A 57,671-nucleotide genomic window follows, 5' to 3' on the forward strand; every position below is an offset into this window, starting at 1 on the left:
TGATTTTGTAATGCTAGCATGCGACCAAGCTGCCAGGCTGCTGCAAATGAAATATCAAAAAAACCTGTTTCTTTATCATATCTTAATGCTGTATCTGAGGAAATAAAAGTGTTGTTTTCTGAAGTGTAAGGAAAGAATTTTGGAAGAAAAGGCCCATGATACCAGGATATGATCGTTGCTCCAGAACGAGTTAAATGTTCTAAAGGCATATATCCGTCTTCAAAGAAATCCTTTACCTTATCTGTACTCTCATCCTTTTCGATTTTCATGCTTTTTACACCTAAATTCTCTACTAATTGAGAAAAAGTAGTTTCTCCAGAGTTTGTAAAATTCCAATGAGCCAATACGACAAGCCTTACTTTTTTTTCCTTTATATTATCTTTTTCTAAAAGCTCTTGATGACCTTCTAAGGAAATAAGTATAGCTGTATGAGATTTACTAGGAGTAGGTAACCTATTACCAACTACTACAGCAAAAACACCTTCTCCATCTTCATTTAAATCTGTAATTCCTTCTTGATCTTTATGAAGGATTTCTACTTCTTTGGCATGTGCTGTATAAGGAAGGCTCTTCTTAGAAGGAGCATATTTTTTAAATTGCTCCCAAGTAATATCAATAGTAAGACACGTATCGTCTTCATTTTCCCAATCCTGTAATTTTAAAACTTTTTTGGTAGGGGAGGAGTCATAGGCTTTTGGATAGATTTTTGGTTGAATTATAAGATCCTCTTTTTTTGGTTGAATAACGTCAGATAAGATATTGTTACTAATCGTGATATCCTTCATTTCATCCTCATCAAAAAGGAGTAATGCCATCCAGGGAACTGGTGGGTTTTTTTGTGCACTTGTTTTTTCTTTCTTTAGATATTCGGGTATTTTTCCATCTATGGTTCTTTCCCAGGGTAATGTTCTTCGGGTAAATACTACATGCGGTAATAACTCTGTATAATTTCCATATTGGTTTGCAGGAGGGTGTACAGAATAGATATCAGTAGGATTGAGAGAAAATCTAGCTGCATCAACAGCAAAATTAAAGGTTTTATTAATGGTCTCCTTGTTAGAACCATTTTTTATAGACACCTTTTGTTTTACATCAACACTATAATTACCAGATACTAGAGGAGGTACACAACATTGAATAATTTTGGTTTTTTCTATTTTTAGATTATTATCCATTTTTTACATTTAGAGTGTATTTAGGTATTTGACCAATACCGCATATGATAGGGGTTCCTTTAAAGTAAGTTTTACCGTTTAACATGATGTTTTCTATCATTTTCTCTTCCTTTTCTGGTATGCTAATACCAAAATCATCTAATTCTTCAAGTATCTTTTTGCGCTTTTCTGTAACTGATGAATTGTTATATGTTTCGGTTAGGATTCCTTTTTTATGTTCTCGAGTTCCATCTTCATTTAAGTGATAATATTCAAAAACCTTATTGGCATCATAAGCATTAGCACCTTTGGCTAGCTTAAATTTCCAACACAATGATTTTGATTTCTCATCAAATAGTCTAGAAAAATCGTATGGTTTTTGCTCGGCTACCTTTGGTAAAGGAGGTGGTTGCATCAATAATCCGGTAAGTACATCCGAGATCATTTTTGGAGCACCAGGATTTGCATTATTTAAATTTGATTTTCCATCTCCCCAAAGTGCTTCAGGAAGCTGTTTTGCTATGCAGGTTATAGACATGTTATGTACGTGTTCCCCCATCTTCTTTACAGACACCTCCATAATAAAATCTACCGCACCTATTTTGTAATCACAAGGCCTAATACCTATTCCTTTATTTCTATTCTCATAAAAACTCTTTTGGTTTCCTGTTATTAAACTGGTCTTACTGTCAATTTCATAATCATTATTATCATCATCTTTATTAAATATTAATCTAGTAACAGGAATAAAAGAATCAATAGTTATTGATAATTGAAGTGGATTAATAATAGGAGTTTTATCGTTTCCTTTTGTGGCGATCAGGCCATTATTGATTGAGATATTAATAGGGTCGAGTTCGCCACCAGTATTTTTTTGAGGAATAAAACTTTTGGCAAACTCTTTCCATTCTAACTTTTTGGGAGTAGGTTTTTGGATTGCTCCAAAACGTATGGTGAATGAAAATATAGACCAATCTATATATGCCTTTCCAGAAAAATCGGGACCCCAAATGTTTAATCGTGCTCCCATCTCAAAATTGAAATAAATAGGTATTCCCAAAATTTTGATACGTGCTTCTATTCTTAGTGTAATACCAATGCTTATTTCATAATAGAAAGGAGCCCAGTTAATTAGCATATCTGCCCAAATTGTAATGGTGACCTTAACGATAGAGGTTTTGTATAATATTTCCCATCTACCTCCTGCCATAACCGAAGAAGAGGTAAGGGCGTAGTACATCTGTCCTTTAATTTGTAACTCACTATTAATACGCCAACTTAATGCTAGTCGGGGTACAGTAGGGTAGTGGTCTGGTTTTCTAAATCTGGGATGATATCCTCCTAATGTAATTACAAAATCTCCTTCATTTTTACCTTTGATCCATGTGTAAAAAGCGAAGCCTCCTGATAATGTACAGTCTTTTGAAAGTATATATGAGTTTGGAGTTATAACCGACTCTACGGCAATAACATCACTGTCAGGTCCAAATTGTGCACGAATTTGAAGCTCTACATAGGCAATAGGCTTTCCTTTTGATGCATCTGGCCAGCGGAGTTTAGAAAGTCCAATCAAGGCAAACTCCATTTTGGTTCCAAAATTAACCGTAAGTAATACAAAGGATTCTATGATTTTAAAGGAGGTAAATTTGATTCCTACTGCCATCCAATAATCACCTGCAGATATTTCTACGGGTTTTTTCCCGTTTTTCATTGGAGTATCAAGCGAATTTAGAATTTTTGGTAATCCCTTATCGTTTTTGGGATTCATCGCCAAAGCTACTAAAGGATAATTATGAATTTCATCTAAAGAAGGAATATTAACTTTGCGGTTGTATCCAAACCCCGCGGCAACTCCAGTAACAAAAAAGAACGCAGGACCACCAATGGGACCGCTATGTACACCATAGATAAATAGAGACGTTTGATCACCCGCTTTTGCATAGGACCCTATTGCAGAAATTGTAAATCGTTTTAGTTTAATAACTGCGCCTCCATTAAATATGTCAGTTCCATTTTCTGTAGAGTGTAAAAACATCCCAGAGATATCAATGGGAGGAGCTTGATATGAAAGACCAATGCCTCTGAGGTGAAATTGAACATTAGAAGGTGGCCATTTTAACTGAAAACTTAAGCCAAAACCTAAAAGTTGTATACCCATCCCTGCCATTTCTAACCCGGCATCTAGTAACATTATTACTCTGCCGTTATGGAATACAAAACCTAGTTGCTGAATACTTACAGGTCCTATTTTTTTGTTTATTTTTTTCCACTTTGCATTAGAAAGAGCAGCTGTATCAAGGGGTTTAAGAATTGATTGTTTTGTGATTTCGCCCAACTGCTGTTGAACTGTATCTTCTTCAGAGTTTTTTTGAGAAATATTAGTATTAAGTGTTTGATATATAACAGTATCATTAACACGTAACTTCATAGAAATCTGTGCGCCTATAGTAATTTCTATTTTAGAAAGTAGTTCAGATAGTTTTGAGTTTTTTAATCTTTTTAATACATCATCGTTAAAATCTTTTTGTACAAACCCTTTATTATATATAGCTAGTGCTTCTTCAAAAGCAAAAGCTTTACTCTCAGACAAGATGGGGCCAGCCATTGGAAGATTAGTAAGATCCATATCCAGACCAGCACCCATACCAAAAAGAAGTTTTGGATTATCATGAGATTTTTCATAAAATATAAAAGCTGTACATTCATCAAGTTCTAAGGAAAGTTCCGGTATTTTTTTAATTGCTTCATCTCCTAAAAATTTCGAAATTATGTTTTTATAATCAATCTTAGTTTTGCCATCGTTAAGGTAATTTGCAAACATGTACCATGATTTTTTACCTTTTTTAATGAAGTTAAGACTAAATTGAAGCTTATCTATTGTAAGAATACCACTAAATGAAAATAAAACTCCACCCTCAGCTTTTTCATTATAATTAATAGTAATGGAAGCGGGGAAAATTTTATCATTTATTTTAATATTGCAATCAAACTTGATGACTAGTCCATCTGCGTCATTTATACTACCCGAAGTGTAATTAATAGAAAATTTTTTGAAAGAAACATCTTGTAATACTTTAGGTATATAATCAATGTTTTTTCTTGTAAATACCAATATTAGATCGCCTATTTTGATTCCCTCATCTTCAGGAAAGATGAAGGAGGAAAATAAGCAATTTTTACCATCGAATTTTCTATATCCAATAGTAATTCTAGAGTTTATGGACCTTCCTGAACCTAATTTCAACTCCGTGTTTCCGGTAACTTCTACTAATAATGGTTTTGTTTCTGTCATTGTTAATATGTCCTTTGGATGATCGATAGTTGTTTAGATTATTACATTCCTTAAAATACTGTGGTGCCTCCGTATTTTGTAGTATTTGGCTATATGGTGATTTTGAAAACCAGTTTTTTAGCTTTTGATTGATGGAGTTTTTGGTTCTGGTAGTACCGGTACATTTGTAACACGAAAACCAACTTTTTTGATTGTAAAATCGCCTATTGTAATTTCTTTTCCTTCTTTTGATTGTATATTGAAATCAAAAGTTTTTTGAGTCATATTAAAATAAAACTTTTTAAATTCGATAATAAAGTCTTTAGGCTCTTTATCACCTGGTATACTAGGAAGCTCAACCGATTGGTCTCCTGTTTTTCCTTTAATCCACTCTAATAATACTTTTAAGTTTATTTCACTTCCTTCAGTTCCACCCGTGGTATCACTAAAGTTTATGATAGAATCACCTTTAGGGTTTTCTTCTGTGACAAAGTCATCGATTCTTACACTTAATAAAGCAGCATCAGCATCACCACCTTCGGGGCCTATTGCTATCTTTCCATTAAAACCAATCGAGAATTTAGAAACATCTTTTAATCCACTGATTTCTATTTTATTACCTTTTTTGTTGATAGTTCCTCCAACTGCTCTGTACTTAGTTTTTTTATTTTCTCCTTCACCTTCTGACCAAGTCACTTGAATGTTGTCTTTTTCTTCGAAATTTTTCCATAAAGCTTCAGCTGCATTGTCAATTTCAATAGTATTATGAAATTTCCCCTCATATTTATTGAATTTCTCAAGTTCATCTTTGTATTCTTTGATAGTAATTGCTTTATTTTTATTACTAAGACTTTTAATCTCTGTGATTTTTATTTCTTTACTAGATTTTAGAATTGCTTCGTTTTTTTTTGCCATGATTTTAGTTTTTAGATTATTTGTGAAATTATTTTTGGTTGTTTATAATTTTTTAAGATCTTATTATAGAAATTGTTATACGTGTACTGATCTCTTTCAGTAATAATGACATCAAGAATATTTATTTTCAGAGGTACTGATAGGGGTAATATGTAATTATAAAAAACCTGTTTTTCGTTTGACAGGATTATTACATCTGATTAATAAATACAGTACTAGATTTGAATGTTCTTATGAACTGATGGCGGATTGTTGAAATATGGTTTTAGGGGTTTTTTTCATTGTTTTGTGCTTAAGTTGGTTTTGTAAATGAAGAATATTTTTAGGTTTAAGATTAAAAATACTTTTAAAAAGTTGTTTGTTTCAATTCATATATCAAAATTGTCAAATTTTGATTAGAAATAATAACGTAAAAACACGGTAAATCAAAATGAGGAAACTACGTGTCTTGTAATACTACTAAAATATTTGATCATAATGGTGCGATAATAAGGAATTGTCAAAATAGTAGTTTTCATAATTAATGAAATTAAAATATACTTGATTGAATTGTCTGTCTAAAATAAACAACAAAGATGTTAAAGTATAAAAATAAGGGTGGACAAAATACCGGACAATATCAGAGGCTTTGTAAATAAAGGTGTTTCGAGAGTTTTTTTAATTCATGGCTAAACACTTGATTACTTAACTCTATAATTTTTTTAACCGTATCATTATAATTGACACAGTGTTTCTACTTCATCTAAAACATGCTGAATCTTGACTTTCGATAGCCCAATGTTCTTCATCATAGTATAGGCACTCTTCAGTTCTTTAATTAAAATTACATCTTGTTGAATAAGCAATGTGTTTTTCTTTTTTTGTAAGTGTTGTTAAGGCAGTTACCGGATATAATGCATATGTGTCTATGTTTGCTTTCAGCCCATTGTTTTTAGGGTAATCCCAACTCAAAAGGGTTAATCTAACACATTTACCATAGTTAACAGCATCCGTTGTAAATCTAGTGTTAGTAACTAACCAGCCTTGTTTTAAATGTGTTGAATTATTAGAATCGGTATTCCATTCTTTTTGAATGTCTAAAAACCTGGAATTAATATACAATGGTACTTTTACATTACTCGTAGCTTTGATATCAGAATGAAATTTGCATTCTATGGCATATACATTTCCATCTTTTTCTGCCAATACATCAATTTCGTGAGTAACACATTCACCGTTTAGAATAACACTTACTTTAGTTTTAAATCCTTTTTCTTTTAATAAAGCACCAACCAATCTCTCAAAAGGATAACCTGTTGGACCCAAATTGAACAGAGCACGTTTTAGACTATAGCGAGAAGCAGATATTCTGTTATGTTTTTTTAATAAGGCAAAAGCTTTTTTATAGATTTCGTTTTCATTCATTAGGGTGTATTATTTTGTTCACCAAGCCACCATTTTGGTTTGACTTGTGTTTTTACTAGTTTGAATTTTTTGATTGAATGCGATTCAACATGCATGATTAAATCTTCTACAGAATCGGTTACAAATAGCAGTTTCATGTCTTCTGGACTGATGCTTTCATTTTCAGCCATTAATTGAATATGTTCGCACAATTCCTTATGATATTCCGAATCGAAAATAACAACTGGAAAATCTTGAATAACTTTAGTTTGAATTAATGTTAATGCTTCAAACAACTCGTCTAGAGTGCCAATACCTCCTGGCATTACTACAAAGGCATACGAATATTTTACGAGAATCACTTTGCGCAAAAAGAAGTACGGAATGTTAATCCATTTATTTAGATATGGATTTGGTTTTTGCTCGAAAGGTAGAATAATATTACAGCCAACCGAATGTCCACCTGCTTCAAAAGCACCTTTGTTGGCGGCTTCCATAATACCTGGACCACCACCAGTCATCACTGTAAATCCAGTTTTTGCCAAAGCAGCACCTATTTTTTCGGCATTTTTATAATGGTCAGAATCTTTAGTGAATCTTGCAGATCCAAAAACAGTAACACAAGGACCAATAAAATGCATTTTTCTGAAGGCTTTAATAAAGTTGAAAAACACTTTAAAAGCAAAGGATAATTCTTTAAAACGCGATAGAGGGCCTCTAACAAATAAAGATTCATTTTTAGATAGCTTTATTTTTTTATTAGTCTTCATGCGTGATATTTTTAGGTTGTTTTTTTATAGCTCCAAACCGCTAGACCGTTCATTATAATTGCATAAAATAGTGTTTTTGATAGCTGCGGAAGAATATCCATGAAATCAGAACCTTTAAGCATCACCATACGCATCACTTCTACAAAGTATTTTATTGGATTAAACTCTGTAAGTATTTGAGCCCATTTAGGCATGCTTTCAATTGGTGTAAACAAGCCACTCATTAAAATGAAAATAACGGTAAAAAACCAAGCGATGAACATGGCTTGCTGCTGTGTCTCTGTAAAATTTGAAATAAATAAACCGATCCCTAAAACCACTAAAATATAAATTGAGGTATATAAATACATCAGAGGTAAACTACCGACCATCGGGACATCAAAAATGAGTTTGGCTATTATTAACCCTATGGTTAACAAGCCCATTCCTAGTGCCCAAAATGGAAAGAGTTTTCCAATAATGAACTGACTTTTCTTTATTGGCGTGACATTGATTTGCTCTAAAGTGCCGATTTCTTTTTCGCGAACAATATTCATTCCTGAAAGAAATAGTGTAATCATAGTTACTAACAAGACCAAGATTCCAGGAACCATAAATGTTTTATAATTCAAAGTCTCGTTATACCAAAACAGTGGAATGATATCAATATTTACAGGCTGTACTTGTTTGTCTGTTGGTTGTAATAAATCGACTTTTAAATGTTGATTAAAATGTTGAACAATCTGAGATACATATACATTTTCAACACCAGCCGCTGCACCATCTATGGCATTGATGGTGACGCCTAAATTGATGCGCTTTTCTTTTTGCAAATCGCGTTCAAAATATTGTGGAATTTCTAACACAACATCAACTTCACCTTTAAGCATAGCTGCACTTGCTAATGCTTCCGAAGGGAAATCTGTTAATACATCAAAATAGGTTGAAGCATTAAATTTTTCAATTAAATCTCTGGATGTTGATGAATGGTCATTATTGATAAACCCAAATTTGATATGCTGAACCTCAAAAGTGGCGGCATTAGATAAAATGATAAGTTGGAGTAGTGGTAACACAAAAATAATAGGAAGCATCCCCTTATTTCTAAAGATCTGCTTGAACTCTTTTTGTATGATGTAAAGAATCGTTTTCATTACTCCAATCGGATTTTATATTTCTTTACACTCAGGGCAATAAAAAACACGGTCATTCCTAATAAAATCAGAGATTCTTTCCATATAAATTGTAGTCCTACACCTTTAAGCATAATGCCTTTAATGATGATGATGAACCATTTGGCTGGAATAATATTACTGATAACTTGAAGCGGTAAAGGCATACTTGAAATTGGAAAAATAAAACCGGACAATAAAATCACTGGAAGCATAAGTCCCATTAAAGAAATCATCATTGCAGTTTGTTGTGTAGCTGAAATGGTTGAGATTAATATACCTAAAGCCAAAGCACTTATTATAAACAGAACACTTTCTAAACCTAATAATAACAAGCTGCCTTGGACGGGCATATTAAATATGAAAATACTCAACATAACAATGACCATGGCATTAATGATAGACAGGAAAATATATGGAAAGACTTTTCCAATGATAACCTGAAATGGTTTTAAAGGCGATACCAAAAGGATTTCCATTGTCCCTAATTCTTTCTCTCGTGTAATGGAAATGGACGTCATCATAGCTGAAACCAACATCAAAATAATCGTCATAACACCAGGAACGAACATATAGACGCTTTTTAATTCTGAATTGTAAACCATGCGTGTTTCAGGTACTATTTGATATACTATTGTTACATTTTTGTTCTGTTCTTTTTGATATTGCTGGAGGATGGCATTTACATAATTACTTATGGTATTTGCTGTATTTGGATCTGTGGCATCTGTTATAATTTGAACTGTTGCTTTGTGTTCTTTAATGAAGTTTTTACTGAAATCTTTTTCAAAATTTAAAACAGCCTTAACCCGTCCTTTTTGAAAAACCGAAGCAATATCTGCCTCACGTTGAATTACCTGTTTGATGCTGAAATATTTGGACGCCGAAATTTTATTGATAATTTCTTGTGTTGTAGTATCTTTCGAGTGATCTAAAATAGCTATATCAACATTATTAATTTCATTGGTAATAGCAAATCCGAACAGCAAAATTTGTGCAATAGGCATTCCGAAAAGGATAAACAGCGAACGTCTATCTCTAAAGATATGATAGAATTCTTTTTTTATGAAGCCTATAAAACGTTTCATCCTCTCGCTAATTTTAAAAACACATCGTTCATATTCACTGCCTGAAACTGCTCTTTAAGTTTTTTTGGTGTGTCTAAAGCTTCTATTTTTCCATTAACCATAATAGAAACTCGATCACAATATTCGGCTTCATCCATATAATGAGTGGTTACAAAAACGGTTGTTCCTTGGTTAGCTGCTTTGTAAATAAGCTCCCAAAACTGACGTCTGGTAATTGGATCCACACCTCCTGTGGGTTCATCCAGAAACACAATTTTAGGGTCGTGTATTAAAGACACAGAAAAGGATAGTTTTTGTTTCCAGCCTAAGGGTAAAGCACCAACTAGTTTATTAGCTACTTTCTCCAATCCTAATTCTTGAATCAACGCCTCCGATTTTTCTTTTATCTTTCTTCTCGACAAACCATAAATTCCTCCAAAAAATATAATATTTTCTTTAACCGTTAAATCGTCATACAATGCAAATTTTTGACTCATATAACCAATATTCTTCTTGATGTCTTCTGCATGCGTAAATACATCAAATCCTGCTACACTGGCAGCTCCAGATGTTGGATTAGAAATGCCAATTAGCATTTTCATAGCTGTGGTTTTTCCGGCACCATTCGCACCCAAAAATCCAAATACCTCCCCTTTTTCAACATCGAAAGTGATAGCATTTACTGCTGTGAAATCACCAAACATTTTGGTCAATCTTTTTACTTGTATGACTTTATTATTATTCATGATTTTGCTAATTCCATAAAGGTGTCTTCAATAGTTGCTTTTGTTTTTTTAATTTCTATGTTGGACAAATTTTGAGATTTTAAATACCCTTCTAAGTCCTTTGGATTAAAATCTGTTCTATTGTCGGTATAATGCACAAACTCGCCAAAGGGGTACACGCTATGATTGTGTTCATATTCATTTAGATTATTAATCAGCTGATACATATTATTTGCACGTACATTGTAAATAGGTTTTGGATAATGTTTTACAATAGCTTCAGGAGTTTCAATCTCAAGGATTTTACCATCTTGGATGAGTGCAATCCTGTCACAAAGTTCTGCCTCGTCCATATAAGGTGTAGAAACCAAAATGGTGATACCTTTTTGTTGCAGGCGTTTTAGCATTTCCCAAAACTCCTTCCTAGAAACTGGATCTACTCCAGTAGTAGGTTCGTCCAAAAACAACACTTTCGGTTTATGAATTAAGGCACAGCTTAATGCTAGTTTTTGCTTCATTCCACCAGACAGCTTACCGGATCTACGATATTTAAATGGTTCTATCTGTACATAGATATCTTTTATTAACTCGTAGTTTTCTTCGATGGTTGTCCCAAAAATGGTAGCGAAGAAATTCAAATTCTCCTCCACAGTTAAATCTTGATAAAGCGAAAATTTCCCTGGCATATAACCAACACTATTCCGAATACTTTTGTAATCTGCAATGATATCAAAACCTGCAACCGTTGCAGTACCTTCATTAGCAATTAAAAGTGTGGTTAAAATTCTAAACAGCGTTGTTTTACCTGCACCATCAGGACCAATGAGTCCAAAGAGTTCCCCTTCATTTACGTCAAAAGAAATGTTCTGTAAGGCTTTTACCTTTTTATAGGATTTTGATATGTTAGCAACTGTAATACTCATCTATTGAAAATACTCTGAATACGCATTGATATTTTCCTCAATACTGTGTTTTAATTTTGAAGCACCTGTAATTGTTTTAATCTCAGAAAGTGCTTCAATTTTTTCCATTAAAGGTAAGAGCCAAACATGTAAATTATCGTGTGAAGCACCTTTCATTGTGCAGTTTTTAATGACATAGTTTTTGTCATTATTAAGTTGATCTGCCAATTTGTAATAGTCTTCTAATGTACTAGTCGTTTGAGTTTTAATACTGTTTTGCATTTTTAGTATGCCTTCGTTCGTCTCTGTATTGGCTTGCCACTTATTACCATTATTCAATTTAATGTTGTTAATCCAAGTATTCTCATATAGGTTTGAAGTTTCTTCATTATGATGTTCTTTTTCGGTATCAACGGATTGATCAACAACCTCTGTTTTTGTTCTTTCCTGTTTGTTGTCTTTACAGCTTACGAAAGCCAATAAACTCAATGTGAAAATTAAATGTTTCATAGTTTTTATTTTTAGTTATTGTTGTTTTCAGAATTGTTTAGCCATAATTCTGCCGGCATTCCTATTTTTAGGCTACCATCGTTTTCTACGTCAATTTTCGCTGCATAAACCAGAGCAACACGCTCTTCTTTGGTTTGAATGATTTTTGGTGTGAATTCTGCTTCCGAAGCAATCCAGCTTATAGTACCTCTATAAGATTTCATAGTATCTATATCATCAATTTTCACAGTAACTTCTTGTCCTATTTTTATATTAGCTAATTGCATTTCACTCACATATACGCGTAGTTGCATAGTGCTTAAATCAGCAATTTTATAGAGTGGTTTCCCAAAAGCGGTAATTTCATTGGCTTCTGCATATTTGGTTAAAACAGTTCCGTTTACAGGATTTGTGATTTTACTTTTTTCAATTTGGTCATCAATTTGTTTTAGCTGTACATCTATTGCTTTCAATTCATTTACAACTGGTGCATTTTGGATTTCTACGCTACGAATCTGATTTTTAATAACATCCATTTCTCCAGTAACATCATCTAATTGTTTTTGCGTTCCTGCATTGTCTTTAATAAGATTTTCAACTCGTGTTTTGTTGGTGTTTGCTGTTTTTAATTTGGAGTTTAATACAGCTATTTGAGAGAGTACACCTTTAGATTTCGAACTAATTACAGCTTTAGAGACTTGCAATTGCTCACGCTTTAATGCAAATGGAATGGTATCAATATAACCTATGAACTGGTCTTTTTGAAGCACATTACCTTCGTTAACATCAAACTGCATAAGTTTTCCGTTATTTTCAGCTGAAATGATTATTTCGGTAGCTTCAAAATTGCCATAGCCATCTGCTTTTCCATTATCGTTTTCGCAGGAAAAAAAACTTGTTGCTATGATGCTTAATCCTAATATGTATGTGTAGTTTTTCATCTGTCTTTTTATTGGCCTTTAATGATATTGTAATTTGCTTTTGCGAGTTGCAATTGAATTTTATGTTTTACCAATGTGTTTTCGTCTTCATATAAATTGGTGAGTTCTGTAATATATGCAGATGAAGTAATCACACCATTTTTAAGTTGCGAATCGGCAGTTTGTAATACGTCTTTCCTAAGATTAATAATCTCAAAATCGGAAGTAATAAGGCCTTCAATTTTATCGATTTCTTTTTGTTGCTGGTTCAACTCGATGTTGATATTCAGTTTGAAGGTTGCGGTTTCAGTATTAACGATGTCTTTATTGATGCATAAGGATTGGCGTTGTTTTTTGTTGGAATTCCAGTCGAACACATTCCAATTCAATTTAATGCCAACCGTATAAAAAGTTTGAAATGAATTATCGAGCATGTTCAAACCTGGATTACCGTAACCACCAATTGCAAACCCTAGTAGTTTAGGTGAGTTTTGCTTAGACAATAAGCTTTCTGAATTATCAATTTCTTCTTTTTTAAGCTGAAATAATTCCAATTCAGGTCTAGTTAATTCTGTTTGTAATTGTATTTCTATAAGTGGGTTTTGAAAAAGAGTAGATGTGTCCAATGGCTGACTTATTAAACTTGAAAGTGTTTGAATAAGTACTGTTTTATTACTTTCTAATTCTTGAAACTGCTGACTTATTTTTAATAATTCGACTTCTAAAATTTTATCCGAAGAGGGTAAAATAACCCCATACTTAATACCAGATTTTACTTCTTTATGTTTGGCTTGTAATTGTGCTTGTTTAGCGTTTAATAACAGTTCGGATTCTTGGGATAATAGAATAGAAAAATATAGCTGGTTGATTTGCTGTTTTAACTGATACAAACTGACCTCAACTTGTTTTTGCTTTGTTTTTAACTGAGCAGATTTAACCTTTAACGAAGCATCTGTTAACCCTCCATTATAAATCAATTGATTTACAGAAAGTGTAGCACGATATTGATCTTTGTTTAAAGATTCTATGTTAGAATTTGGAATAGGAACCTCAATTACATCAGATTGATAAGTTGCTTGTGCATCGAAACTCAACTGCGGTAATTTGGCAGTAGATATAACCGCATTATCCAATTGGTTTTGTGATTCCAACAATTGGTTTTGTTTTGCCAAAGGATAATTTACAGTCGCCAAATCATAACACTCTTCTAATGTGATGCTTTGTTGCGCCATACTAGGAAGTGCTATTATAGTTATAAGAATGATTATTAAGCATTTCATTTTATGTGTTCTTTATAGAATTGATGATAAAATTGGAAATTTCCGTTTTACGGTCTTCCATAAGTTGTTTATAGTTTTTATCATCTGTATTTGTAAAAGCCATGATTAAAGGTTTGGCAACAAATGGAAAAATATTAAGTGCTAAAATGTTAATGAATAATTGTTTTGCACTTATGGGTTTTATAATACCTTTATTAATTTCCTCATTTACCTGTTTTTTGAATTTATCAAGATTGGGAAAGCCTTTATTGTCCATTAATTTTAAAATGAAGTCTGGATTCCTATTAAGTTCTTGGATGATAAAATTTGGTAAATATGGGTGCTTAATAATGAATGAAATATAGTTTGTGGTGAAATTTGTTATTTTTTCCTCAATAGATGAGTCGTCATTTAAAATTGCATTTAATTGAGGTGCTAATAATGAGAAAGCATTTTTAAATACCGCTTCGAAAAGCAATTGTTTACTTCTGTAATAATAATGTAGCATGGCTTTATTGATGCCAGCTTTGTCGGCTATTTCTTGCATTCTAGCTCCATCCATTCCTTTAGCTTGAAATATATTTTTTGCAGCGTCAAGTATTTGTTCTTCGGTATTTTCATCTTTTGTTTTTTTCATATCAACTATATGGTTTAACCATTTGGTTAACAAATATACAAAAAACATTATTTAGCTAACTGAATTAACTATGTTTTAACTGATTCAGCATATTTCACTTCATTTCGCGAAAAGCTCCACTTTGTAAAAAGAGCTTCATTTGCAATATAATTTTCAGCGTACTTCTTAGCTGTCTTATATCGATCTATTGTACTAGGTGCAAACTCTTTTCCTGCTAAGCGTTTTATTTTATCGTTATGGTTTTGAAAAATTTCAAGGAGCATTTTATACTTTATTCCTTTACTTTGATAAATACTCTTTATAATATCTGCCGTTATTAATTCTTGATTGTCGGATAATGTCTCATGTATTTTATGAATCTTAACTTTAATAAAATCCATATATCTATTTAGTTCACGAACACTAGTGGTAGTACCACGAACTTTTCCTTCTTCAGGATTTCATTTAGTCAAAAGACTCTTCCTTTTAATACTAAACTCACTTCGTTTACCATTTACAGTAATTCTCAGATAAATAGGGGGCATTGCCATTTTTATCAGTATAATTTCCTCTTGGGTAAAATAGGATGAAGAATGTAGTTCGTATTGGTACGTGGATTTTGTTCCATATAAAAGCACAAAAAAATAGAAACGCGAATTATATGTAAGCTATTGTTTGTTAATAATTAGCAAAATATTAGGTGCATATTTTATTATAAAAATTTATGCACCGAATACTGCACTTTTTATTTGATATTGTATAATATTATTTGATGCTAAAGAAAATGTAAAAAGCCGATAAACAAAATGTTTATCGGCTTTTTGGGATTTAGTAAATCCTTAGCGGAGAATGAGGGATTCGAACCCCCGGAGGTGTGACCCTCAACAGTTTTCAAGACTGCCGCATTCGACCACTCTGCCAATTCTCCAGTGTTTAGTCTCATCAGGTATTCCCTGAATGCGGGTGCAAATATAAGACCTTTTTTAATTCTAAAAAGAAAAAAATTAAAATAATTTTTAAGGAATGTTTTTTTAAGAAAACATTCTCATATACATATAGGGTGAATTGAGTATATTGTAGGTTCATAATTAAATAATTACATGAAAAACACTTTATTACTAATCAGTTCATTTATAGTTTATTGCTGTGGAACTTCGCAAAAATCTAAAACTGATATTCGTAAGATCGATTCACAAACAAATGTGAATACTGAATTACCAGCAGTAACTTATGCAGAAAGTATTACGGCCAAAGAACTAAAAGATTACCTTTACGTTTTTGCGGGTGATGATTTTGAAGGGCGTGATACAGGAGAGCCAGGTCAGAAAAAAGCAGCAGAATATTTAAAAAAACAATACCAAAGGATGGGTATCCCTTCTCCTTTAGGCGGAGATGATTATTATCAGGAAATACCCGAAAGCTATTTTAGAGGAGGTATTAAATCTTCAGAGAATGTATTAGCATTTATTGAAGGTACAGAAAAACCTGATGAGATTGTTGTAATTTCTGCTCACTATGATCATGTAGGAACTGATGAAAATGGTAATATTCATAATGGGGCCGATGATGATGGTTCTGGGACCGTAAGTTTATTAGAAATAGCAGATGCATTTATGAAAGCAAAGAAAGATGGATTTGGTCCAAAGAGATCTATCTTATTTCTGCATGTCACCGGTGAAGAAAAAGGATTGTATGGTTCAAAGTTTTATACAGAAAACCCTGTTTTTCCTTTAGAAAATACAGTAACAGACCTCAATATTGATATGATAGGAAGAATTGATAAGAAACATGAGGGGGAGGATAAAAATAACTATGTGTACTTGATAGGTAGTGATCGATTAAGTACAGAATTACATAATATTAGCGAAAAAGCAAATACAGAGCATACTAAATTGGATTTGGATTATACATATAATGCTAAAAATGATCCAAACCGATTTTATTTTAGAAGTGATCATTACAATTTTGCAAAACATAATATTCCTATCATATTTTATTTTAATGGAGTACATGAGGATTATCATAAACCAACAGATACGGCAGATAAAATAGAATATGAGCTTATGACTAAAAGAGCTAAGTTGATATTTTATACGGCCTGGGAGGTAGCAAATAGAACAGAAAGAATTATAGTCGATGGGGCTGCTAAAGAAGGCGAATGATAAGGTGTTAACGTAAAAAGGTGTATCATGATAAAAATAAAAAAAGCTCTTGAAAAAGAGCTTTTTTTTATTTTAAGGGTGGAAGACGGGATTCGAACCCGCGACCCTTGGTACCACAAACCAATGCTCTAACCAACTGAGCTACAACCACCATTTAATTTCGGGTGCAAAAATAAAGTATTTCTAGCTTTCTACAAACATTTTTTTGAATTAAATTAAATCAAAAATAGAATCGACTGCTACATAGCGTTCTACGGTATAGCCTTCAGCATGGTGTACACCTATTATTCGTCCTAAATCGGCAGCACGATACTTTACACTTTCTATAAAATTCTTACTTGAAATGGGAGTAACAGGCTCTTTACTACCGGCATCATAAAATTGCGAGGTGTATGCCATTACACTTTCTATCTTTTTATCAATATAATTACTAATATCCACTACAAAATCGGGTTCAATATTAGCCCATTGGATATAGTGATACACTTGTTTTGGTCTCCAGGGATCTTGATTCACACCATCAAGAGTAGTTTCAATTTTTTTTAATCCCGACAAGAAACAAGAATCACTAGCTAGCTTACTTCCTTTGCCATGATCTATATGGCGATCTATAATTGCATTACAAAGTACAATATCGGGTTTATATTTTCTTATCTTTTTTATGACTTCTAATTGATGATCCTGATCATTTACGAAAAACCCATCTCTAAAACCTAGATTTTCACGGGTGACAACTCCTAAGATTTCAGAAGCATTTTTTGCTTCTTGATCTCTAATTTCGGGAGTACCTCTTGTTCCTAATTCTCCTCGGGTAAGATCCAGTATTCCAACTTTTTTACCTCTACTAACTTCTTTGACTATGGTTCCTGAGCAACTTAGTTCTACATCATCAGGATGAGCTCCTATGGCTAGAATATCTAACTTCATATTTTAATGTTCTAATTCTGGGACTTTTACTTTTTCTATGGCTTGTTGTATATCTTGCATTAAATCTTCTTTTTCTTCTATACCTACGCTAAATCGCAATAATCCATCTTTAATCCCTTGTAAATTTCGTTCTTCTTCGGTAAGTAAAGCATGTGAGGTAAGAGTAGGGGATAGCATAGTGCTTTCGACCCCGGCAAGACTCATAGAACTTTTAATTAATTTTAATTCTTTTTGAAACTTACTGGCATCCAAACCTTCTTTTAATTCAAAAGATAGCATACCACCATAACCAGTCATTTGTTTTTTTGCAATTTCATGGTCAGGATGCGATTTCAACCCGGGATAATAGACTGTAGCGATGTCTTCATGCTTTTTAAGCCATTTAGCAAGCTTTAGAGCGTTCTTATTCTGGCGTTGTACTCTAATCCCTAATGTTTTTATACTTCTCTCTAACATCCATACCGTAAAGTCGCTTAAACTGCCGCCAAAGTTCTTAGCAACCTGAAATACCTGATCTATATTTTTTTCGGTAGAAATGACAGCTCCTGCAAGGATGTCACTATGACCTCCCAGATATTTGGTAGCAGAGTGAATAACGATATCTATACCTAATAGAATTGGATTTTGATTTACAGGAGATGCAAAGGTGTTGTCTATAATAGTAACAATATTATTTTCCTTTGCTAACGCTGCAATAGGTTTAATGTCAATAATTGTAAGCAAAGGATTAGAAGGAGTTTCTATATAAATTACTTTGGTGTTGGGTTGTATTTTTTGTTTAAAACCTTCTGGGGTATGAGCATCTACATAAGAAAATTCTATGCCGTGTTTTTCAAACTCTTCATTGATAAGGTTAGCAGTTCCTCCATAGAGTGTACGTTGCAAAACAATATGATCTCCTTTTTGCAAAAATGCAAATAGTGTAGTGCTTATTGCTGCCATACCGCTACCAAAAATCAGAGAAGATTCTCCTTTTTCAAGTTTAGCTATTTTTTTGCATAATGCTTCTTGATTGGGAGTATTAAAATATCTCGGATAACGTTTTACATCTACATCTTCAAAAGCATAAGAGGTAGACATATATATCGGTGATATAGCTCCTTTAAATTGTTCATCTTTGATTTCGCCAAGGTGAGTGCAGATGGTATTAAACCCCATGTTTTTTGTGTCCATAGTGAATGCAGTAAATCTTATAGTTATCGCATCTAAATTAAGATTTTCAGAAGAAATCAAATAAGATTTAACAGATTAAATGACTAGATATTGCAGATTTCGTTTCGCCTTTTTTAACTAGGCTATATCATTTTTACTTTTGAGATGTTTCTCATTATTGTCTGGAAGAATTGCTGGGTGTCATATGGTTTAATGATTACATCATTCATGCCTACTGATAAAGCTTGGTTTCTTATTTCTCCTTCTTCAACAGCTGTTAATGCTATAATTGGGATATTGGGATTAAAAGTTCGTACTACTTTGGTAGCTTCTAGGCCATTCATTTCAGGCATATTTATGTCCATTAATACCAAATCAAACTTTTCATTTTTTAACATTTTGATTGCATCCATTCCATTGTTTGCAATATTACAGGTATATCCTTTCTTTTTTAGAATGTTTTGAGTAACAATTTGATTTATTTTATTGTCATCTACAATAAGAACATAGAAATTACTTGTCCCGATACTTAAATTTTCTCCTGTCTTTAATAAAATCTCTTGTTCTTTTACAGCTTTTTCATAATATAGATCAAAATAGAATTCAGATCCCTTATTTTCTTTACTCTTTATATGAATTTCACTATCATGAAGATGAATTAGTTTTTTAACAATTGCTAACCCTAATCCAGTACCTTCATATTCTTGATTTTCGTTCTTTACCTGAGCAAAATTGTCAAAAATTGTTTGTTGCTTATTTTTAGGTATTCCTATTCCGTCATCTCTAACAATGAAACGTAAACCGTAGTTGTCATCCTTGCTATCAATACATTTAACACTAACCCATATATTCCCATCTTTGGTAAATTTAAGAGCATTACCTATCAGGTTGATCAATATTTGTGATAGCCTTACCGAATCTCCTAGTAAAGTAGTATTTATTTTTTTGTCTATATCAATATGAACAGTATTGTTGTTACTTTTTTGTTTGGTATGAAGAGAGTTAACAATTCCTTCTATTAGTGTTCTTATGTCAAAAGAAACCTTTTCGAGTTTAACTTCATTGGTTTCTATTTTACTCAATTGTAGAACATCATTGATTAAGGCCAAAAGATAATCACCAGAAAATTTTAAAGACTCTAGATATTCATTGGTTTTCTTTTTATCAGGATCTTCCATTAATAAAGAGGTAAGACCAATTACACCATAGAGCGGTGTTCTAAGTTCGTGACTTACAGTAGAGATAAACTGGGATTTTAAAGTAGATACTTGCTCTGCAGTTTCTTTGGCACTTATTAACTCCTTGTTTTTGTCAATTAGGTCATTGTTAAGTCTTTTCTTTTGTATGTTGTTTTTATAAGCACTAATTAAGAAAGCTAATGATATTAGAATTAATATAATGCCCAGAATAATACTGATCCTCCATTTTACAACTTCTGAGTCACTTTCTTTTTTCTCTGATTCTGCTTTTTTTGCCCTTTTTTCAAAAACATCAACCTCATATTTTATATTAGCACGTCTAAGCTCTTTTAGTTTCTTATGGCTATTTGCTTGTAATATGTTTTGAAATTGTTTTTTCTGATAGTCATATGCTTTTCGATAATCATCTTGTTTAACATATAGACCGGACTTGGTTTCATAGGCAGAGGCTAATTCTTCATAATATCTAGAAATAAGTTCGTCGTTATTTTTCTTATTTTTAGTTTCGCCAATAGCGTATGATATCGCCTTATCTGTATATTCTTCTGATTTTATAAATTCTCGTACACTTAGGAAGTACTTTCCTAAAAGACTATTTAATTTGGTTTTATCAAGATTAGAGGATTTTTGATGAATTAACTTTCTTGCTGGTGCTAAATATTCATAAGAACTGTCAAAGTCATTTCTGGAAATATAATATTCTCCAAGATTTAATAACGGGCGGATCATTCTTATGGTATCTTTTAATCTTACTGCAAATTCATAAGATTTCTTGTAATAATCTACTCCTTGTTTACGTGTAAGGTTGTGTTTGGTGAATACTCTTGCAAGGTTATTATATAAATCTGTTTCTAGTGCTTCACTTTTTGAACTTCGGGCATAGGTTAATGCTCTTCGATAATATCTTCTTGCCTCATTGTCATCCTCACTAGTTTCATAATTTTTAGCAATAATATTGTTTATATACCCAAGACTTTTGTCATCATTATTGTATTGCGCATAATGAAGGGCAGCTTGAGCTATCTCTAAAGATTGCTCATACTTGTATTCTTCCTGTAATTTCTCAGCCTTTTCAATATAACTTTGAATACTATCAGAAGTTATAGAAGATTGAGATTGTACAGTAAGAGTAAAGCTTATTAAAAATATTACTATTATATGTTGAATAAAATTTTTCAACGCTCAATAATTCTTGGTTTATTTACGTTGACGAAAATACAAAAATAGATTTAACATAGTGTAATTCACCGTAAAAAAAGTGCTATTTATCCGTAATTTTTGTAGGTAAACAAGTGTCTTTGTAGGAATTTGGTTCGTTTTATAAGAAATTTTTATATGATTAGAAAAAACTATCTAAATATAAATAATTAAAATTACATAGCAATTATTGTTCTGTAAGTACGTGTATATTTGTATTGTCAAAAAAATTAATCAATTATAAATTTTAAAAAATAAAAAAATGGCATTTGTAGGTAAAAAATTCCCAAATCTGGACGTTGATGCAATGAACGATATGGGAGATACTTTTAAGATTAACGTTTTAGAGGAAGCTAAGAACAAAAATAAAAAAGTACTACTTTTTTGGTACCCTAAGGATTTTACATTTGTTTGTCCAACAGAATTACATGCTTTTCAAGAGGCTTTAAATGAATTTGAAAAGAGAAATACGATTGTAATTGGTGCTTCTTGTGATACTCCAGAAGTTCATTTTGCATGGTTAAATGCTTCTAAAGATAATGGAGGTATAGAAGGAGTAACATATCCGATTCTTGCAGATTCTAATCGTAATCTTTCTAGTACATTAGGAATTCTTGATATCGCTAATGAAACTTATAATGAAGAAACTGGTGTTGTAACTGTAGAAGGAGATAATGTAACTTATAGAGCGACTTATTTAATCGATGAAGAAGGTACTGTTTTTCATGAAGGAATAAACCACATGCCTGTTGGCCGAAATGTAGCAGAGTTTTTGAGATTGATCGATGCGTATACACATGTGCAAAAAAATGGAGAAGTTTGTCCAGCAAACTGGGAAGAAGGAAAAGATGCAATGAATGCAGATAGAAAAGGAGTAGCTTCTTATTTGGCAGCTCATTAATTGATAATCCCAATTAGAAATTTCTCCGAGATTAGTGCTCGGAGAAGTTTTTTAAAACTTTAATTCAAAATAGTATGGTACAAGAACTTGCGGCAGACAATCTTTCTCAGCTTATACAAGATAATAATACTGTAATTGTGCAGTATTCTGCAACCTGGTGTGGTAATTGCAGGATTATGAAACCAAAATTCAAAAAACTGGCCTCAGAGAATGGTGATACAACTTTTGTTATTGTTGATGCTGAAAAATATCCTGAATCTAGAAAACTTGCTACGGTAGATAATCTTCCAACATTTGCTACATTCAAAGGCGGAGCTTTTGTAAATCAGGTTCAAACTAATAAATTTGATATTCTAAAAAATTTGGTAGATGAAGTTACCGGTAATTAAGCACCTTACAAGCTTTATCGAAGAAAACGATGAAGATTTTATTATAGAAACTATTGAAACCCTAGAAGCTTTAACAGAAGTGCCTTCGTTAAAAGATGAAGAGCTAGATGTTATCGGAGAACTTATCTCTAATATGTATGGAGCTCTAGAGGTTGATAAAATGATTAAAGAAGGTACTCCAAAAAAAGAAGCTCTAAACAGCTTCATGAAAAGAGTCCTTGGGTCTATTGATACCTGAAAAATAAAAAAACCTGCTTAATATATCCATAGTAGGTTTTTTTATTTTCTAAAAACTTTATTAATATTACACTATAATCTTACTAATTTTATAACTCTTAAAACAACAATCATTTATTATGGCTTCAATAACATTAAAAGGAAATACAATCCACACTAGTGGGGATTTACCAGAAGTAGGACAAAACGCACCAGATTTTGAGATGGTGAATGCTGATTTATCTACTGCAAAATTATCTGATTATAAAGGGAATAGAGTGGTTTTAAATATTTTTCCTTCTGTAGATACAGGAATTTGCGCAGCTTCAGTACGAGCATTTAATAAGGAAGCAAGCAATTTGTCAAATACTAAAGTACTTTGTGTATCACGCGATTTACCTTTTGCTCAAGGGCGTTTTTGTGGAGCAGAAGGATTAGAAAATGTAATTAATCATTCTGATTTTAAAACAGGAGAGTTTGGAAAAAACTATGGGCTAGAGATTGTAGATGGACCATTACAAGGGTTACACTCTAGAGCAGTTATCGTTCTTGATGAGAATGGAACCGTATTGTACACAGAACAAGTGCCAGAAATTGTGCAGGAACCAGATTATTCTGCAGCACTAGCAATATTGTCGTAATATCTTATGAGTAAGGTATTAAAATTTGTAACGGGTAGATTACGAGGTTGCGGTTATGCTTTTAAAGGAGCTTTGTTACTGGTAAAGACAGAGCCAAGTATACAAGTACAGGTTGGAGTTGCAGTATTAATGACAATTTTAGGTTTTTATTTTGATATTACTTCGATCGAGTGGATTTTGCAAATTTTTGCTATTGGATTGGTAATGAGTGTTGAAGGGCTAAATACTACAATCGAAGCAATTGCTGATTTTATTCACCCGGATTTTCATAATAAAATAGGTTTTATAAAAGATATAGCTGCGGGAGCTGTTTTTATTGCGGCAATTACGGCTATAATAATTGGATTGTTAATTTATATCCCTTATTTAGTTTAGAAAATTTTTCAGGCATTTTTACGTTCCAATATAGATATTCGTATTTTTGCGATAAGATACCCAAAAAATGGCCAAAAGAAAGGTAAGCACAAAAAGGAAGACAACAAAAAAACCTAAAACACCACTAAAAGAAAAATTTACACTATCAAGACAACAAAAAGTTGTTTTAGGTAGCTTCTTATTCTTTTTAGGGATAGGACTATTTTTTGCATTTGTTTCGTTTTTCTTTAATTGGAAAATTGATCAAAGTGAAATATCACAATTTTATAATAGGACATCATCTCCAAAAAACTGGTTGAGTAAATTTGGAGCTACAGTAAGTCATTTCTTTATTTTTAAAGGATTTGGGATATCTGCATTAGTTATCCCTGTACTTACTTCATTGACAGGAGTGTATTTATTCTTTGATCTCAATAAAAAAAAACTATTTGGGTTTTGGTTTTGGGGTGGATTAGTAATGCTTTGGGTGTCAGTTGTTTTGGGTTTTGTAGAGAAAGATGGAGGATTATTGGCTGGTATTATAGGATATGAAACTAATGATTTTTTAAGAGACTATATAGGTTTTATAGGTACAGTTCTTGTACTTGCCTTTTTTGCAATAGTGTATATTGTTGTGCGACTAAGATATACTCCTGAGAAAATATCTGATTCTTTAAAAAACACCCAAAAGGCTATAGCAAAGGATTTTGAAGTAACACCAGAAACAAATCATAAACAAACAGTATCAACTCCTGCTTCAGATAATTCTAGCTCTAGTATTAAAGAAAGAATAGATTCAATTATTGCTAAATCTAAAGATTTTAATAAAAAACATGAGGACAAGAAACAAAAGGAGAAAGAAGATACGATTAAAAAAGATAACAATACAGAGGAGGTTACATTAAACCCTACAATCAATGATTTTTATGGAGATCCGAATAACCGTGATAATGAGATTCCTGAGAAACTAATTATAAAATCAGAAGATAATCCCGAAGACATTGCAATGGAGGTCGAAACTACAATAGAAGAAGAGGTAGTTGGAGACTTAAGTGCTAAATTGGTTAAAGATTTTGGTGAATTTGATCCAAAATTAGAGCTAGGAAACTATAAATTTCCGGCAATTAGCTTATTAAAGGATTATACCACACAATCAGGAGGAATTACAATTGATCAGGGCGAGTTAGAAGAAAATAAAAATCGAATTGTAGAGACACTTAAGAATTATAAAATTGAAATTGCCCAAATTAAGGCAACAGTTGGTCCTACAGTAACATTATACGAAATTGTACCAGAAGCCGGAATTAGAATTTCTAAAATTAAGAATTTAGAAGATGATATCGCGTTATCATTGGCGGCTTTAGGAATTCGTATAATAGCTCCGATACCTGGTAAAGGAACTATTGGTATAGAGGTGCCCAATAAGAATGCTACTATTGTATCAATGCGATCTGCAATTTCATCTTCAAAGTTTCAGAACGCAGAAATGGAATTGCCATTATCTTTGGGTAAAACGATTTCGAATGAAACATTTGTAGTTGATCTTGCCAAAATGCCTCACCTTCTTATGGCTGGAGCTACGGGACAAGGAAAATCTGTTGGACTTAATGCGATACTTACATCGCTGCTTTATAAAAAACATCCCGCAGAAGTAAAATTTGTTTTGGTAGATCCTAAAAAAGTAGAACTTACTTTATTTAATAAGATCGAACGACACTACTTGGCCAAATTACCAGATACAGAAGAGGCTATTATTACAGATAATACAAAGGTGATTAATACACTTAATTCTTTGTGTATCGAGATGGATGCTCGGTATGATCTGTTAAAACAAGCAATGGTTAGAAATATTAAGGAATATAATGTAAAGTTTAAAGCAAGGAAGCTAAATCCTGAAAACGGCCATAAATTTTTACCATATATTGTACTGGTAGTAGATGAGTTTGCAGACCTTATTATGACCGCAGGAAAAGAAGTAGAAACTCCTATAGCCAGATTGGCTCAATTGGCTCGTGCAATTGGGATACATCTTATTATAGCTACCCAACGACCATCTGTAAATGTAATAACAGGTATGATTAAAGCTAATTTCCCTGCAAGAATTGCATTTAGAGTAACTTCTAAAATAGATTCTCGTACAATTTTAGATACAGGAGGAGCAGATCAATTAATTGGTAGAGGAGATATGTTGTATACACAAGGGAATGATATTGTAAGAATACAATGTGCCTTTGTTGATACACCAGAAGTAGAGCGAATAACAGATTATATTGGTAGTCAAAAAGCATATCCAGATGCGCATCTGTTGCCCGAATATGTAGGTGAAGAAAGTGGCACAGGTCTTGATATAGATAAAAAGGATAGAGATAAACTTTTTGCTGAAGCTGCAGAAGTAATTGTAACAGCTCAGCAAGGGTCGGCGTCTTTATTACAAAGGAAATTAAAATTAGGGTACAATCGAGCAGGTCGATTAATTGATCAATTAGAAGCTGCAGGAATTGTAGGCCCTTTTGAAGGAAGTAAAGCAAGACAGGTTTTAGTACCTGATTTAATTTCACTTCAGCAGTTGCTTGATAGTGAGTAATATGCTGATAATATAGTAGTAATAATTAGTAATTAAAGAAGAATAAATAAAATGATAAAAAAAGCAATATTTATACTATTTGTATTAGGCATAACTACTGCACAAGCCCAAAACGCCAAAGGCCTTTTGGATGAGGTTTCTAAAAAAGTAAATAGCTACTCTAATATTGTTATTAACTTTAAATATTCTATTAATAATCAGGCAGAAAATGTTGCTCAAGAAACCAGAGGAGATGTAACATTACAAGGAAACAAATACCTGCTTAATATTATGGGAACTAAGCGTATGTATGATGGTAAGAAGTTGCACGTGATTGTTCCAGAAGATGAAGAAATCAATATTTCTTCTCAAGATGAGGATGATGGTACCAGTGTAACCCCTTCAAAAATGCTAACTTTTTATGAAGATGGATATACCTATAAAATGGATATTGTTCAGGATGTAAAAGGTAGAAAAATTCAATATGTAAAATTGATACCGATTGACTCAAAAAGTGATTTAAAAGAAATTTTACTTGGTATTGACAAGCAAACAAAGCATATTTACAAAATGATTCAGAAACAAAATAATGGTACTAATGTTACAATTACGGTTAATAGTTTCAAAACTAATCAGCCACTTTCAAAAACATTATTTGTATTTGATAAATCAAAATATGAAAATTATTATATCAATCGATTAGATTAGAAGTAATAAAATATAAAAGCATAGAAAAGAACGGGTGTAAAAATTTACACACGTTCTTTAGTTTTTAATTAATGTATATTTTTGGCGATTAGAAAATAGAAAACGAGTGAAGATTCTAGATAGGTATATTTTAACAACTTTTGTAAAGACATTTTTTCCGCTCTTTATAATTATTATGTTTATCCTTTTATTGCAAACAATCTGGTTGTTTATATCAGAATTGGCAGGAAAAGATCTAGATTTCTCGGTAATATTGAAGTTTTTGACGTTTGCAACACCTAGATTGATTCCTATGGTTTTGCCACTTACAATTTTACTAACGTCTATTATGATTTTCGGGAATTTTGCCGAGAATTATGAATTCGCTGCGATGAAATCTTCTGGAATATCCTTACAACGAGCTATGAGAACATTATCGGTTTTTATCTTTTTTGTTGGGATAGGTGCCTTTCTATTTTCGAATACAGTAATCCCTTCTTCAGAGAAAAGATTTATAAACCTTCGTAAAAATATAGTTAAAGTAAAACCAGCAATGGTTATAACCCCTAATCAGTTTAATGATTTGGGTGATATAAATATAAAAGTAGCAGAAAAATATGGTGATAATGATCAGTTCCTTAGAGATGTTATCATTCATAAAAAAGCAGCAAGACCCGGTAATTTTACAGTTATAAAAGCTGTAGGAGGGGAGTTAAAAGGTAATATTAATTCTGATTTAATCACTTTGGTGCTTAATGATGGTAATTATTATGATGAAATCCAACCAAATTCTTCTCAAAAGAGAAATAAATTGCCATTTGCTAAAGCACATTTTAAAAAATATGTTCTTAATATAGATTTGTCATCTTTGGGTAATGTAGATATGGATGAACAGCAATATAGTAAAGGGTATAATATGCTTAATGTTAATGAGCTAAAAAATGAGATAGATACATTATCTATTGAAGTTAATAAGAATGTGAAGAATATGACGGTTGATATTAATAGAATGATAGGGGTTGATGGATTAAACAGAAATATTAAGATAAATGACTCTCTTCCAAAAGTAAGTAATGATACGTTGGATATAAGAGATTATTTCAATACACTTGATAAAATACAGATATACCAGATTGCATCTTCTAATGCAGATGGAGTGATAAGGAAATTAGACTCGACACAAAAAAACCTAAGTTTTAGGAGAAGAGCTTTAAATAAATATGAAATGTCATTGCATGATAAATTTGCTTTAGGAATTTCATGTATATTATTGTTCTTTGTGGGAGCTCCTTTGGGGGCTATAATTCGTAAAGGAGGGTTAGGATTGCCGATAGTAATTGGGGTTGTATTGTTTTTGACATATCATTTTATTGGTATATTTGCTAAAAACAGTGCCGAAGAAGGTGGAATTCCTCCATATATAGGCTCATGGCTTTCTACATGTATTATATTTCCGTTAAGTATATTCCTGACACACAGAGCTACTACAGATCAGGGAATCTTTAATCTGGATACTTTTATCCAACCAATAAAGAATTTCTTTATAAAACGATCTTCTAAATCCAAAAAATAGATTTCTTTTTAAATATCTTTGCCCGTAATAATTTAAGAGTATGATTATGTCACAAGCTACTAATGCCACAAACAAAATGAAACTGAATACCATTCAAGAAGCTATCGAAGATATTCGGCAAGGAAAGGTGATTATTGTGGTAGATGATGAAGATCGTGAAAATGAAGGAGATTTCATTGCAGCGGCAGAAAAGGTAACCCCAGAGATGATCAATTTTATGGCAACTCATGGTCGTGGATTGATTTGTGCTCCACTTACAAAAGATCGTTGTGAGGAGTTAAATCTGGATATGATGGTTCAGAACAATACCGTTTTACATGAAACCCAATTTACGGTATCGGTCGATTTAATTGGACATGGCTGTACAACAGGGATTTCTGTACATGATAGAGCCAAGACTATAAATGCATTGATCCAGGAGGATACAAAACCTCACGACTTAGGAAGGCCTGGGCATATTTTTCCGCTTAAAGCGAAAAATGGAGGAGTATTGAGACGTACAGGGCATACTGAAGCAGCTGTGGATCTAGCAAGACTTGCAGGTTTTAAACCAGCAGGGATTTTGGTTGAAATTTTGAATGAAGATGGTACTATGGCACGTTTACCTCAACTGGTAGAAGTTGCAAAGAAATTTGATCTTAAATTAATATCGATTGAAGATCTGGTAGCCTATCGTATGCAGCATGATTCTCTGATCGAGAAAAAAGAAGACTTTGATATTACTACACGTTTTGGAAATTATAGACTTAGAGCTTATAAACAAACAACTAATGATCAAGTGCATATTGCCTTGACATTGGGTTCTTGGAAAGAAAACGAACCTGTACTTACCAGAATCAATTCTACCTTGTTTAATAATGATATCCTGGGAACGCTAACTAATAATGCGGATAAACGTCTGGATGCTATGTTTCAGCGTATTAATACCGAAGGTAAAGGAGCGATAATTTTTATTAATCAAGAAAGTCAATCCCTTAACCTTTTAGGACGTTTAAGTGCTTTAAAAGAAATTCAGAATGGAAAAGATGTAGTAAAAGCACCAAAAATTGCTATGGATAGCAAAGATTTTGGTATAGGAGCGCAAATTCTACATGATATTAATATTCATAAATTACGATTAGTCTCTAATACTGTTCAACAAAAACGTGTTGGAATGATTGGATATGGACTAGAAATCGTAGACTATGTAGGGTATTAAAAACCTGATGTTTTACAAGGCACTTTTTACGAGAATACTTTTTAAAGCTTCAACCATTTTTGAAGCTCTTTCTGTTACTTCTTCTTCAGTCCAGTTCAATTTGATTAAGCAAGAGATAGTGCGTCCCATCCAACGATCACTGGCATCAAATGATCGATTGTTTTTTTGTAGCCCTTGTTGTATTTCCTGAGAAAACTTATTGAGAGATTTTGGTTCTAAAAGATGTTCCCATTTTTTGTAGTAGTGCCAGTTATTATCAAACCAATAAAAACAAGCGTCTACACCATTTTTACCCAAAGCTTTATGTGCTTTTCTAGCAAGATCTTCTGTAGGTAAAAAAATATTTAAAAATGAATAATTTTCTACTCCTGTTTCTGGTACTCTTCTAAAAGAAACCTCAGGAACTGCTGCCAAAGCATTACGTAATGTAGTATAGTTTTTTTCTTGTACCTCTAATGTATGATCTAACTTTCTTAATTGTGCAATTCCTACTGCCGCATTTAGTTCAGACAATCTATAATTATACCCTAAAAACGGATGTGTTTCTGCACCGCGATCATTACCAACATGGTCATGGCCATGATCCTGGTATTTGTGCGCTCGATCTGCATAGGTTTCAGAATTAGTAATGATACCACCTCCTTCACCACAGGTAACCGTTTTTACATAATCAAAAGAAAAGCAGCCTAAATCGCCATAACTTCCTAATGGTTTTCCATCGTAAGTGGCTCCGATAGCCTGGCACGCATCTTCTAATAAAATAAGGTTATGTTTATCACTAATTGCCTTTAATGCTGCAAGATCTGCCATAGATCCACACATGTGAACAGGCATAATTGCTTTTGTTTTTGAAGTAATAGATGCTTCAACTGCTTTAGGATTCAAAGTAAGAGTATCATCTATATCACATAAAACAGGAATAGCCCCAACCGACAATATCGCCTCAAAACTAGCAACAAAAGTAAATGTTGGCATAATTACTTCATCACCAGATCCGATACCAGCACATGCTAAAGCAACAGTTAATGCTGCAGTCCCGCTAGAAACTACCTGAGCATATTTGGATTGCATTCTACTTGCCAGATCTTTTTCTAATTCTAAAGCTTTATGATGACCGTTTCTCATAGGGTCAAATCCATATCGCATTAAAACTCCATTATCTAAAACATCTTGAACTTCTTTTCGTTCTTCAGCACCAAATAATTCAAATCCAGGCATAGGTATCGTGTTAAATTAAAAACTCTGTTCAGCAAAAATACCGAAAAGAGTTTTGATTTTACTGCGGATATTTCAGATTTTTTTAATTATTTCTATACAGAATTAATTTCAGTTGTATAACCCAAATCTTAAATGGTAATAACTGTGTCTGTAATAGGCCGTCTTACTTTTTTAAATTCGGCAAACATATCATCTTCTGCTCGATACCCAATAGGAAGAACTAATACCGATTTTAGTCCTAAGTCTTTAAGGTTGAGGATTTCATCATATTTTTCAGGAATAAACCCTTCCATAGGGCAGGAGTCTATTTTTTCGATAGCACATACGGTAAGTAGATTTCCTAAAGCCAAATACGCTTGTTTTGCTGACCAGTTAAATATTTCTTCGGGTGATTTATAAGTAAAAGAATCAACAAGCTGCTCTTTAAAAGGTTTTAATATTTCTTCAGAAGTATTTCTGATTGCTTTTACATTGTCAAAATGTTTAGAAATATACTGTTCTCCAACAACATTTTCAATACAAAATACCAGCACATGAGATGCGTCTGCAACTTGCTGCTGATTCCAGGAATGTGGAGTCAGCTCTTTTTGTAAAGATTTATTTTTTATAACCACTAATTTTAGCGGTTGCAAACCGTATGAAGTGGCAGTAAGATTAAAAGCTTCAGTAAGTATATCTATTTTTTCCTGAGAAAGGATTTTCTTATTATCGAATTTTTTGGTAGCATAACGCCAATGTAAACTTTCTATAATATTCATTCGAAGTTTTTTTAAGTATATGACAAAGATAATACGATAAGATTTACCTTTGACGAGTATTATGATAAGAAAAAACTATATCACAAATGTATGAATGCTATAGAAGAATTGATTAACAAATCTGAAACAAGAATCTTTAAAGCTGTATTCCCTAATACGACCAATCATTACGAAACTTTATTTGGTGGTACAGCGTTACAGCTTATGGATGAGGTGTCTTTTATCTGTGCTACTCGTTTTAGTAGAAAAAAGGTGGTTACCATATCAACAGATAAAATCGATTTTGAGAAACCAATACCCGAGGGAACTATTATAGAACTCGTAGCAAGAATAGCAGAAGTAGGAAGAACCAGTTGTTTGGTAAAAGTTGATATCTACAAAGAAGATATGTATAGCAAGGATAGAGAACTTGCCGTTTCTGGGCACTTTAAGTTTGTTGCCATAGATAATAATAAAAATCCAATTCCAATAGTAGAAAATAATTAACTTCTTTATTTCATTTTTTGGATTAGACGATAGATACTAAGGTATCTGTTTTATTTGGGAACGTTGAATCTTTTTGCTTTTGTTTATAACAGGCTAAAATAGAAACGAGTTAAAGATCAATTCGTTTTATTCCTTAACTATGGACGGACTAATATAACATAGATTTTTCAGACAGTTTTTAATAATTAGAACTTTAGAATATAAGATCTAGATTTTAGGTACTTAAAAATACTAAGAACCAAAACAAAAGTATAGTTATGCTTTCTGGTTATTGTAACATAGCCGTATGTTTGATATCATCTTAACGATTTTGCTTCGAAGCAGTTCGTTTTTTTATTTGATTAGTCTTGAACTAGCTGCTTTATTTTAATTCTGAAGGCAGCAAAAAGTAGTGTCATAAATGGACTAAGCCAGTTAAAAATGGCAAAAAAGAAATAATCTACAACGGGTACACCAAGCACTCCACTTTGGTAAGCACCGCAAGTATTCCATGGAATTAAAACAGAAGTTACAGTTCCAGAATCTTCGAGAGTACGACTTAGATTTTCTGGAGCAAGTCCTTTATCTTTAAAAGCTTTGGCATACATTCTTCCTGGGACTACAATAGCCAAATACTGATCAGAAGCAGTAACGTTTAATGCAAGACAACTAACTACTGTACTTGCAAAAAGTCCAAATACAGAATCAAATAAATTTAATAAAGCTTTGCTAATTCTGGCCAGAGCTCCAATAGCGTCCATGACACCCCCAAAAACCATAGCACATACAATTAACCATATCGTGCCTAACATTCCAGACATACCTCCCGAAGAAAATAGATCGTTTAGTTTTGGGTTTGCGGTTTCTATTGCTGTATCTACAGTCATGGCATTCATTATAGTAAAGTAGGATGAAAGTATATAATTAGTTGGTTTAGCCTGAAGTATATATTCTCCAACTACTTCATTTTTACTACGTATGATTACTTTTTCTTTAAAAAGTTGGTTTACCTTTTTATTTGATGAAGGTAAATCGAGTACAACTTCATTTAAAAGAGTTATATCTTGTGTTTTAGGTTTTAAAACGTATTTCCCAGGAGATTGGTAATTATTATTAGATCTTACATCATAGTTAGTGTCCCATTCGATATACTCACTATATTCTGAAGGTATTTTGGTTACCGTATATCGTAATCCGTTTTGCCAAATTATTTCACTTTGTAAAATAAGACAAAAGACTCCACCAAGTAAGGTTCCTGTAAGTAACGCTATTAAAGGAGATGTTTTTTTAACAATTAAAAAAACTACAGTTATCGGAACCAAAAATAGCCAGGGACTAATATTAAACGATTTTTGTATATCCGTTAACATTTGAGCAGTATCAGCTACTCCTGAAGTCTCTTGTGTAAACCCTAAAATAATAAAAACGATTAGAGTTATAATGATTGTTGGTATGGTTGTATAGGCCATATATTTTATATGAGAAAATAATTCTCCACCAGCCATTGCTGGAGCCAGATTCGTAGTATCTGATAGTGGAGACATTTTGTCTCCAAAATAAGCACCTGATAATACAGCTCCTGCGGTCATACCTAGTGATATATCAAGAGCACTTCCGATACCTATTAATGCAATCCCAACTGTAGCAGAAGTAGTCCAGGAACTTCCTGTAGCAATAGAAATAACAGCACAAATAACAACACAAGCGGCTAGGAAAATGGTGGGATTAAGAATTTGCAAACCATAATAAATCATAGAAGGAATAATACCACTTACCAGCCATGTACCAGCTAGAGATCCTACCATTAATAATATAAGTAGAGCACCAGTAGTTGATTTTACATTTTTGGCAACTTCTTCCATCATCTGCTTGTATGATACCTTGTTGAAAAAACCAACTATGGCAGCTACAGCGGCACCCAAAAGTAAAATAAACTGATTACTACCACTTAGAGCATCATCTCCAAATACATAAACATTAAAAGCAAGCATGGCTACTAATGCCATAATCGGAATTACCGCTTCCCAAATGTTTAATTCTTTATTCTCAATAATTTCTTCGTTTTGAGGATCAGTAGGAGTGATGTTTTGACTTTCCATATATTAAATTCGAAATTTTATGGATGTAATGTTACGATATTAATAAAAGTTATGCAACGTCTACATTGAGTTTAATTGTTTTTGAACATAAATATGAACCAATCTGAAAGTACAAAATATTAGGGTAGAAGAAATAAATTTGCTTTCATCGATGTTATTTGTTTTTTATCGATATTTTGAATTTTGTTACACTAAGATTTTGAAGTAGAATTTATGATATGATGTACCTTTGAAGTGCGAAACAAGAAAAGTAAAGGAAAAATTGGAATTTTTGTTTGAATGTTTTGCGACTTTTTTTGTCCCAATAAAATAATTCATTAGAATTGTTTTATCCACTAAACCTAATAAGCCTCATACCCAGAGGCTTTTTTATTTTGTATTATATTACTCAAAATAGCACATGTTTTATCTACAGTAATATTAAGTCTCTTCTTCTGTTTTTGATCATTTATGGTATCAAGATTATAACTTTTGATGATATACTTATAAGTAAATTATAATAATATGTTAACGTAATTATGTTTTTAATCGATTATTTGTGTATTTTAACGATTATTTGTTATATTTGATATTGTAATTTTGTAAGATTTTTATGATAACTACATACTTTTGAAGTATACAAATGAAAAAAGCATAACGAAGTTAAAATATTGATTAGCCCATTGAACTAAAATTAGTCTTTTTTTGCCCCAAAAATTAATTTCGCCCCAAACCCTAATAAGCCTCATACCCCAGAGGCTTTTTTTATTTCCAAAATTATTTTTGTTCGTAAGTTTTATAGTTATGTTTGCATATAGAGTATTTGGCCATCAAATATTAATCGTTTTCTTTACTATAGAATTTTAATGGTGTAAGTTTCATTTTTTATACTGAAATTAGTCTAAAACTTATACGATGGAAACTAATATATATAAAGGTCTAGAGTTATTTATTTTTTTTATCATACTTCCCATAAGTTTTTTGTTAGATTCACATTTTCTTTTTAAAGTTATACCAACAGTCTTTGGGTTTGTCTATATTTTGATTCTTCTAAAAAGAAAAAGCCTTTTGAAGCTTAAGTTTCCTATCAAAGAATATTGGAAACCTTTTTGGAAAAAAACCATTATAAAATTAGGTGTTATTATGGTAGTGACTGGAGTATATGTTTTTTTAATGGCTCCAGATAAATTATTTTCTGTGCTTATAAAGAGACCTGGACTGTGGATTATTATTCTTTTTGTATATACATTTTTATCTGTATGGCCTCAAGAAATTATATACAGAACCTTTTTTTATGAACGTTATGAAGGGTTGATAGGGAATAAGTGGTTGTTTATTTTTATAAATGCAATTCTCTTTTCTCTGGCTCATCTTTTTTTAGGCAGTTTTTTAGTACAAGTACTAACTTTTGTTGGAGGTTTATTATTTGCGTATACATATCAAAAAACAAAATCAACTACCTTGGTTTCAATAGAACATGCTATTTATGGTAATTGGTTATTTACTGTTGGTATGGGAGAGATGCTGGCTTTTCCTGGTCCTGGGTAAATTATGAAAAATATCCAATCAATTTACGTACTGCTTTTCCTCGATGACCGATCTTGTTTTTTTCTGATAAAGGAAGTTCAGCAAATGTTTGGGTATATCCATCAGGTAAAAAAATAGGATCATATCCAAAACCTCCTTCCCCTTTTTTTTCTTGAGTAATATGACCAGAGCAAATCCCTGTAAATGTCTCTAATTTTTCGTTTAACGTTAGAGCGATTACAGTTTTAAACTGTGCTTTACGATTTTCTGTACCATCTAATTCTTTTAATACCTTATCCATATTGGCATTCGCATCTTTCATTTCACCTGCATATCTTGCGGAGTATACTCCGGGAGCTCCATTTAACTCGTCAATTTCAAGCCCTGTATCATCTGCAAAACAATCAAATCCATAGTGTTCTTTAATATAGTTTGCTTTTTGTTTCGCATTTCCTTCTATAGTAGCAGAAGTCTCAGGAATATCTTCGGTACATCCTATATCCGCGAGGCTTACTATTTGGATATTTGATGGCATTAAAGCCTGAACTTCTTTTACCTTATTACGATTATTGGTGGCAAATACAATCTTCATTTGTGCGAATAGTGTATGATTTGTTGTTTCTATTTATTAGAGAATTGAGTGTAGCTATTATGCTTTTGCATCAAAATCTAATATCCATTTTCCTTGAACTTTGAGTACTTGTTCAATAACATCTCTCACAGATCCTTTTCCTCCTTTTTTATAAGATACGTATTTAGAGATTTCTTTTACTTCTGCAACCGCATCTTGAGGACATGTAGGTAATCCTACCATTTTCATAACTGGTAGGTCTGGAATATCGTCCCCCATATATAATACATTCTTTATATTGATATTTTTATTACCTAAGTATTCATTTAATTGTTCTACTTTTTGATGTGCCCCAAGATATATATCAGTGATACCTAATCCTTTTAATCGTTGGCGAACACCTTCATTTGTTCCGCCAGAAATAATGCAGACGTTAAAACCTTGTTGTACAGCAGTTTTTAAAGCGTATCCGTCCTTAATGTTCATTGTTCTTAGCAATTGACCATCTGTGTTTATAATTACTGTTCCATCAGTAAGTACTCCATCTACATCAAAAATAAAGGTGGTAATGTGTTGCAGGTATTCTTTATAACTTTTTTCCATATTTAGATTGTATTCCTCGGGTAAGGGTTTTATATATTTCTTTTTGTGTATTATTTGTTAAAATTTTTAAATGCCTTTTTATGGTTTTGATATCGTTACGTATCGCTGGTCCGGTTTGTGCCAGATCGGGATTCATTTCAGTGATTTTTTGAGCAGTTTCTTGAATCAAAGGGTGTAATATTTCAAAAGGAACATCATACTCATTACAAATATCATTTCCGGTTGAAAATAAATAATTGGCGAAATTATTTACAAATACAGCAGAAACATGAAGTACGTTACGTTGCTCTGAAGAAATATGATATACTTTTTCTGAAAGCATAGAGGAGAGCTTTTGTAGTGTATTCATACTTACCGCATTTTCAGCTTCTAAGCAAAAAGGGACAGATGTAAAATCTACAGCCTTATCTTCGCTGAAAGTCTGCAACGGGTAAAAAACTCCTCTTTGATTATCACTATTTAAAATATGCATAGGAACACTCCCAGAGGTATGAACGATGAATTTATTCTTAAAGGGTAGTAGGTTAGAAACTTCTTCAATGGCATCGTCGCTTACTGCCAAAATATACACATCTGCTTCTTTTAATGAGTTAATGTTTTGGGTAATAGTGATTTCTTTTTGATTAGGATGTAATCGTAGTCCTTTGCGATTATAGCATTGTACAACTTCAACTGATTTGTGATCATAAAATGCAGTATACAAATGTTTGGCTACATTTCCGGCACCAAGAATTATAACTCTAATCATTTGGCAAAAATAAGGAAGTTCCCTTAAAAACTAGAACAATCTACTTTTTTCATTTTCATTTTCATTTAGGTTATATACTAGAACATTATTTTTGAGTTGTAGTAGGATTTATAGTGCTTTAGTGTAGATACAATTTCACGAAAATTTAAAAAGTAATTTTAATAATACTTATACTTCTGTTAAAACCTTGAAATCAAAAGGTCATCATGCTACATTATCTTGCTAAAAATAGTAAATTTGCCCAGCAAAAAAAGAAAGGTTACTATGCAAGATAAGTTAGCGAGTATTTTGTTCTCTACACGATTAATGGCGGTTTTATTTATTGTCTTTGCGTTTTCTATGGGATTAGGAACGTTTTTGGAAGATGCCTATGGCACTACTGCAGCAAGAATTTGGATATATAATACATGGTGGTTTGAAGCCATAATGGTATTTTTTGTTATTAATTTTTGTGGAAATATCATGCGCTATAGATTGTATAAGAAAGAGAAGTGGCCAACATTATTACTCCATTTGTCTTTTATTTTAATTATTATAGGAGCTTTTGTTACCCGTTATATAAGTTATGAAGGAGTTATGCCAATTCGAGAAGGTGAGACTACTTCTACTTTTCTTTCAGAAAAAACATATTTATCCATTTTTTTAGATGGTGAAATTGAAGGAGAACCTCGTCGACGTATAATTTCTGAAGCTTTAGAGTTAGCAGAAGCGACTAATAATGACTTCACAATTAACACTGATTATAATAAGCAACCTGTTACTATAACATATCAAGATTATATTCAGGGAGCAGAAATGGGGTTAGTTGAAACAAAAGATGGTGAGAATTATCTTAAAATAGTAGAAGCAGGAGACGGAGGTCGTCATGACCATTTTCTTAAAGAAGGAGAAGTTACGAATATCCATAATATATTAGTTAGTTTTAATAAACCTACCAAAGGAGCGATAAACATTACATATGAAAACGATGATTATTTTATAGAGTCCCCCTTTGATGGTTCCTTTTTAAGAATGGCAGATCAGATGCAAGGGCTTGTTTTTAAAGATAGCCTTCAGCCATTAATGCTTAGATCTCTATATCAAACTGCAGGTATGCAATTCGTGATACCGGATCCGGTAATTACAGGTGAATATGGAGTAGTTCCTATAGAAGTTAAAGGTAAAGGGCAAGAAGATGCGTTGGTTTTAAATGTTTCCACCAATGGAGAAACTAAAGAAGTTAAACTACTTGGGGGGAAAGGATATAATAATGACATGAGCAAAATCTCATTAGGAGGTTTGGACATGTATTTTAGTTATGGTTCTAAACAAATGGAACTGCCTTTTGCATTAAAATTGAATGATTTTATAGCCGAAAAATTCCCTGGTACAGAGAATGTTTATAAATCTTTTAAAAGTAAAGTTGATATTGTTGAGGATAATTCTTCCCGCCCATATGATATTTATATGAATCATGTACTAGATCATAAAGGGTACCGGTTTTTTCAAGCTTCTTTTGATCAGGATGAAAAAGGAACAGTGTTATCTGTAAATCATGATCGTTTGGGTACATGGATAACCTATATAGGGTATATGCTGTTATATTTAGGTTTAATGTTGATTCTGTTTATCAAAGGATCACGATTTAAAGATTTGGAACACATGCTGAGTAAGTTGAAGAAAAAAAAGAAAACACTTACTGTATTTTTAGCATTAATTATATCTACTTTTTCCTTTGCACAGGACCAGTCTCAATCAGATCATGCAAATCATTTACCATCGTTGCCTAGCAAAGCACAATTAGATTCTGTTGTTTTGGCTAATGTTGTTCCAGCAGTTCATGCGGCTAAATTTGGTAGTATTGTGATTCAGGATGAAAGAGGAAGAATGAAACCTGTAAATACTTTTTCTTCAGAATTACTTCGTAAGCTTAGTAAAAAAGATACCTATAAAGGTTTGAATGCAGATCAGGTATTTGTATCGATGGTAGAAAACCCATTTATCTGGTACAGTATGCCAATTATAGAAATTCAAAGAGGAAATGATAGCATACGTAAAATATTAGGAGTTCCAAAAACCGAAAGAAGAGTATCTCTAATAGATCTTGTAGAACCAGACGGATCTTATAAATTAACTCCTTATTTAGAAAAAGCAAGTAGCACAAATACGCCTAGTAGTTTTGAGAAAGACTTTCTGAAAACTCATGAAAAATTTTATCTGTTAAATCAAGCTTTAGGAGGTGGGATATTAAGAGTTTTTCCGGTTCCGGGAGATGAAGGTAACAAATGGGTTTCTGTTCCCGAATTAAATGAATTTAAATTTAGTGGGATGGATTCTGTATATACCCGACAGATTATTCCGATTTATCGTCAATCATTACGAGAAGCAAGAAAAACAGGGGATTATAGTAAACCAGATCAGTACATAGAGAGTATTAAAAGTTTTCAGAAAAAATTTGGAAGCGAAGTATTACCAACAGATAAAAAAATCAAAGCAGAAATTGTATTGAATAAGTATGATATTTTTAGAACATTATATCGATACTATGGACTAATAGGTTTACTGTTGATGATCTTTGTGGTTGTTAGAATATTTAAAGATTCTAAAATTGTTAAGGCATTAATCAATAGTGCTATTGGTATAGTTATATTTCTTTTTATTCTACATACTGCAGGATTGATTATACGTTGGTATGTTTCTGGGCATGCGCCATGGAGTGATGCATACGAATCTATGATTTATGTGGGATGGACAACCCTGGCAATAGGACTTGCTTTTGGTAAAAGAAGTAATCTAACTATTGCAGCTACAACATTTGTTGCTGCGATCATCTTGTTTTTTGCACATGAAAACTGGACAGATCCTGCAATTGCTAATCTGCAACCTGTATTAGATTCATATTGGGTATTGATTCATGTATCTATTATTGTAGGAAGTTATGGGCCATTCTTTGTAGGGGCAATCTTAGGAATCCTGTCACTGTTATTAATGATATTGACAACAGAGTCTAATAAGAAACGAATGGATCTTAATATTAAAGAGATAACTATTATTAATGAGATGGCTCTTACTATTGGGTTGGTGATGCTTACTATAGGTAATTTCCTGGGCGGAATGTGGGCCAATGAGAGTTGGGGGCGTTACTGGGGTTGGGATCCAAAAGAAACATGGGCTTTAATAAGTATTATGCTATATGCCTTTGTGATACATATGCGATTAATTCCTGGTTTACGAGGAAGATGGTGGTTTAACCTGGCTTCTGTTATTGCTGTATATAGTATTCTAATGACATATTTTGGAGTTAATTTTTACCTTAAAGGACTACATTCATATGCTAGTGGCGATAAAGTAATTACTCCCAATGCAGTCTATTATTCTATTGCTTTTCTTGCGGTTTTTGGAGCTGTTTCTTACTGGAGAAATAAGGTGCATTATAGTAAAACTAAAAAAGTAATTTCTACAGAAAAATAATTATACCTTTTGTTAGTAAGGTTTCCAAAATTCATAACTACGATATTTAGATAATCTTCTTGTGATTATCAATAATAACTCCTAAGAAGAATTGCTGGGTAAGATTACCGTACAGCATAGTTTTTATATTTTATTTAAGGCAATAATAAAAAAAAGTAAAAAAAAAATCCTCAGTCCCGAAAAATGAAACTAAGGACTCGTATTCTTGTACTGTGAAAAATAATGTAGAGAGAGAGTAAACATATTTAAATTAGATTTTTAATTAATATAAAATATTGATAAAATAGTAATTTGAGTGGTTTGGTGAGGTGCTCTACAAGGTATAGGAAATGTATAGAGAGTTAACTTTTTAACAATATAAAAATGAATATATTTGCCACTTCATTTTTTATAAATGTATTGAATGTTATATCTATATGTTTACTCTATTGATTTAATTTTAAGTGATTATTAATGAGGTTTTTATGCTCGATTTTGATTTAATTTTTTAGCTTTTCTAGTAGTTGTTTATAGACTTTTTAAGTTTGGAGTGGTACACAATAAATAACGATTTAAGAACTAAATATGATAACTGTACAGTGTGAAAATTTTAATAGCCATAGTGGTTGGAAAGTATTTTAAAGGAATGCAAAAAATTATATATATAAGTATCGTATTCATTTGCCTAATGAGTTGTAAAACTTCACAGGAACTGTTTAATAAGAAAAATATTAGCACTACAGAGTATAAAGAAAGTTTTCATATTACAGATAATGAACCAAAGCCAAAATTAGGAGTGAAGTATTATTGGTTTAAATCTAAGAAAATACAGGCAACACAAAGTGATTATGCAGGAGAATTATTGGATGGTATATATACCAAGTATTATTACTCTAATGAATTAGCAGAGAAAGGCATTTTTAATAAAGGAAAAAAGATTGGTATCTGGAAATCGTGGTATAAAAATGGTCAATTAGCAACGACAGAAAATTGGAGCAGTGGAGTACTAAATGGCAAATGTGTATTCTATGATAGTATTGGTAATGTTATATCAAAGGGTAGATATACTAGTGGTAAACGATCAGGGAAATGGATTTTTGTGCAAAAAGGAGATACTATAAACTATAGTAAAAAAATACGTAAAGAAAAAGATACGCTGCGTCCTGGTTTCTTTGGTAGACTATTTAAAAAGAAAGCTAAAGATTCATTAGCTCCACAGCAGAAAAAACCAAGTTTCTTTAAAAAGCTTTTTTCTAAAAAAGATAAAAATAAAGCAACTTCCAAAAAGACGAAAAATAATAAAACAAAGGTAAAAAGGAATACTAAAAAGGGAGTTAAAAAAGCAAAACAAAACAAGACACCTAACGATAAACCAAATTTCTTTCAACGATTATTTGGTAAAAAAGAAAAGGATAATACGTGATAAAAGCCGGTTCTATAGCATATGCGATACTAATTTGTATTGTAGTAGGGATATTTTGTTATTCGCTGTTATTGATGAGTGGGTATTCGAAAATACATCAGGGAATGCTTGATGCCCATGCTGAACTATTGTCTAACAATGAATCAGCACAAGAATATTTTCTTGCAAAAATAGAGGATATCGAGGAGAAGATGATTACTCTAGATGTTTTTGATAATGGCATGGTTTCATCTGGTAGTATAAAACCATGGGGTTTTTATAAAGTATTATTGACTACTTCTGTTTTTAAGAAAGATACTATAAAAAGAGCTGCATTGATAGGGCAATGGCAAAAAGAAGATGCGTTGGCACTATATCTTTCGGATGCTTCAAAACCTTTGTTTATGGTAGAGAAAGCTAAAATAACGGGTAATGTGTTTTTGCCAAAATCAGGTATAAAATCAGGATATATAACTTCTAATGCATATCGAGACACAAAATTTTTGTTAGGCACAAAGCGTAACTCAAAAACAAATTTACCAAAGATTGATCATATTGATTTTGCATATGATGTTAATACGATACGCCAGATTGAGTTAAATGAAATAGAAGATGATGTTCTCTTATATAATAGTTTTAGTAAGCAGACACTGATTATAGAAAGTGATAAGATAATCTTGAATAATAAAAGGCTTTCAGGAAATATTGTTATAAAATCCAAAGATTCAATCTATATCAAGAAGAATAATGTATTAGAAGATATTATCATTGATGCTCCAAAGGTAGCTTTTGAATCTGGTTTTATTGGTAATGTTCAGGTATTAGCAGAAAAAGTAGTTGGACTTGAAGAAAATGTAGTTTTAAAATATCCATCTGGTATTTTGATGAATACGGGGAATGTAGATAAAAGAGAGGTTATTATTGGAGAAAAAAGTAAGATACTAGGAGGAGTGGTGATAAATGATATAAACAGAGGATTAGATAAAATAATTACTGTAGAAGAAGATGCCGAAGTAATTGGTGATATCTACTGTAGTGGTAAATTACAGCTTAAAGGAAATGTAATAGGTACCGTATATACAAATAATTTTTACCTAAAAACAGAAGCCTCTGCTTATGATAATTATATTTTAAACGGAACAATTGATAGGAAAAGTCTTCCTGATGAGTTTGTAAGGATACCGCTCTTTAAAAATAAAAGTGAATACTATAAACCCTATGCAATTATTAAACAATTATAATGTTAAAGCAGGGTCTGTTATCGAATCGGTAATTGCCATGACCATTATTGCGATTTGTTTGTCTATGGCACTTATAATTTATAGTAGAGTATTAGGTTCTGATCAAAGTATTGCTCATTACCAAGCTCGACAAAAAGTAAAAGAATTGTTTTGGGAAACGAAAACCGAAAAGGAATTTATAGATGAAAATTATAATTTCGAATCTTTTACCGTAATAAAGAAAGTTGAAGAATTAGAAAATAACACAGGATATAAAGTTGTATTTATTATAAAAGTACAGTCAAAAAAGGAAACATATCAATACATTGTTAGAAACTAAAAAATATATACGATTACAAGCATTTACGATGCTAGAACTTGTTATTGGCATGGTAATATCATCATTGGTAATTACAATGGTGTATGTTATTTATGATAATTTATCAAGACAAGTAGTAGTATATGCAGATCAGCAAGATGATTTGATGGCATATAACCATTTTCAAAACCTTTTCTCAAAAGATGTTCAACTTAGTAAGTCTATAAATATAGATGATGATAAACATATTGTATTAGAGGTATCTAATAAAGAGGTTCACTATTTTTTCAAAACAGAAAGAATAATCAGAAAAGCAGAAGCTGTAGATACTTTTAATATAAAAATTCTGGAAGTTAAACTTAACCAAAACGAAAAAATTGAGGAAAAATATCAACTCATAAAACTTAAGATTGAGATACTAGGAGCAAGTTTTGATTTTTTTGAATCAAAAGAAATTTCTCTTGCATCGAGAATGAATAATTATTTGCTGGATGAGTATTAATATTTCAACATATAAAACAAAAAATGTCACTAAGACAAAGAAGAAAAACGATAGTTTTTTCTCTAAAGAAGTGAGTTTTGGTAATCGTTTTTCTGATAAAGATAAAATGGATTTCTATAAAGAACTTTCTGTTTTGTTAAACTCTGGAGTAGATTTTAGAAAGGCACTAGAAATATTAAAAGATCAGCAAAAAAAAGAGAAACATAAAGATCTGATACAAGCGATAACAAAAGAAGTAGTACAAGGTAAAGCTTTATTTGAGGCGTTACGAGATTCTGGGAAATTCTCTCCGTATGAATACTTCAGTGTTAAAATTGGAGAAGAAACCAGAAAATTAGACGAAGTATTATTAGAGTTATATCAATACTTTGATAGAAAAGTAAAAATGAAAAGACAACTGTTATCTGTTTTTACATATCCTTCGTTTGTATTGCTGTTAACTTTTGGGGTACTTTATTTTATGATGAAGTATGTCGTGCCTATGTTCGCTACTGTATTTAAACAGTTTGGAAAAGATTTACCAGATTTAACTAAAAAGATTATTTACGTTTCAGAGCATTTTTCGGCCATAAGTATAGTTTTTGGTATTGTATTAGTCTCGATAATTGCTTTTCATTTTTACTTTAAAAACCATACTTTTTACAGAAAAGCAATATCTAATGTAATTATACGAATTCCGTTTTTTGGTAAACTGGTAAGAAAAATATACATCACTCGTTTTTGTCAATCTCTAAGCTTATTATTATCTGCAAAAACCCCATTGGTAACTTCTTTGGATTTAGTGCAGCGTATGATATCTTTTTATCCATTAGAATCAAGTTTAGATGTGATCAAAAAAGAGGTGACAAAAGGAACTCTTTTTTCAAAAGCATTAGCCAACCATTCTATATATGATTTTAAATTGGTTTCACTTGTTAGTGTAGCCGAACAAGTAAATAAATTAGATGATATGTTTGAACGATTGGCTAAGCAATATGATGAAGAAGTACAACATCAGACCAAGATGATCGGTGTTATTATGGAACCATTAATAATTGTAATCATTGGTTTGGTTGTGGGTACAGTTTTAATTGCAATGTATTCACCTATGTTTGATCTAAGTAAAATTATTCAACCTTCTTAAAAAAGGAAAATGAAAATAAAAAAGAACACCGGTAAAAAGGCGTATGTAAAGGCATATTCGATGTCAGAATTAGTAATTGTATTGTGTATTATTGGGATTTTAATACTATTGGTATTGCCAAACCAAACTTCTGTAGTATCACAAGCAAAAGCTATTGAAGCCCAAAGTATGCTAAACCATTTGTATGGATTAGAGAAAAGCTATTTTTATAGAAATTCTAAATATACAGCCGATTTTGAAGCTTTAGGTTTTGAACCAGCATTATCTATTAATGAAGGAGGACAGGCTGTGTATAGAATAGAAATAACAGAGGCATCTACTAATTCTTTTAGAGCCAGAGCAGTTTCTCTATCTGATTTTGACGGTGATGGAAGTTTTAATACCTGGGAGATTGATCACAATAAGTTATTAAAAGAAACGGTAAAGGACTAATGATATACGTATTAATATCTATTTTATTCATCTCTTTTGGGATAATGTTATATCAGGATGTCAAATATAGACATATACACATTGGGTTGCCTATTTTGGTGCTAGTTGTGAGTATATATATGAATAAAGATATAATAGTTCTTTTTGATAGCCTGAAATCATTACTATTTATTGGAATCAATTTTATTTCTATTGTAGCATATTTTTCTATTAAAAAATCAAAATTTCAAAACCCATTTAAACAACATGTGGGTATAGGCGACTTGGTGTTTTTAATTGCTGTAATCCCTCTTTTTTCATTTAGAAATTACATGTTGTTCTTTATTTCAGGGATGATATTGTCTTTAGTATTATATATGATATTTCAGAATAAAAGCAAACAAAAAACAATACCACTAGCGGGATACTTGTCACTTTATATCATTATAGTGATGATTCCTAATCTATTTTTTTCAACTAATGTTTTTTACGATTTTATCATTTGAGCGCTGATACCAACATACAAATATCTGTAGAACTAAAACAGCTTATTAATGCTGATTTAGCACATCATTATAGTATCATTCCTAAGCACAATACCGAGGATGTGATGGAGCTTTATATTGATGAAGAAAAAGTGAATTCTCAGATTAAGGAAGAGTTAGAATTGTATTTGGGAAAACCATTGAAGTTTGATGAGATTTCATCAGAGCGATTAAATAAAGCACTGTTTGTTTATTATAGGAAGAATAACAGAGATCAGGAAGTAACACAAAGTATCTCTACTGTAGAAAGTAGTTTTTTAGACAATTTGATTTTTGAAGCCAAATCTATTGGTAGTAGTGATATTCATTTTGAAGTATACGAAGAAGAAGCAAGGGCAAGATTACGTATCGATGGTGTTTTAGTTGAAAAGTATAAAATTCCTAAAGAGAGCTATTTAGAATTAGTAAATAAGATCAAAATAGAATCTAATCTTGATATTACAGAAAAGAGATTACCGCAAGACGGAAGGATAGATTATAAAGATTTTGATATTAGAGTTTCTATATTACCCACATTACATGGTGAAAAAGTGGTGATGCGTCTTTTAGGGAAAGATGCTTCTAATATTAGATTAGAAGATCTAGGATTGGAGTCAGATGAAAAAGACAAATATCTTGAAGCTGTAAAAAAGAATAACGGTATCGTATTGATTAGTGGGCCTACCGGGTCAGGTAAAACAACAACACTATATGCTACGCTAAAACTTCTTAATGATGTAAAAAGAAATATTGTAACCGTAGAAGATCCAATAGAGTATACTTTACAAGGAATTAATCAGGTACAATTAAAAGAAGACATCGGACTTACTTTTTCTTCGGCATTACGATCATTTTTACGACAAGATCCAGATATAATTATGCTTGGAGAAATCAGGGATGCCGAGACAGCTAAAATGGCTATAAGGGCTTCGTTAACAGGGCATTTGGTGTTGTCGACAATACATACTAATTCTGCATTAGGAACAATATCCAGACTAGTTGATATGGGAGTTCCTGCATTTTATATCGCAGAGACCTTAAACCTATCTGTTGCCCAGCGATTAGTTAGAAAACTCTGTCCGCATTGTAAAAAAGAAACCTCTTTTAATAAAGAAGAACTACCTAGAAATTACAAACTTCCTAGGGAGATATCAACATATCATATGCCAGTAGGATGTACAGAATGTTATTATACGGGATATAAAGGCAGAAGAGCAATATATGAAATTGTATCGATCACAGATGATGTCGTTAATGCCATTAAAAATAATAGTCACAATCTAGAACAGAATATAAGTTATAAATACCAAAGCCTCGCGGATAAAGCTTTTAATTTATTAGAAGAAGGGGAAACTTCTCTCGAAGAAATTTATTCGCTGCTAATCAAAGCTTAATTATGAAGAAACTTTTATATTATATAGTATTAATTTGTATAATCCCTCTTTCGTATGGACAACAGAACATACAAAAAATTGAAGAACAAATTAATGCATATGCAGAAGAAACTCCCGAACTTAATGAAACTATACAGATTGATGTTTCGGGGCTTACACTATATGATTTTCTAACATCTGTAGCTATAGAGCATAAGTTAAATATAAGTGTAGATCCAGATCTTAATCAGATTGTGGCTAGTAGCTTTTTTGATGTTCCAGTTAAGGATGTGTTTCTTTTTGTGATCAAGAAATATAACCTAAGTATAGAGTTTATAAACAAAATCATTGTTTTTAAGAAAACCATAAAACAGAAAGAACTTCCTAAACCAAAAGTGCTTAAAGAAATTGACGTCACTTACAATAGCCAAAATGATTTTTTAGCTATAAAACTTAAAAATGATTCCTTACCTCGCGTAGCTCAAAAGATTACTGATGTATCAGGTAAAAATGTAATCCTAGGGCCTAATGCAAAAAATGAAAAAATTTCTGCATATATTTTGAATAGACCATTTGATCAGGTAATAGAGATGATGGCTAAATCTAATAACTTAATAATAACCAAAGATGATAATGGTTTTTATTACATAGAAAAAGATGAAGAATTGCAAGCAGATACTACTACAAGATCATCACGAAAGGGTAAAAAAAGTAGAACTCCGGTGTCATCTGCAGAAATAACAGTGCTCCCAAGCGGATTTTTGAGTGTTCAGGCATTTGATGCCGATGTTACTTCATTAATATTAGAAGCAGCAGAAAAACTCAATGTAAACTATTTTATGAATGATAAACCTGCAGGAGCTAAAACAACATTGGTGGTAAATGAAATTACTTTTGATGAGCTTTTGGATCATGTTTTTATGGGGAAAAACAGTACGTATAAAAAAACAGATGATTTTTATCTTATAGGAGATCAAAATGGGGAAGGGCTTAGAAGTACAGAACTTATACAGTTAGAGAACAGAACCATTGAAACTGTTTTAGAAACATTACCTCAAGATTTAATAGAAAATGTAGAACTTAAGGAGTTTATAGAACTTAATGGATTTGTAGTTTCTGGCTCGAGACCAAGAATATTGGAGTTAAAAGAGTATATAAAACAAATTGATAAAGTGGTACCCATGATCCTTATAGAGGTACTCATAGTACAATATCAAAAAGGGTATGATATTCAAACCGGAATTAAAGCAGGGATAGACAAAAAAGAAAAAGTTACCTCGGGGGTTTTATTTCCACAAGCAGAAGTTAATTTAAATGCATCTTCTATAAATAAATTGATTGATGCCTTTAACGGGTTTGGTATTTTTAATCTTGGTAAGGTTGCAAAAGACTTTTACCTCAATCTAAGAGCACTCGAAAATAATTCTATAATCCGATTGCAATCGACTCCTAAGATTTCTACTTTAAGTGGACATGAAGCAAAAATTTCTATTGGAGAAACCAATTATTACTTCGAACAAAATAATAGATTAATTAATAATGGTGTAGGTAGTGATATTTTGCAGTCAGGTCAATGGAAAGCTACAGATGCTAATTTAAGTGTTAATATAAAACCTTTTGTCTCTAAAGATGAACAAATAACACTAACTATTGTTGTAGAAAAAAGTGCCTTTTTAGGAAGAGCAGGAGAAAATGCTCCACCAGGAAAATCAACTCAGCAGTTTGAGTCCTTGGTTCGAGTACGAAATGGTGAAATGATACTTCTTGGCGGATTGGATGAATTAGAAAAAGAAAACTCTGGAACAGGAACACCATTATTATCTAGAATACCAATTATAAAGTGGTTTTTTAGTAGTAAAATCAAGAAAAAAAAGAAGTCAAAACTACATGTATTTATAAAACCGACTGTTGTTTACTAATGTTAGAACAGATAAAAAATATTATTCTTAAGCCTTTTCAGGAAAAACAATATGCTATTGTAGGTATAGTATTGGGAGATACCCCAGTATATAATGTGCTTATTGTAGATAAGAAATCTGATGCTTTGTCGATAGAGACTTCATTTTCTACAGAAGATTTTGATGTTGTTAAAGATAAAGTGAATACATCGGTTCCTTTACTTCTCAATTTTTATGGAAAAGGTATTATAAATAAGCAAGTTTCCGCAAAAGGAAACTATTTAAAGGAGATATTGTTTAATGCTTCTGTCGATGATTTCTACATTTATGAATTGTATCAAAGTCAACAAAATTTTATTTCAATAGTAAGGAAAGACGTTTTAGAGAAATTCTTCGTACAGTTTTTAGAAAATAAATATTTGGTTGTAGATTATAGTATTGGTCCCTTTATAGGAATACTATTTAAAGGACTGTCTAATGAGCCATCGATTATTTCTGCCGATTATGAATTGAGTTTTCATGATGATTATTTGACAGAAACTCAAAAACTGGATGCTATTGCCAAAGAATATGTACTGGGAGAAGAGAAGATTAATAATACTGAGGTTCCTTTGTTTTCGACTCTACTTCACTATTTATACCCTTCAGATGACGTTAACTATGATGCAGAGTTTTTAAAACAGAATAAGAAAGAAAATGTACTTAAAAAGACATTTAATACTGTAGCAACTGTATTGGGAATCTTTTTTCTATCTGCATTATTGATTAGTTATTTATTATTGAATTACTATAATAATAAGTATGTAAGTTATGAATCTCAGTTATATAACCTTAATGATACTTATAATCAGGTTAAAAAGCTAGAAAACGAAAAGCAAAACAAAACAAAAATACTTCAGGAATCAGGTATCTTAAATCAGAGTTTTCTTTCTTTTTATATGTATCGTATCGTAAGTTCTATTCCTAATAATGTAGGACTTAATAATCTTAAGGTAAATCCTGCGCAGAAAAAGATCAAGAATTTTGAAAAAATAATATTTGAAACTAATACCATTATTATTGATGGCAATTCTAGTTCGAGTATGCCAATTAATTCTTGGGTTAAAGAATTAAAAAAAGAAAAATGGATTTCCAAAATAGAAATTTTGGATTTTAGTAAGAGTAGAAATAAAAAAAGTGAGTTTACTTTAAAAATCGTTGTGAAATGAGCCATAATAACTTAGTTAATATTTACCTAAATGATTATTGGCGAATTCCATCTGACCTGTAAAAGAATAATAAAATAAACAGATGAAATAGTGTTTGCAAATCTAACATATAAACAAAAATTAATCGGACTTATAGTAATAGCAGTATTGCTATTTCTGGCAGCGAATAAAAGATCTTTTAAAGTCACTCGACAGGCCTATGATCAGGTTCGACAATTAGAAAACAAATTAGAGTATGTGAACTCATCAACAACCGATGTAACTCAAACACAAGCAGAATTAAAATTTTACGATAAAATAATAGGTAAACAAGGGATAGAACCCGAAGAAATACAACAACAAATACTTGATTTTACATCATCTTATGATAATGTATATGTTTTTAACTTAGATGAAATCCATATAGCAGAAAGTAATGGTTTTAATGTAATTAGTAACCAATTAACACTAGAAGGAGATTTTAATGCTTTGTTAGAAATTGTGTATGCATTTGAAAGAGAATTTAAGTTTTCAAATATTGTTAGCATTTCATTTACAAAAGAAAAAGAATTCCAAACACGGAAAAATAAATTAAGAGTAAAGATAATATTTCAGAATTATGAAAAAAATAGTTAGTATAGGTATAGTTTTTAGCAGTTTGTTTCTGTTGATAGCATGCGATGATGTTCTCGAGGAAGATATTACAGATGATTTGGTGACAACAGTAGCACCAAAAGATAAAAGTAACCTGGATGGTAATTCGGTTCAGTTTAGATGGGATGAATTACAAGATGCAGATGACTATAGAATACAGGTAATAGAAGAAACTACACAAAAAAGGGTATTAGACTCATTGGTTAAGGGGAATAGTTTTACATATGGACTTAATCCCGGTGAATATAGTTGGAGGATACGAGGTGAAAATTTTGCGTATACAACAGCTTATAGTTTTCCTATTTCTTTTGCTCTAGCTGTATCAGACGATTTAACAAATCAGACTGTGTTTTTAACGTCACCATCTGAGAATTTTTATACAAAAGATAGTAATAGTATTATTCTTACTTGGGATAGAATTCAGGCAGCAAAATCATATACCGTAATTGTTGAAAAAACACTTCAAAATAGTACATCTACCGAAATTAACACCCCCGGTGTCACCAATAATGATTTCACTCTCAATTCTTCAGTCTTGAGTGAGGATGCAATTTATACCTGGAAAGTAAAGGCCATAAATGATAGTGGAGAAACCAAATTCTCGACGAGAAAGATTTTTTTAGACACTCAAGTACCTAATCAACCCACATTAGCATCACCTAATAATGACGCAAAAGGATCGTCTCCTATTACTTTTACCTGGAATATAGCTAGTGATACGGGAGAAGTTCAATCTACATTATCCAGTATTATAGAAGTAGCTAAAGACAATGGTTTTACAAATATAATTGAAACAGTACCAACAAGTTCGACCTCTCAAGCAATAACATTTTCTAATAAAGGAGATTACTATTGGAGAGTAAAGATTATAGATAAAGCTGGTAATAGTAGTACTTTTAGTGAAGTTAGAAAAATAACGGTTGAATAAATTGAATCTACCAAATTATAATTTTTTAGGTTAGTGAAGAAAAAGACTTTAAATAGCGTTCTGATTTTTTTTATGCTTGTCATTTGGGCAATTGTTTTCAATAAAATTTTTAGTTTTTTTGGAAATAATGTCGAAGAGAATAGTATATCGGTTAATCCAATTACTATTGTGGATCCCAGAATGAATTTTTCAAAAGATACTTTTAATCTTAGAAAAGTTGAAAAAGATCCTTTCTTAGGAAAATATACCATCTCTAGAGGAAAAAAACGTAAAACAAATACGAATTTGGTGCCTAGACGTAAAAAAATAAATAGCATTCCTAAAAATAATATTAATAAACCATGGCCTAAATTGAGCTATCATGGTTATGTTAAAGGGGCCAAAAGTACTTCAGAATTGATCCTAATTAAAATGAATAATAAATTTCATAAGATTAGAGAAGGAGATATACTCGAGGATATTTCGGTAAAAAAAATCTATAGAGATTCAATAATTATTAAAAGAAGTAGAGAAAGTAAAACGATATTAAAAAGTAAATAAAGCCTAGGTGTGTTTACCATCATTATACTCAGAATTTGAAATGGTTATGATCTTAATGACAAGGTTTTAATATATTATTTGATTTAATAATTATAAGCTGTTATTTTTCGATAATTTTTTCGACTTAGGATAGATACGTCAAACAATTATCGTGTTCATACAATTTACACCAGAAATTAATAAGGTATATTTTGTTAATCAATATACACTATTCCAGGTTTTATCTGGTAATGGTGGTCTTCAAGTTGATTTTAGGAATTATTTCGATTGGCAAAATAAAGCCATTTTCCTCGAAAAAGGACAGTACATAAAATTTCTTTCAGATAACTTTCTTATTCAAAAAATTGAATTTCCTGATGAAACGGTTTTTAGAAATAAAGAGTTTAGAGTCCTGTTTAAGCACCTTATTTCCTTAGGTTACATTAATTTTGATGAATCCAATAGTTTTCAAAAAATAACAAATCAAATAGAACCCGATGTAGAAATAGATCGTATTATAGATGTTTTTGCAGAACAGTGGTATTATCAAAATCCATTTCAGGCAAATAAGGAGGAGTATCGTGTTATTTTTGATACAAAGGATGTTATTGATACACAATATTCTAGCAATATTAATAATAGAGAACTCACAGCTTTGATTGATGAAAACGGATATAATATTCAGTCTTTGATCAAAAGTAAAATAGGGATTTCTCTAAAATCTCTATTATCAGGTAAAAAACTATTAGAAAGCAAAAAAGAGATTGCTTTTACAGATAAAAGTATTAAAGAAATATCTTATGATTTAGGATACAATGATCCTGCATATTTTACCAGAGTTTTTAAAAATAATGTTGGAAGGAATCCAATAGAGTTTAGAGAAAATTTCGACTATCAAAATCGAGATCTTTTTTCTCAGAACATCATCGAACTCCTTCAACAATATCATACCAAAGAAAGAACCCTTGATTTTTATGCTTCAAAAATGAACCTTTCTCCAAAAGCGCTCTCAAAAAAGGTGAAAGAAAAAATGCAAACTTCTTTGGGAAAGCTTATTAGACACGAAATGATTAACACATCAAAATCCCTTTTAGCTAAAAACCTTACTGTTAAAGAAATTTCATTAGAACTGGGTTTTGAAGAACCGAACCACTTCTCTAATTTCTTTAGGCATTATACAGGAGAATCCCCATCACATTTCAAACATAAAAAGTACAAGAACTAGCGTTTTTTTTGTAGTTCTCTTTCCTCGATATATCCAGAAATTTGTAATGTAATTACAAAACAATATTTATTTAATCATTTAAAAATAAAAACAATGGATATTAAAACATTAGTAACAGAAATGGATAGTATCGTATCAAAAGGAGCAATAGTAGATGCAGTAAAACAATTTTTTGCCGAGGATGCTACAACCTCTGATTACAATAATCTTACCACTAAAAATAAAGCACAAATGGTAGAGAAAATGGAAGGTTTTGCCGATTCTATTAGAAAAGTAAATGGTATTACTCATCATCATACGATAGTAGACGGTAATGTTTCAGCTTCAGAATTCACATTTGATTTCGAGATGACCGATAATAGTACAATTTATTGGCATGAAATCATTAGACGAATATGGAACAATGATGGAGAGGTTATACAAGAAGAATATTTTAATGCTTAAGATAAAAAAATGAAAACTTTAAAAAATATAGGAATAGTATTAGTTGTAATGATCATGACAACCATGACTACTAATGCGCAGGATAAGAAAGGAAATAATATTGATAACAGTAATATAGCTTTACAAGGGTATAGCCCTGTGTCATATCTTGATCTAGGTATTGCACAACGAGGAAACAAAGAATATAAATCCGAATATGAGAAGATTCTGTATTACTTTACTTCTAAAGAACAAAAGTCCAAGTTTGATAAGAATCCTAAACGATACTTACCACAGTATGGAGGATTCTGTGCATTTGGAATATATGCAGGAGCCAAATTTAGGCCAGATCCTAACAAATTTGTTGTAAAAGAAGGAAAATACTTTTTGTTTTTGTACAACATAGAGCTAGACGCACAACAATTATGGCTGGCAGAAAATAATCACAAAAAATTAGTTACAAAAGCTAATAGTAACTGGGAGAAACTACGTAATACGCATAATTAGAGGTGTTGACATTTTTCTTTTGTCTAGTAGAAAAGTTCTAACCGGTGTGATTAGTTTTTCTTTTGTAGAACACCTTAGCTGGCGTGTTAAGGTGTTCTTCTAGTCAAAATATCAAACAAATCTTAAATATGGTAAGTGATAGCATAATATTTTATACTTTTCTAATAAACTCATAAAACACAATCTCATTATGCAAAAACTGTTGTCTCTAATTTCAAAATGCAATGAATGTAAGGCACAATTAGAACTAGGGCCAAGACCGATAGTTTCTGCGCATGCTCATAGTAAAATAGTAGTCATTGGGCAAGCTCCTGGGAGTGTCGTTCATAAATCTGGAATCCCATGGGATGATAAAAGCGGACAAAATTTAAGAGCCTGGATGGGAATTGATGATGAGACGTTCTATAACCCCAAAAAAATTGCGCTTGTACCTATGGGTTTTTGTTACCCAGGAAAAGGAAAATCCGGAGATCTCCCTCCAACCAAAAAATGTGCTCCCTTATGGCATCAACCACTTTTGGCTAAAATGGAAAATGTAGAACTTGTGCTACTTATTGGTAAATATGCTCAAGAATATTATTTGAGAGATCGGTTAAAAAGAACACTAACAGATACAGTAAAAAATTATAAAGAATATTTGCCAGATTATTTTGTGTTACCGCATCCTTCACCAAGAAATAATATTTGGCAAGCAAAAAATGAATGGTATAAAAAAGAAGTTATACCTCAGTTAAAACTACTGGTTCAATCAATACTTGAGTAATTTGTATAAAAGTTTAATCTTGTCTATTGATTTTCTACTCATTTCATCAAGATTAAAATTGGTACTAGATTGTAATTGCAATTTTCCTATGGTTTTCCCTGATTCTAGTTTTTGATGAGTTTCTTTGAAATTTTTAGTTATAAAATCAAGAATTTTTTTACGAATTAATTTAAATCTGCATTTTGTTGATAATGTTCCAAAATCATTTGAAAGAAAATTTTAGATGCCTTTTTTTGATAATTGCCCTTAAGATATCGTATCGCTGATCGTAATTTAAGCTTCTTTTTGTTTATGGGGATACTCTTAAGAGTGGGTAAATATTGTGTGGTCGATTTTGTAAGAACGGTTGCCCATTTTCCGGTTTCAATAAGTTGAATTAAGGTAGGGATGTGGTTTAATTCTATTTGATATTGATATGGGAGTTCATTTATTCTAAATGCTTTATCCAGAACTTTTCTGGTTGTAAACCCTTCTGCAGGTACAGCTAGCTCCATAGTAGTAAGCTCTTCGATATTGATCTGCTTTTTGTTTGCAAATCGATGAGATTCATGTATTACAAGTGTTAAATAGGATTGAAATAACGGAATAGTAGTAATCATTTTATCATCTGTTGCTTTATTAAAAGATAAAATAAAATCCAACATGCCTGATTTGAGTTTTTCTATTAATTCATCTGATGTGCCAAAGAAAGCCTTGACTTGTATTAAAGGAAATTTTGTAGAAAAGGATATCAATGTTTCTGTAAACAAATTAGTTAAACCATAAGTTACTCCGATATGTAGAGTTCCTGATTGCAGGTTTTGTAAATCCTCTATTAATTGTTTGGCATTTTCAGCGTTTTTAAGAGTATGCCTGGCACGGGTTAAAAATAATGAACCAGCTTCTGTAAGTTGTATTCTCTTTCCTATTCTATCAAAAAGCGGAACTCCTAATTCCTGTTCTAAAAGCTTTATTTGCTGCGAAAGTGCGCTTTGTGTTATGAATACTTTATGAGAGGCTTCTGTAAAATTTAAACATTCTGCCGCTTTTACAAAATAGCTTAATTGGCGTAATTCCATTATTAATAAGTTTTGCTAATGTATATGATAAGAAAATAACGTTTTACTAATGTAAAAATAATTTTCAACTTTGTACTTCAAATCTTTTATAACTTATAAGAAAGAGGAGATAAATAAAGAAATGAAAACAAAAGCAGAAAGAAATACAAGACATTATAAAGAGATCCGAAAAGCGGTCTTTATACCTGGTTTGGCTGCTTTTTCACAGTTTTATATGTTTCAGCCATTATTACCATCGTTAAGCGAAAGTTTTTTGGTGTCTCCAGCTATCAGTAGCTTGGTTGTCTCGTCTTCTATGGTCGGTATTGCTTTAGGGCTTTTTATGTTTGCTTTTTATGCAGATATATTACATCGTAAAAAACTAATGCTGATTGCTTTATTTCTATCTTCATTAATCACTATTCTCTCGGCAGTCTCATGGAATTTTAATGTGTTGGTTGTTTTTGGTTTTATAAAA

At 31.8% G+C, this 57,671-nt stretch carries 55 protein-coding genes and 2 tRNA genes (2 of these 57 only partly in view); 31 read left to right on the forward strand and 26 right to left on the reverse strand.

From position 1 onward, the window contains the following. The 15 genes from ATE84_RS12710 to ATE84_RS12780 form a co-directional block, all read right to left on the reverse strand. A protein-coding gene (locus ATE84_RS12710; RefSeq protein WP_101448316.1) for a hypothetical protein crosses the window boundary here: on the reverse strand, positions 1 to 1,175 show its 5' portion. The gene continues 1,051 nt to the left of window position 1, outside the view; the window shows 1,175 of its 2,226 coding nt (coding positions 1-1,175); the start codon lies at positions 1,173 to 1,175; the stop codon falls past the left edge of the window. After that, positions 1,168 to 4,446 (reverse strand): DUF6603 domain-containing protein, encoded by a 3,279-nt coding sequence (locus ATE84_RS12715; protein ID WP_101448317.1) that lies wholly within the window; start codon positions 4,444 to 4,446, stop codon positions 1,168 to 1,170. Before ATE84_RS12715 ends, ATE84_RS12710 begins: the two co-directional genes overlap by 8 nt. A 117-nt stretch (positions 4,447 to 4,563) precedes the next feature. Next, positions 4,564 to 5,340, reverse strand: coding sequence for a hypothetical protein (locus tag ATE84_RS12720; RefSeq protein ID WP_101448318.1), 777 nt, complete (start codon positions 5,338 to 5,340; stop codon positions 4,564 to 4,566). An 813-nt stretch (positions 5,341 to 6,153) separates the two neighbouring features. Beyond that, positions 6,154 to 6,744 carry a restriction endonuclease gene (locus tag ATE84_RS12725; protein WP_233195797.1) on the reverse strand — a complete coding sequence of 197 codons (591 nt, stop codon included), beginning with the start codon at positions 6,742 to 6,744 and terminating at the stop codon, positions 6,154 to 6,156. Beyond that, complete coding sequence (locus tag ATE84_RS12730) at positions 6,744 to 7,493, reverse strand: TIGR00730 family Rossman fold protein (RefSeq protein ID WP_101448319.1); 750 nt, start codon at positions 7,491 to 7,493, stop codon at positions 6,744 to 6,746. Before ATE84_RS12730 ends, ATE84_RS12725 begins: the two co-directional genes overlap by 1 nt. Before the next feature lie 11 nt (positions 7,494 to 7,504). Beyond that, entirely contained in the window at positions 7,505 to 8,626 is a 1,122-nt protein-coding gene (locus tag ATE84_RS12735; protein ID WP_101448320.1) for an ABC transporter permease, read from the reverse strand. Beyond that, positions 8,626 to 9,732 carry an ABC transporter permease gene (locus ATE84_RS12740; RefSeq protein ID WP_101448321.1) on the reverse strand — a complete coding sequence of 369 codons (1,107 nt, stop codon included), beginning with the start codon at positions 9,730 to 9,732 and terminating at the stop codon, positions 8,626 to 8,628. Before ATE84_RS12740 ends, ATE84_RS12735 begins: the two co-directional genes overlap by 1 nt. Beyond that, positions 9,729 to 10,457: an ABC transporter ATP-binding protein gene (locus tag ATE84_RS12745; protein ID WP_101448322.1), complete on the reverse strand. Its 729-nt coding sequence runs from the start codon at positions 10,455 to 10,457 to the stop codon at positions 9,729 to 9,731. The genes ATE84_RS12740 and ATE84_RS12745 overlap by 4 nt, the downstream gene beginning before the upstream one ends. After that, the gene (locus tag ATE84_RS12750; RefSeq protein ID WP_101448323.1) at positions 10,454 to 11,359 is read right to left on the reverse strand and encodes an ABC transporter ATP-binding protein; all 906 of its coding nucleotides are present in this window, start codon (positions 11,357 to 11,359) and stop codon (positions 10,454 to 10,456) included. The genes ATE84_RS12745 and ATE84_RS12750 overlap by 4 nt, the downstream gene beginning before the upstream one ends. Further along, positions 11,360 to 11,848: a hypothetical protein gene (locus tag ATE84_RS12755; RefSeq protein ID WP_101448324.1), complete on the reverse strand. Its 489-nt coding sequence runs from the start codon at positions 11,846 to 11,848 to the stop codon at positions 11,360 to 11,362. It lies immediately after the preceding gene. Positions 11,849 to 11,859: 11 nt separating this feature from the next. Beyond that, positions 11,860 to 12,768: an HlyD family secretion protein gene (locus ATE84_RS12760; protein WP_101448325.1), complete on the reverse strand. Its 909-nt coding sequence runs from the start codon at positions 12,766 to 12,768 to the stop codon at positions 11,860 to 11,862. Between the two features lie 8 nt (positions 12,769 to 12,776). After that, positions 12,777 to 14,027: a TolC family protein gene (locus ATE84_RS12765; protein ID WP_101448326.1), complete on the reverse strand. Its 1,251-nt coding sequence runs from the start codon at positions 14,025 to 14,027 to the stop codon at positions 12,777 to 12,779. 1 nt (position 14,028) lies between these two features. After that, entirely contained in the window at positions 14,029 to 14,643 is a 615-nt protein-coding gene (locus ATE84_RS12770; protein ID WP_101450998.1) for a TetR/AcrR family transcriptional regulator, read from the reverse strand. A 68-nt stretch (positions 14,644 to 14,711) separates the two neighbouring features. After that, positions 14,712 to 15,023 carry a hypothetical protein gene (locus ATE84_RS12775; protein WP_101448327.1) on the reverse strand — a complete coding sequence of 104 codons (312 nt, stop codon included), beginning with the start codon at positions 15,021 to 15,023 and terminating at the stop codon, positions 14,712 to 14,714. Positions 15,024 to 15,465: 442 nt separating this feature from the next. After that, a tRNA-Ser gene (locus ATE84_RS12780) sits at positions 15,466 to 15,550 on the reverse strand. A 172-nt stretch (positions 15,551 to 15,722) separates the two neighbouring features. On the opposite strand from ATE84_RS12780, the gene ATE84_RS12785 reads away from it, so the two are divergent. Then, complete coding sequence (locus ATE84_RS12785) at positions 15,723 to 16,784, forward strand: M28 family metallopeptidase (RefSeq protein WP_101448328.1); 1,062 nt, start codon at positions 15,723 to 15,725, stop codon at positions 16,782 to 16,784. Positions 16,785 to 16,860: 76 nt separating this feature from the next. Here the strand turns inward: ATE84_RS12785 and ATE84_RS12790 are convergent. The 4 genes from ATE84_RS12790 to ATE84_RS12805 all read right to left on the reverse strand — a co-directional run bounded on the left by ATE84_RS12790 (position 16,861) and on the right by ATE84_RS12805 (position 21,241). Then, positions 16,861 to 16,936 (reverse strand) — tRNA-His (locus ATE84_RS12790). A gap of 58 nt (positions 16,937 to 16,994) precedes the next feature. Continuing rightward, on the reverse strand, positions 16,995 to 17,711 hold the full coding sequence (bshB1, locus tag ATE84_RS12795; protein ID WP_101448329.1) for a bacillithiol biosynthesis deacetylase BshB1: 717 nt from the start codon (positions 17,709 to 17,711) through the stop codon (positions 16,995 to 16,997). 3 nt (positions 17,712 to 17,714) lie between these two features. Further along, positions 17,715 to 18,884 carry a PLP-dependent aspartate aminotransferase family protein gene (locus ATE84_RS12800; protein ID WP_101451000.1) on the reverse strand — a complete coding sequence of 390 codons (1,170 nt, stop codon included), beginning with the start codon at positions 18,882 to 18,884 and terminating at the stop codon, positions 17,715 to 17,717. A 122-nt stretch (positions 18,885 to 19,006) separates the two neighbouring features. Beyond that, positions 19,007 to 21,241: a response regulator gene (locus ATE84_RS12805; protein ID WP_101448330.1), complete on the reverse strand. Its 2,235-nt coding sequence runs from the start codon at positions 21,239 to 21,241 to the stop codon at positions 19,007 to 19,009. A 280-nt stretch (positions 21,242 to 21,521) separates the two neighbouring features. On the opposite strand from ATE84_RS12805, the gene ATE84_RS12810 reads away from it, so the two are divergent. The 9 genes from ATE84_RS12810 to ribB all read left to right on the forward strand — a co-directional run bounded on the left by ATE84_RS12810 (position 21,522) and on the right by ribB (position 29,781). Beyond that, positions 21,522 to 22,160, forward strand: coding sequence for a peroxiredoxin (locus ATE84_RS12810; protein ID WP_101448331.1), 639 nt, complete (start codon positions 21,522 to 21,524; stop codon positions 22,158 to 22,160). A 74-nt stretch (positions 22,161 to 22,234) separates the two neighbouring features. Beyond that, a complete protein-coding gene (locus ATE84_RS12815) occupies positions 22,235 to 22,549 on the forward strand; it encodes a co-chaperone YbbN (protein WP_101448332.1) in 315 nt (104 codons plus the stop codon). Continuing rightward, positions 22,530 to 22,787 carry a hypothetical protein gene (locus ATE84_RS12820; protein ID WP_101448333.1) on the forward strand — a complete coding sequence of 86 codons (258 nt, stop codon included), beginning with the start codon at positions 22,530 to 22,532 and terminating at the stop codon, positions 22,785 to 22,787. The genes ATE84_RS12815 and ATE84_RS12820 overlap by 20 nt, the downstream gene beginning before the upstream one ends. 118 nt (positions 22,788 to 22,905) lie before the next feature. After that, positions 22,906 to 23,406: a thiol peroxidase gene (gene tpx / locus ATE84_RS12825; protein ID WP_101448334.1), complete on the forward strand. Its 501-nt coding sequence runs from the start codon at positions 22,906 to 22,908 to the stop codon at positions 23,404 to 23,406. A 6-nt stretch (positions 23,407 to 23,412) separates the two neighbouring features. Continuing rightward, entirely contained in the window at positions 23,413 to 23,781 is a 369-nt protein-coding gene (locus ATE84_RS12830) for a diacylglycerol kinase (protein ID WP_101448335.1), read from the forward strand. 67 nt (positions 23,782 to 23,848) lie between these two features. Beyond that, the gene (locus ATE84_RS12835; protein WP_101448336.1) at positions 23,849 to 26,344 is read left to right on the forward strand and encodes a DNA translocase FtsK; all 2,496 of its coding nucleotides are present in this window, start codon (positions 23,849 to 23,851) and stop codon (positions 26,342 to 26,344) included. Between the two features lie 51 nt (positions 26,345 to 26,395). Continuing rightward, a complete protein-coding gene (locus ATE84_RS12840; protein ID WP_101448337.1) occupies positions 26,396 to 27,031 on the forward strand; it encodes an outer membrane lipoprotein carrier protein LolA in 636 nt (211 codons plus the stop codon). Positions 27,032 to 27,137: 106 nt separating this feature from the next. Then, positions 27,138 to 28,583, forward strand: coding sequence for an LptF/LptG family permease (locus ATE84_RS12845; RefSeq protein ID WP_101448338.1), 1,446 nt, complete (start codon positions 27,138 to 27,140; stop codon positions 28,581 to 28,583). 46 nt (positions 28,584 to 28,629) lie between these two features. After that, a complete protein-coding gene (ribB, locus tag ATE84_RS12850; protein WP_101448339.1) occupies positions 28,630 to 29,781 on the forward strand; it encodes a 3,4-dihydroxy-2-butanone-4-phosphate synthase in 1,152 nt (383 codons plus the stop codon). Between the two features lie 12 nt (positions 29,782 to 29,793). Here ribB and ATE84_RS12855 read toward each other — a convergent pair whose 3' ends face one another. Both ATE84_RS12855 and ATE84_RS12860 read right to left on the reverse strand, forming a co-directional pair. Next, positions 29,794 to 30,999, reverse strand: coding sequence for a DegT/DnrJ/EryC1/StrS aminotransferase family protein (locus tag ATE84_RS12855; RefSeq protein WP_101448340.1), 1,206 nt, complete (start codon positions 30,997 to 30,999; stop codon positions 29,794 to 29,796). A gap of 128 nt (positions 31,000 to 31,127) precedes the next feature. Beyond that, positions 31,128 to 31,757, reverse strand: coding sequence for an NAD(P)H-dependent oxidoreductase (locus ATE84_RS12860; protein WP_101448341.1), 630 nt, complete (start codon positions 31,755 to 31,757; stop codon positions 31,128 to 31,130). 90 nt (positions 31,758 to 31,847) lie between these two features. Here ATE84_RS12860 and ATE84_RS12865 point away from each other — a divergent pair, with 90 nt between their 5' ends. Continuing rightward, positions 31,848 to 32,243, forward strand: coding sequence for an acyl-CoA thioesterase (locus ATE84_RS12865; protein WP_101448342.1), 396 nt, complete (start codon positions 31,848 to 31,850; stop codon positions 32,241 to 32,243). A 341-nt stretch (positions 32,244 to 32,584) separates the two neighbouring features. Here ATE84_RS12865 and ATE84_RS12870 read toward each other — a convergent pair whose 3' ends face one another. After that, positions 32,585 to 34,321, reverse strand: coding sequence for a Na+/H+ antiporter NhaC family protein (locus tag ATE84_RS12870; RefSeq protein WP_101448343.1), 1,737 nt, complete (start codon positions 34,319 to 34,321; stop codon positions 32,585 to 32,587). A 1,047-nt stretch (positions 34,322 to 35,368) separates the two neighbouring features. On the opposite strand from ATE84_RS12870, the gene ATE84_RS12875 reads away from it, so the two are divergent. Continuing rightward, entirely contained in the window at positions 35,369 to 35,848 is a 480-nt protein-coding gene (locus tag ATE84_RS12875; protein ID WP_233195799.1) for a CPBP family intramembrane glutamic endopeptidase, read from the forward strand. Position 35,849: 1 nt separating this feature from the next. Here the strand turns inward: ATE84_RS12875 and ATE84_RS12880 are convergent, their stop codons facing one another. From ATE84_RS12880 to ATE84_RS12890, 3 genes are read right to left on the reverse strand one after another with little or no spacing between them, the layout of a single operon-like run. Next, positions 35,850 to 36,419: a non-canonical purine NTP diphosphatase gene (locus ATE84_RS12880; RefSeq protein WP_101448345.1), complete on the reverse strand. Its 570-nt coding sequence runs from the start codon at positions 36,417 to 36,419 to the stop codon at positions 35,850 to 35,852. 57 nt (positions 36,420 to 36,476) lie between these two features. Beyond that, the gene (locus ATE84_RS12885; protein WP_101448346.1) at positions 36,477 to 37,001 is read right to left on the reverse strand and encodes an HAD family hydrolase; all 525 of its coding nucleotides are present in this window, start codon (positions 36,999 to 37,001) and stop codon (positions 36,477 to 36,479) included. Then, positions 36,985 to 37,749, reverse strand: coding sequence for a Rossmann-like and DUF2520 domain-containing protein (locus ATE84_RS12890; RefSeq protein ID WP_101448347.1), 765 nt, complete (start codon positions 37,747 to 37,749; stop codon positions 36,985 to 36,987). The genes ATE84_RS12885 and ATE84_RS12890 overlap by 17 nt, the downstream gene beginning before the upstream one ends. A gap of 264 nt (positions 37,750 to 38,013) precedes the next feature. On the opposite strand from ATE84_RS12890, the gene ccsA reads away from it, so the two are divergent. The 18 genes from ccsA (at position 38,014) to ATE84_RS12980 (ending at position 56,156) form a co-directional block, all read left to right on the forward strand. Beyond that, entirely contained in the window at positions 38,014 to 41,199 is a 3,186-nt protein-coding gene (gene ccsA, locus ATE84_RS12895; RefSeq protein WP_101448348.1) for a cytochrome c biogenesis protein, read from the forward strand. A 580-nt stretch (positions 41,200 to 41,779) separates the two neighbouring features. After that, a complete protein-coding gene (locus ATE84_RS12900; protein WP_143273622.1) occupies positions 41,780 to 42,601 on the forward strand; it encodes a toxin-antitoxin system YwqK family antitoxin in 822 nt (273 codons plus the stop codon). After that, complete coding sequence (locus tag ATE84_RS12905) at positions 42,598 to 43,821, forward strand: polymer-forming cytoskeletal protein (RefSeq protein ID WP_101448350.1); 1,224 nt, start codon at positions 42,598 to 42,600, stop codon at positions 43,819 to 43,821. Before ATE84_RS12900 ends, ATE84_RS12905 begins: the two co-directional genes overlap by 4 nt. After that, on the forward strand, positions 43,799 to 44,140 hold the full coding sequence (locus ATE84_RS12910) for a hypothetical protein (RefSeq protein WP_101448351.1): 342 nt from the start codon (positions 43,799 to 43,801) through the stop codon (positions 44,138 to 44,140). Before ATE84_RS12905 ends, ATE84_RS12910 begins: the two co-directional genes overlap by 23 nt. After that, complete coding sequence (locus ATE84_RS12915) at positions 44,127 to 44,621, forward strand: type II secretion system protein J (RefSeq protein ID WP_101448352.1); 495 nt, start codon at positions 44,127 to 44,129, stop codon at positions 44,619 to 44,621. Before ATE84_RS12910 ends, ATE84_RS12915 begins: the two co-directional genes overlap by 14 nt. Further along, entirely contained in the window at positions 44,611 to 45,744 is a 1,134-nt protein-coding gene (locus ATE84_RS12920) for a type II secretion system F family protein (protein WP_101448353.1), read from the forward strand. The genes ATE84_RS12915 and ATE84_RS12920 overlap by 11 nt, the downstream gene beginning before the upstream one ends. A 9-nt stretch (positions 45,745 to 45,753) precedes the next feature. Next, the gene (locus tag ATE84_RS12925; RefSeq protein ID WP_101448354.1) at positions 45,754 to 46,176 is read left to right on the forward strand and encodes a prepilin-type cleavage/methylation domain-containing protein; all 423 of its coding nucleotides are present in this window, start codon (positions 45,754 to 45,756) and stop codon (positions 46,174 to 46,176) included. Between the two features lie 119 nt (positions 46,177 to 46,295). Beyond that, on the forward strand, positions 46,296 to 46,661 hold the full coding sequence (locus ATE84_RS12930) for a hypothetical protein (RefSeq protein ID WP_143273623.1): 366 nt from the start codon (positions 46,296 to 46,298) through the stop codon (positions 46,659 to 46,661). After that, positions 46,658 to 48,073, forward strand: coding sequence for a GspE/PulE family protein (locus tag ATE84_RS12935; protein ID WP_101448356.1), 1,416 nt, complete (start codon positions 46,658 to 46,660; stop codon positions 48,071 to 48,073). Before ATE84_RS12930 ends, ATE84_RS12935 begins: the two co-directional genes overlap by 4 nt. Before the next feature lie 2 nt (positions 48,074 to 48,075). Continuing rightward, complete coding sequence (locus ATE84_RS12940; protein ID WP_101448357.1) at positions 48,076 to 49,971, forward strand: type II secretion system protein GspD; 1,896 nt, start codon at positions 48,076 to 48,078, stop codon at positions 49,969 to 49,971. Beyond that, the gene (locus tag ATE84_RS12945) at positions 49,971 to 51,158 is read left to right on the forward strand and encodes a PilN domain-containing protein (protein ID WP_101448358.1); all 1,188 of its coding nucleotides are present in this window, start codon (positions 49,971 to 49,973) and stop codon (positions 51,156 to 51,158) included. Before ATE84_RS12940 ends, ATE84_RS12945 begins: the two co-directional genes overlap by 1 nt. Positions 51,159 to 51,248: 90 nt before the next feature. After that, positions 51,249 to 51,773, forward strand: coding sequence for a hypothetical protein (locus ATE84_RS12950; RefSeq protein WP_101448359.1), 525 nt, complete (start codon positions 51,249 to 51,251; stop codon positions 51,771 to 51,773). Then, positions 51,757 to 52,719, forward strand: coding sequence for a fibronectin type III domain-containing protein (locus tag ATE84_RS12955; protein ID WP_101448360.1), 963 nt, complete (start codon positions 51,757 to 51,759; stop codon positions 52,717 to 52,719). Before ATE84_RS12950 ends, ATE84_RS12955 begins: the two co-directional genes overlap by 17 nt. 72 nt (positions 52,720 to 52,791) lie before the next feature. Further along, positions 52,792 to 53,259 (forward strand): hypothetical protein, encoded by a 468-nt coding sequence (locus ATE84_RS12960; RefSeq protein ID WP_101448361.1) that lies wholly within the window; start codon positions 52,792 to 52,794, stop codon positions 53,257 to 53,259. Positions 53,260 to 53,410: 151 nt separating this feature from the next. Then, positions 53,411 to 54,463 (forward strand): AraC family transcriptional regulator, encoded by a 1,053-nt coding sequence (locus ATE84_RS12965; RefSeq protein ID WP_101448362.1) that lies wholly within the window; start codon positions 53,411 to 53,413, stop codon positions 54,461 to 54,463. 93 nt (positions 54,464 to 54,556) lie between these two features. Next, positions 54,557 to 54,907, forward strand: a complete 351-nt coding sequence (locus ATE84_RS12970) for a hypothetical protein (RefSeq protein WP_101448363.1) — start codon at positions 54,557 to 54,559, stop codon at positions 54,905 to 54,907. A gap of 9 nt (positions 54,908 to 54,916) precedes the next feature. Next, a complete protein-coding gene (locus tag ATE84_RS12975) occupies positions 54,917 to 55,393 on the forward strand; it encodes a YHS domain-containing (seleno)protein (RefSeq protein ID WP_101448364.1) in 477 nt (158 codons plus the stop codon). Positions 55,394 to 55,583: 190 nt separating this feature from the next. Beyond that, positions 55,584 to 56,156 carry a uracil-DNA glycosylase family protein gene (locus ATE84_RS12980; protein WP_101448365.1) on the forward strand — a complete coding sequence of 191 codons (573 nt, stop codon included), beginning with the start codon at positions 55,584 to 55,586 and terminating at the stop codon, positions 56,154 to 56,156. A gap of 164 nt (positions 56,157 to 56,320) precedes the next feature. On the opposite strand, the gene ATE84_RS12985 is transcribed toward ATE84_RS12980, so the two are convergent. After that, positions 56,321 to 57,214, reverse strand: coding sequence for a LysR family transcriptional regulator (locus ATE84_RS12985; RefSeq protein WP_101448366.1), 894 nt, complete (start codon positions 57,212 to 57,214; stop codon positions 56,321 to 56,323). Positions 57,215 to 57,335: 121 nt separating this feature from the next. On the opposite strand from ATE84_RS12985, the gene ATE84_RS12990 reads away from it, so the two are divergent. After that, positions 57,336 to 57,671, forward strand: the 5' end (the start) of a protein-coding gene (locus ATE84_RS12990) for an MFS transporter (protein ID WP_143273624.1). The gene runs 879 nt beyond the window's last position; 336 of the gene's 1,215 nt are visible here — the first part of the coding sequence; it begins with the start codon at positions 57,336 to 57,338; the stop codon falls past the right edge of the window.

It is taken from the genome of Aquimarina sp. MAR_2010_214 (assembly GCF_002846555.1).
Classification (GTDB): Bacteria; Bacteroidota; Bacteroidia; order Flavobacteriales; family Flavobacteriaceae; genus Aquimarina.

Excerpts from the sequence above, each read along its gene's own strand:
- ATE84_RS12715 (WP_101448317.1), bottom strand. The coding sequence starts at position 4,446 with ATGACAGAAACAAAACCATTATTAGTAGAAGTTACCGGAAACACGGAG.
- ATE84_RS12720 (WP_101448318.1), bottom strand. The coding sequence starts at position 5,340 with ATGGCAAAAAAAAACGAAGCAATTCTAAAATCTAGTAAAGAAATAAAA.
- ATE84_RS12725 (WP_233195797.1), bottom strand. The coding sequence starts at position 6,744 with ATGAATGAAAACGAAATCTATAAAAAAGCTTTTGCCTTATTAAAAAAA.
- ATE84_RS12730 (WP_101448319.1), bottom strand. The coding sequence starts at position 7,493 with ATGAAGACTAATAAAAAAATAAAGCTATCTAAAAATGAATCTTTATTT.
- ATE84_RS12735 (WP_101448320.1), bottom strand. The coding sequence starts at position 8,626 with ATGAAAACGATTCTTTACATCATACAAAAAGAGTTCAAGCAGATCTTT.
- ATE84_RS12740 (WP_101448321.1), bottom strand. The coding sequence starts at position 9,732 with ATGAAACGTTTTATAGGCTTCATAAAAAAAGAATTCTATCATATCTTT.
- ATE84_RS12745 (WP_101448322.1), bottom strand. The coding sequence starts at position 10,457 with ATGAATAATAATAAAGTCATACAAGTAAAAAGATTGACCAAAATGTTT.
- ATE84_RS12750 (WP_101448323.1), bottom strand. The coding sequence starts at position 11,359 with ATGAGTATTACAGTTGCTAACATATCAAAATCCTATAAAAAGGTAAAA.
- ATE84_RS12755 (WP_101448324.1), bottom strand. The coding sequence starts at position 11,848 with ATGAAACATTTAATTTTCACATTGAGTTTATTGGCTTTCGTAAGCTGT.
- ATE84_RS12760 (WP_101448325.1), bottom strand. The coding sequence starts at position 12,768 with ATGAAAAACTACACATACATATTAGGATTAAGCATCATAGCAACAAGT.
- ATE84_RS12765 (WP_101448326.1), bottom strand. The coding sequence starts at position 14,027 with ATGAAATGCTTAATAATCATTCTTATAACTATAATAGCACTTCCTAGT.
- ATE84_RS12770 (WP_101450998.1), bottom strand. The coding sequence starts at position 14,643 with ATGAAAAAAACAAAAGATGAAAATACCGAAGAACAAATACTTGACGCT.
- ATE84_RS12775 (WP_101448327.1), bottom strand. The coding sequence starts at position 15,023 with ATGGATTTTATTAAAGTTAAGATTCATAAAATACATGAGACATTATCC.
- ATE84_RS12785 (WP_101448328.1), top strand. The coding sequence starts at position 15,723 with ATGAAAAACACTTTATTACTAATCAGTTCATTTATAGTTTATTGCTGT.
- bshB1 (WP_101448329.1), bottom strand. The coding sequence starts at position 17,711 with ATGAAGTTAGATATTCTAGCCATAGGAGCTCATCCTGATGATGTAGAA.
- ATE84_RS12800 (WP_101451000.1), bottom strand. The coding sequence starts at position 18,884 with ATGGACACAAAAAACATGGGGTTTAATACCATCTGCACTCACCTTGGC.
- ATE84_RS12810 (WP_101448331.1), top strand. The coding sequence starts at position 21,522 with ATGGCATTTGTAGGTAAAAAATTCCCAAATCTGGACGTTGATGCAATG.
- ATE84_RS12815 (WP_101448332.1), top strand. The coding sequence starts at position 22,235 with ATGGTACAAGAACTTGCGGCAGACAATCTTTCTCAGCTTATACAAGAT.
- ATE84_RS12820 (WP_101448333.1), top strand. The coding sequence starts at position 22,530 with ATGAAGTTACCGGTAATTAAGCACCTTACAAGCTTTATCGAAGAAAAC.
- tpx (WP_101448334.1), top strand. The coding sequence starts at position 22,906 with ATGGCTTCAATAACATTAAAAGGAAATACAATCCACACTAGTGGGGAT.
- ATE84_RS12830 (WP_101448335.1), top strand. The coding sequence starts at position 23,413 with ATGAGTAAGGTATTAAAATTTGTAACGGGTAGATTACGAGGTTGCGGT.
- ATE84_RS12835 (WP_101448336.1), top strand. The coding sequence starts at position 23,849 with ATGGCCAAAAGAAAGGTAAGCACAAAAAGGAAGACAACAAAAAAACCT.
- ATE84_RS12840 (WP_101448337.1), top strand. The coding sequence starts at position 26,396 with ATGATAAAAAAAGCAATATTTATACTATTTGTATTAGGCATAACTACT.
- ribB (WP_101448339.1), top strand. The coding sequence starts at position 28,630 with ATGTCACAAGCTACTAATGCCACAAACAAAATGAAACTGAATACCATT.
- ATE84_RS12855 (WP_101448340.1), bottom strand. The coding sequence starts at position 30,999 with ATGCCTGGATTTGAATTATTTGGTGCTGAAGAACGAAAAGAAGTTCAA.
- ATE84_RS12860 (WP_101448341.1), bottom strand. The coding sequence starts at position 31,757 with ATGAATATTATAGAAAGTTTACATTGGCGTTATGCTACCAAAAAATTC.
- ATE84_RS12865 (WP_101448342.1), top strand. The coding sequence starts at position 31,848 with ATGAATGCTATAGAAGAATTGATTAACAAATCTGAAACAAGAATCTTT.
- ATE84_RS12870 (WP_101448343.1), bottom strand. The coding sequence starts at position 34,321 with ATGGAAAGTCAAAACATCACTCCTACTGATCCTCAAAACGAAGAAATT.
- ATE84_RS12880 (WP_101448345.1), bottom strand. The coding sequence starts at position 36,419 with ATGAAGATTGTATTTGCCACCAATAATCGTAATAAGGTAAAAGAAGTT.
- ATE84_RS12885 (WP_101448346.1), bottom strand. The coding sequence starts at position 37,001 with ATGGAAAAAAGTTATAAAGAATACCTGCAACACATTACCACCTTTATT.
- ATE84_RS12890 (WP_101448347.1), bottom strand. The coding sequence starts at position 37,749 with ATGATTAGAGTTATAATTCTTGGTGCCGGAAATGTAGCCAAACATTTG.
- ccsA (WP_101448348.1), top strand. The coding sequence starts at position 38,014 with ATGCAAGATAAGTTAGCGAGTATTTTGTTCTCTACACGATTAATGGCG.
- ATE84_RS12910 (WP_101448351.1), top strand. The coding sequence starts at position 43,799 with ATGCAATTATTAAACAATTATAATGTTAAAGCAGGGTCTGTTATCGAA.
- ATE84_RS12920 (WP_101448353.1), top strand. The coding sequence starts at position 44,611 with ATGAGTATTAATATTTCAACATATAAAACAAAAAATGTCACTAAGACA.
- ATE84_RS12925 (WP_101448354.1), top strand. The coding sequence starts at position 45,754 with ATGAAAATAAAAAAGAACACCGGTAAAAAGGCGTATGTAAAGGCATAT.
- ATE84_RS12930 (WP_143273623.1), top strand. The coding sequence starts at position 46,296 with ATGAATAAAGATATAATAGTTCTTTTTGATAGCCTGAAATCATTACTA.
- ATE84_RS12940 (WP_101448357.1), top strand. The coding sequence starts at position 48,076 with ATGAAGAAACTTTTATATTATATAGTATTAATTTGTATAATCCCTCTT.
- ATE84_RS12945 (WP_101448358.1), top strand. The coding sequence starts at position 49,971 with ATGTTAGAACAGATAAAAAATATTATTCTTAAGCCTTTTCAGGAAAAA.
- ATE84_RS12955 (WP_101448360.1), top strand. The coding sequence starts at position 51,757 with ATGAAAAAAATAGTTAGTATAGGTATAGTTTTTAGCAGTTTGTTTCTG.
- ATE84_RS12960 (WP_101448361.1), top strand. The coding sequence starts at position 52,792 with ATGCTTGTCATTTGGGCAATTGTTTTCAATAAAATTTTTAGTTTTTTT.
- ATE84_RS12970 (WP_101448363.1), top strand. The coding sequence starts at position 54,557 with ATGGATATTAAAACATTAGTAACAGAAATGGATAGTATCGTATCAAAA.
- ATE84_RS12975 (WP_101448364.1), top strand. The coding sequence starts at position 54,917 with ATGAAAACTTTAAAAAATATAGGAATAGTATTAGTTGTAATGATCATG.
- ATE84_RS12980 (WP_101448365.1), top strand. The coding sequence starts at position 55,584 with ATGCAAAAACTGTTGTCTCTAATTTCAAAATGCAATGAATGTAAGGCA.
- ATE84_RS12985 (WP_101448366.1), bottom strand. The coding sequence starts at position 57,214 with ATGGAATTACGCCAATTAAGCTATTTTGTAAAAGCGGCAGAATGTTTA.